At 58.4% G+C, this 57,671-nt stretch carries 49 protein-coding genes, 2 tRNA genes and 2 pseudogenes (2 of these 53 only partly in view); 36 read left to right on the top strand and 17 right to left on the bottom strand.

Annotated features, from left to right (window positions below; genetic code table 11):
* Positions 1-180, bottom strand: partial view of a ligase-associated DNA damage response endonuclease PdeM gene (pdeM, locus tag WA922_RS02645; RefSeq protein ID WP_424770135.1) — the 5' end (the start) only. 519 nt of this gene lie to the left of the window's left edge; the window shows 180 of its 699 coding nt (coding positions 1-180); it begins with the start codon at positions 178-180; its stop codon lies off the left edge, out of view.
* Positions 181-224: 44 nt separating this feature from the next.
* Between pdeM and hemF the strand changes: the two genes are divergently transcribed.
* From hemF to WA922_RS02625, 4 genes are all read left to right on the top strand, one after another.
* Positions 225-1,106, top strand: a complete 882-nt coding sequence (gene hemF / locus WA922_RS02640; RefSeq protein ID WP_424770119.1) for an oxygen-dependent coproporphyrinogen oxidase — start codon at positions 225-227, stop codon at positions 1,104-1,106.
* Positions 1,107-1,315: 209 nt separating this feature from the next.
* On the top strand, positions 1,316-3,190 hold the full coding sequence (locus WA922_RS02635; protein ID WP_424770118.1) for a M1 family metallopeptidase: 1,875 nt from the start codon (positions 1,316-1,318) through the stop codon (positions 3,188-3,190).
* A gap of 95 nt (positions 3,191-3,285) precedes the next feature.
* Positions 3,286-5,376, top strand: a complete 2,091-nt coding sequence (locus WA922_RS02630) for a RelA/SpoT family protein (RefSeq protein WP_424770134.1) — start codon at positions 3,286-3,288, stop codon at positions 5,374-5,376.
* 3 nt (positions 5,377-5,379) lie between these two features.
* On the top strand, positions 5,380-5,739 hold the full coding sequence (locus WA922_RS02625) for a VOC family protein (RefSeq protein WP_424770117.1): 360 nt from the start codon (positions 5,380-5,382) through the stop codon (positions 5,737-5,739).
* Here the strand turns inward: WA922_RS02625 and WA922_RS02620 are convergent.
* The 4 genes and pseudogenes from WA922_RS02620 to WA922_RS02605 all read right to left on the bottom strand — a co-directional run bounded on the left by WA922_RS02620 (position 5,736) and on the right by WA922_RS02605 (position 7,729).
* A pseudogene (locus WA922_RS02620) lies at positions 5,736-5,950 on the bottom strand (DUF1905 domain-containing protein). The gene WA922_RS02625 and the pseudogene WA922_RS02620 overlap by 4 nt on opposite strands.
* Positions 5,919-6,056 carry a hypothetical protein gene (locus tag WA922_RS02615; protein ID WP_424770137.1) on the bottom strand — a complete coding sequence of 46 codons (138 nt, stop codon included), beginning with the start codon at positions 6,054-6,056 and terminating at the stop codon, positions 5,919-5,921. Before WA922_RS02615 ends, WA922_RS02620 begins: the two are co-directional and overlap by 32 nt.
* A complete protein-coding gene (locus WA922_RS02610; protein ID WP_424770116.1) occupies positions 6,053-7,123 on the bottom strand; it encodes a peptidylprolyl isomerase in 1,071 nt (356 codons plus the stop codon). The genes WA922_RS02615 and WA922_RS02610 overlap by 4 nt, the downstream gene beginning before the upstream one ends.
* Positions 7,124-7,213: 90 nt before the next feature.
* Positions 7,214-7,729 carry a cyclic nucleotide-binding/CBS domain-containing protein gene (locus tag WA922_RS02605; RefSeq protein WP_424770115.1) on the bottom strand — a complete coding sequence of 172 codons (516 nt, stop codon included), beginning with the start codon at positions 7,727-7,729 and terminating at the stop codon, positions 7,214-7,216.
* Positions 7,730-7,902: 173 nt separating this feature from the next.
* Between WA922_RS02605 and WA922_RS02600 the strand changes: the two genes are divergently transcribed.
* Positions 7,903-7,993, top strand: a tRNA-Ser gene (locus tag WA922_RS02600).
* A 383-nt stretch (positions 7,994-8,376) separates the two neighbouring features.
* Positions 8,377-10,002 (top strand): FAD-dependent oxidoreductase, encoded by a 1,626-nt coding sequence (locus tag WA922_RS02595; protein WP_424770114.1) that lies wholly within the window; start codon positions 8,377-8,379, stop codon positions 10,000-10,002.
* A gap of 60 nt (positions 10,003-10,062) precedes the next feature.
* On the opposite strand, the gene WA922_RS02590 is transcribed toward WA922_RS02595, so the two are convergent.
* Entirely contained in the window at positions 10,063-11,328 is a 1,266-nt protein-coding gene (locus WA922_RS02590; protein ID WP_424770113.1) for an acetyl-CoA C-acetyltransferase, read from the bottom strand.
* Positions 11,329-11,445: 117 nt separating this feature from the next.
* Here WA922_RS02590 and WA922_RS02585 point away from each other — a divergent pair, with 117 nt between their 5' ends.
* Positions 11,446-12,207 carry a crotonase/enoyl-CoA hydratase family protein gene (locus WA922_RS02585; RefSeq protein WP_424770112.1) on the top strand — a complete coding sequence of 254 codons (762 nt, stop codon included), beginning with the start codon at positions 11,446-11,448 and terminating at the stop codon, positions 12,205-12,207.
* Positions 12,208-12,212: 5 nt separating this feature from the next.
* On the top strand, positions 12,213-13,373 hold the full coding sequence (locus WA922_RS02580) for a CaiB/BaiF CoA transferase family protein (protein WP_424770111.1): 1,161 nt from the start codon (positions 12,213-12,215) through the stop codon (positions 13,371-13,373).
* Between the two features lie 103 nt (positions 13,374-13,476).
* On the opposite strand, the gene WA922_RS02575 is transcribed toward WA922_RS02580, so the two are convergent.
* Positions 13,477-14,184 carry a hypothetical protein gene (locus WA922_RS02575; RefSeq protein WP_424770110.1) on the bottom strand — a complete coding sequence of 236 codons (708 nt, stop codon included), beginning with the start codon at positions 14,182-14,184 and terminating at the stop codon, positions 13,477-13,479.
* Between the two features lie 222 nt (positions 14,185-14,406).
* Between WA922_RS02575 and WA922_RS02570 the strand changes: the two genes are divergently transcribed.
* Positions 14,407-14,709 (top strand): GIY-YIG nuclease family protein, encoded by a 303-nt coding sequence (locus WA922_RS02570; RefSeq protein WP_424770133.1) that lies wholly within the window; start codon positions 14,407-14,409, stop codon positions 14,707-14,709.
* A 216-nt stretch (positions 14,710-14,925) separates the two neighbouring features.
* Here WA922_RS02570 and WA922_RS02565 read toward each other — a convergent pair whose 3' ends face one another.
* The 3 genes and pseudogenes from WA922_RS02565 to WA922_RS02555 all read right to left on the bottom strand — a co-directional run bounded on the left by WA922_RS02565 (position 14,926) and on the right by WA922_RS02555 (position 17,020).
* Positions 14,926-15,924, bottom strand: a complete 999-nt coding sequence (locus WA922_RS02565) for a hypothetical protein (protein ID WP_424770136.1) — start codon at positions 15,922-15,924, stop codon at positions 14,926-14,928.
* 33 nt (positions 15,925-15,957) lie between these two features.
* Positions 15,958-16,020: pseudogene (locus WA922_RS02560) on the bottom strand (SEC-C metal-binding domain-containing protein); the annotation flags it as partial.
* Between the two features lie 118 nt (positions 16,021-16,138).
* Positions 16,139-17,020 (bottom strand): alpha/beta fold hydrolase, encoded by an 882-nt coding sequence (locus WA922_RS02555; protein ID WP_424770109.1) that lies wholly within the window; start codon positions 17,018-17,020, stop codon positions 16,139-16,141.
* 112 nt (positions 17,021-17,132) lie between these two features.
* On the opposite strand from WA922_RS02555, the gene WA922_RS02550 reads away from it, so the two are divergent.
* Positions 17,133-18,299, top strand: a complete 1,167-nt coding sequence (locus tag WA922_RS02550; RefSeq protein WP_424770108.1) for an acyl-CoA dehydrogenase family protein — start codon at positions 17,133-17,135, stop codon at positions 18,297-18,299.
* Entirely contained in the window at positions 18,299-19,093 is a 795-nt protein-coding gene (locus WA922_RS02545; RefSeq protein WP_424770107.1) for a FadR/GntR family transcriptional regulator, read from the top strand. The genes WA922_RS02550 and WA922_RS02545 overlap by 1 nt, the downstream gene beginning before the upstream one ends.
* Positions 19,094-19,112: 19 nt before the next feature.
* Here the strand turns inward: WA922_RS02545 and ribB are convergent, their stop codons facing one another.
* Positions 19,113-20,393, bottom strand: coding sequence for a 3,4-dihydroxy-2-butanone-4-phosphate synthase (ribB, locus tag WA922_RS02540; protein ID WP_424770106.1), 1,281 nt, complete (start codon positions 20,391-20,393; stop codon positions 19,113-19,115).
* Positions 20,394-20,588: 195 nt separating this feature from the next.
* Between ribB and WA922_RS02535 the strand changes: the two genes are divergently transcribed.
* Both WA922_RS02535 and WA922_RS02530 read left to right on the top strand, forming a co-directional pair.
* Positions 20,589-21,125 carry a flavin reductase family protein gene (locus WA922_RS02535; RefSeq protein WP_424770105.1) on the top strand — a complete coding sequence of 179 codons (537 nt, stop codon included), beginning with the start codon at positions 20,589-20,591 and terminating at the stop codon, positions 21,123-21,125.
* A 105-nt stretch (positions 21,126-21,230) separates the two neighbouring features.
* On the top strand, positions 21,231-21,902 hold the full coding sequence (locus tag WA922_RS02530) for a response regulator transcription factor (protein ID WP_424770104.1): 672 nt from the start codon (positions 21,231-21,233) through the stop codon (positions 21,900-21,902).
* Here the strand turns inward: WA922_RS02530 and WA922_RS02525 are convergent, their stop codons facing one another.
* Positions 21,903-24,596: a TonB-dependent receptor domain-containing protein gene (locus tag WA922_RS02525; RefSeq protein WP_424770103.1), complete on the bottom strand. Its 2,694-nt coding sequence runs from the start codon at positions 24,594-24,596 to the stop codon at positions 21,903-21,905.
* A gap of 131 nt (positions 24,597-24,727) precedes the next feature.
* A complete protein-coding gene (locus tag WA922_RS02520; protein WP_424770102.1) occupies positions 24,728-26,308 on the bottom strand; it encodes a hypothetical protein in 1,581 nt (526 codons plus the stop codon).
* A gap of 334 nt (positions 26,309-26,642) precedes the next feature.
* On the opposite strand from WA922_RS02520, the gene WA922_RS02515 reads away from it, so the two are divergent.
* From WA922_RS02515 to WA922_RS02465, 11 genes are all read left to right on the top strand, one after another.
* Positions 26,643-27,050: a hypothetical protein gene (locus WA922_RS02515; RefSeq protein ID WP_424770101.1), complete on the top strand. Its 408-nt coding sequence runs from the start codon at positions 26,643-26,645 to the stop codon at positions 27,048-27,050.
* A gap of 248 nt (positions 27,051-27,298) precedes the next feature.
* Complete coding sequence (locus WA922_RS02510) at positions 27,299-27,949, top strand: lytic transglycosylase domain-containing protein (protein WP_424770100.1); 651 nt, start codon at positions 27,299-27,301, stop codon at positions 27,947-27,949.
* Positions 27,949-28,263 (top strand): TrbC/VirB2 family protein, encoded by a 315-nt coding sequence (locus WA922_RS02505; RefSeq protein WP_424770132.1) that lies wholly within the window; start codon positions 27,949-27,951, stop codon positions 28,261-28,263. The genes WA922_RS02510 and WA922_RS02505 overlap by 1 nt, the downstream gene beginning before the upstream one ends.
* A 1-nt stretch (position 28,264) precedes the next feature.
* A complete protein-coding gene (locus WA922_RS02500; RefSeq protein WP_424770099.1) occupies positions 28,265-28,549 on the top strand; it encodes a type IV secretion system protein VirB3 in 285 nt (94 codons plus the stop codon).
* Positions 28,550-28,585: 36 nt separating this feature from the next.
* Complete coding sequence (locus WA922_RS02495) at positions 28,586-31,126, top strand: VirB4 family type IV secretion/conjugal transfer ATPase (protein WP_424770098.1); 2,541 nt, start codon at positions 28,586-28,588, stop codon at positions 31,124-31,126.
* Positions 31,123-32,349 carry a type IV secretion system protein gene (locus tag WA922_RS02490; protein WP_424770097.1) on the top strand — a complete coding sequence of 409 codons (1,227 nt, stop codon included), beginning with the start codon at positions 31,123-31,125 and terminating at the stop codon, positions 32,347-32,349. Before WA922_RS02495 ends, WA922_RS02490 begins: the two co-directional genes overlap by 4 nt.
* Positions 32,346-33,179 (top strand): TrbG/VirB9 family P-type conjugative transfer protein, encoded by an 834-nt coding sequence (locus WA922_RS02485; RefSeq protein ID WP_424770096.1) that lies wholly within the window; start codon positions 32,346-32,348, stop codon positions 33,177-33,179. Before WA922_RS02490 ends, WA922_RS02485 begins: the two co-directional genes overlap by 4 nt.
* Positions 33,179-34,306 carry a TrbI/VirB10 family protein gene (locus WA922_RS02480; protein ID WP_424770095.1) on the top strand — a complete coding sequence of 376 codons (1,128 nt, stop codon included), beginning with the start codon at positions 33,179-33,181 and terminating at the stop codon, positions 34,304-34,306. Before WA922_RS02485 ends, WA922_RS02480 begins: the two co-directional genes overlap by 1 nt.
* 13 nt (positions 34,307-34,319) lie before the next feature.
* On the top strand, positions 34,320-35,345 hold the full coding sequence (gene virB11 / locus WA922_RS02475) for a P-type DNA transfer ATPase VirB11 (protein ID WP_424770094.1): 1,026 nt from the start codon (positions 34,320-34,322) through the stop codon (positions 35,343-35,345).
* Between the two features lie 164 nt (positions 35,346-35,509).
* Positions 35,510-37,663 (top strand): RNA degradosome polyphosphate kinase, encoded by a 2,154-nt coding sequence (locus WA922_RS02470; protein ID WP_424770093.1) that lies wholly within the window; start codon positions 35,510-35,512, stop codon positions 37,661-37,663.
* 36 nt (positions 37,664-37,699) lie between these two features.
* Positions 37,700-39,214: a Ppx/GppA family phosphatase gene (locus WA922_RS02465; protein WP_424770092.1), complete on the top strand. Its 1,515-nt coding sequence runs from the start codon at positions 37,700-37,702 to the stop codon at positions 39,212-39,214.
* Positions 39,215-39,423: 209 nt separating this feature from the next.
* Here the strand turns inward: WA922_RS02465 and WA922_RS02460 are convergent, their stop codons facing one another.
* Entirely contained in the window at positions 39,424-40,182 is a 759-nt protein-coding gene (locus WA922_RS02460; RefSeq protein ID WP_424770091.1) for a queuosine precursor transporter, read from the bottom strand.
* Positions 40,183-40,243: 61 nt separating this feature from the next.
* Between WA922_RS02460 and WA922_RS02455 the strand changes: the two genes are divergently transcribed.
* From WA922_RS02455 to WA922_RS02440, 4 genes are all read left to right on the top strand, one after another.
* Positions 40,244-40,320: transfer RNA gene (locus WA922_RS02455), tRNA-Arg, on the top strand.
* Between the two features lie 92 nt (positions 40,321-40,412).
* Positions 40,413-40,541, top strand: coding sequence for a hypothetical protein (locus WA922_RS02450; RefSeq protein WP_424770090.1), 129 nt, complete (start codon positions 40,413-40,415; stop codon positions 40,539-40,541).
* Positions 40,538-40,966 (top strand): PfkB family carbohydrate kinase, encoded by a 429-nt coding sequence (locus WA922_RS02445; RefSeq protein ID WP_424770131.1) that lies wholly within the window; start codon positions 40,538-40,540, stop codon positions 40,964-40,966. Before WA922_RS02450 ends, WA922_RS02445 begins: the two co-directional genes overlap by 4 nt.
* A gap of 117 nt (positions 40,967-41,083) precedes the next feature.
* Positions 41,084-41,443, top strand: a complete 360-nt coding sequence (locus WA922_RS02440; protein ID WP_424770089.1) for a PfkB family carbohydrate kinase — start codon at positions 41,084-41,086, stop codon at positions 41,441-41,443.
* 75 nt (positions 41,444-41,518) lie between these two features.
* On the opposite strand, the gene WA922_RS02435 is transcribed toward WA922_RS02440, so the two are convergent.
* Together WA922_RS02435 and thrS are read right to left on the bottom strand one after the other, a co-directional pair.
* Positions 41,519-42,268 carry a TSUP family transporter gene (locus WA922_RS02435; protein WP_424770088.1) on the bottom strand — a complete coding sequence of 250 codons (750 nt, stop codon included), beginning with the start codon at positions 42,266-42,268 and terminating at the stop codon, positions 41,519-41,521.
* Between the two features lie 14 nt (positions 42,269-42,282).
* Entirely contained in the window at positions 42,283-44,316 is a 2,034-nt protein-coding gene (gene thrS / locus WA922_RS02430; protein ID WP_424770087.1) for a threonine--tRNA ligase, read from the bottom strand.
* 171 nt (positions 44,317-44,487) lie between these two features.
* On the opposite strand from thrS, the gene WA922_RS02425 reads away from it, so the two are divergent.
* The gene (locus WA922_RS02425) at positions 44,488-46,152 is read left to right on the top strand and encodes a cation:proton antiporter (RefSeq protein ID WP_424770086.1); all 1,665 of its coding nucleotides are present in this window, start codon (positions 44,488-44,490) and stop codon (positions 46,150-46,152) included.
* A complete protein-coding gene (locus tag WA922_RS02420; protein ID WP_424770085.1) occupies positions 46,149-48,110 on the top strand; it encodes a beta-galactosidase in 1,962 nt (653 codons plus the stop codon). The genes WA922_RS02425 and WA922_RS02420 overlap by 4 nt, the downstream gene beginning before the upstream one ends.
* A 25-nt stretch (positions 48,111-48,135) precedes the next feature.
* On the opposite strand, the gene WA922_RS02415 is transcribed toward WA922_RS02420, so the two are convergent.
* Positions 48,136-48,795: a queuosine precursor transporter gene (locus tag WA922_RS02415; RefSeq protein WP_424770084.1), complete on the bottom strand. Its 660-nt coding sequence runs from the start codon at positions 48,793-48,795 to the stop codon at positions 48,136-48,138.
* 156 nt (positions 48,796-48,951) lie between these two features.
* Between WA922_RS02415 and WA922_RS02410 the strand changes: the two genes are divergently transcribed.
* From WA922_RS02410 to WA922_RS02385, 6 genes are all read left to right on the top strand, one after another.
* Positions 48,952-50,298 (top strand): NupC/NupG family nucleoside CNT transporter, encoded by a 1,347-nt coding sequence (locus WA922_RS02410; protein WP_424770083.1) that lies wholly within the window; start codon positions 48,952-48,954, stop codon positions 50,296-50,298.
* 25 nt (positions 50,299-50,323) lie between these two features.
* The gene (locus tag WA922_RS02405; RefSeq protein ID WP_424770082.1) at positions 50,324-51,241 is read left to right on the top strand and encodes an isopenicillin N synthase family dioxygenase; all 918 of its coding nucleotides are present in this window, start codon (positions 50,324-50,326) and stop codon (positions 51,239-51,241) included.
* 258 nt (positions 51,242-51,499) lie between these two features.
* Entirely contained in the window at positions 51,500-55,033 is a 3,534-nt protein-coding gene (locus tag WA922_RS02400; RefSeq protein WP_424770081.1) for a carboxypeptidase regulatory-like domain-containing protein, read from the top strand.
* Between the two features lie 123 nt (positions 55,034-55,156).
* Positions 55,157-55,882, top strand: a complete 726-nt coding sequence (locus tag WA922_RS02395; RefSeq protein WP_424770080.1) for a TonB family protein — start codon at positions 55,157-55,159, stop codon at positions 55,880-55,882.
* An 85-nt stretch (positions 55,883-55,967) separates the two neighbouring features.
* Positions 55,968-56,996, top strand: a complete 1,029-nt coding sequence (locus WA922_RS02390) for a mannose-1-phosphate guanylyltransferase (RefSeq protein WP_424770079.1) — start codon at positions 55,968-55,970, stop codon at positions 56,994-56,996.
* Positions 56,993-57,671, top strand: the 5' portion of a protein-coding gene (locus WA922_RS02385) for a class I mannose-6-phosphate isomerase (protein WP_424770078.1). The gene runs 128 nt beyond the window's last position; the window shows 679 of its 807 coding nt (coding positions 1-679); its start codon is at positions 56,993-56,995; the stop codon falls past the right edge of the window. The genes WA922_RS02390 and WA922_RS02385 overlap by 4 nt, the downstream gene beginning before the upstream one ends.

The raw sequence follows: 57,671 nt of genomic DNA, 5'->3' as shown, positions 1-57,671 counted from the left end.
CGCCACACGCTCCAGCGTTTCGCGGCTGTCATAAGGGGGCAGCATCTGCCCGTGCCCGGCATAAAAGCTCGCTTTTTCCAGATGCAGATCGGCCACCAGCAGAGCCGCCTCGCCCGGCCAATAGAGCGCGCCCGAAGTGGTCAAAGCGAATTCATGATTGGCGAACGAAAGGGGAACCATTGATCTCACTTGCCGCAGCGAATGGATAATGGCAAGCCGCAAGCATGACAGATCACATGATTGATGCCGCTGCGCTGAATATCCAGCATACCGCCCGCGCAAAAGACTGGTTCGAGGAGCTGCGCACGCGGATCACCGATGAATTCGAGGCGATCGAGCGCGAGGCGGGCAGCGATGCATCGTTCACGTTCACCGAATGGAGCCGCGAGGAAGAGGGCAATGACGATCCCGGCGGCGGCGTGCAGGGCCTGATGAAAGGCAAAGTGTTCGAGAAAGTCGGCGTCAATGTCTCGACCGTGCGGGGCAGTTTTTCCAAGGAGTTCGCCGGTAGCGTTAACGGCGCGAGCGCGGAAAATCCCGGCTTCACTGCTACCGGCATTTCTCTGGTCGCGCATATGGCCAACCCGCATGTCCCCGCAGTCCATATGAACACGCGTTTCCTGACCACCGGCAAGGCATGGTTCGGCGGCGGCGCGGACCTCAATCCGCCGATCCCCTATGAGGACGACACGGCGGATTTCCACGCCGCCTTCCGTGCGGCCTGCGCAGCGCATAATCCGGTCTATTATGACAGGTTCAAAAAATGGGCGGATGAGTATTTCTACATCCCGCACCGCAAGTGCCACCGCGGTGTTGGCGGGATATTCTACGATCATATGGAATGTGATGATACGGCTGCGTTCGAGCGTAATTTCGCCCTGACGCAGGATGTCGGCAAGACCTTTCTGGGCATTTACCCCGCCCTGGTCCGCCGCCGAATGGATAGCGATTTTACCGATGCCGACAAGCTGCAACAATTGGAATGGCGCGGTCGCTATGCCGAATTTAATCTGGTCTATGACCGGGGCACGCTGTTTGGCCTGAAAACCGGCGGCAATATCGATGCCATTTTGATGAGCCTGCCGCCAGAGGCAGTGTGGAGTTGAGTTGAGCTGGGTAGAAAGCGGTCGCACCTATCACCTGCCCCCGCGGTGTAAGCAGCTTTGCGCCGGATGGCGGCGCGCAAGCGTGGGGGCGCTGCGATGCATTACTGGCGCCGCCGCCATTGCGGGTGATGGGCGGGCACTTGTTCATCGCCGATTGATCGGCGAGCGGCTAAGCCACACTGAATTTCTTTTTCTACCGGAGCTTCTCCATGCGTTTTCTCGCTCTTTTTGCCCTGCTATTCCTAAGTGCGTGCGAGCTGCCGCCGGAGGATGCGGGGTCCGGCGCGGCCCCGATCCTGACCAGCGAAGATGCGGTGGATACGCAAACATTCGCCCAGCCCGAAGTGGCACGGGTGACGCATGTCGCGCTCGACTTGGAGCTCGATTTTGACGCGCAAAGCGTGGCCGGAAGCGCGACGCTTGATATCGATGCCGCCGAGGGTGCGGATACGATTATCCTCGATCAGGACGGGTATGTGGTGGAGGCGGTAACCGACGGAGATGGCACCGCGCTCGCCTATCAAACGGGCGCAGTGGAAGAAGGCAAAGGCGCGCCGCTGACGATCACGATGGGCGATGCGCGCACAGTGACCATCGCCTATTCCGCCAAAGATGCCGCCGCGCTGCAATGGCTGACGCCCGATCAGACAGCGGGCAAGACGCACCCCTATCTGCTCAGCCAGGGCCAAGCGACTTTGAACCGCACATGGATCCCGACCCAGGACAGCCCCGGCATCCGCCAGACGTGGGAGGCGCGGATTGTCCTGCCCGATGATTTAACTCCGGTAATGTCGGGCCTGTCCGGTGGAGAGCCAGAGGCAGCAGGAGAGGGCATGCATGCTTTCACATTTGCAATGGACAAATCGGTCCCGCCCTATCTGATCGCGATTGCCGCCGGTGATATAGTATTTCAGGAGCTCGGCCCGCGTTCGGGCGTGTGGAGCGAACCGTCCATGATAGAGGCAGCCGCGGCAGAACTGACCGATACAGAAGCGATGATCGACGCAGCCGAAAAACTCTACGGCCCCTATCGCTGGGGCCGCTATGATATGATCGTGCTGCCGCCCGCTTTCCCCTATGGCGGGATGGAAAATCCCGTGATGACTTTCCTGACTCCGACCTTCATTGCTGGCGACCGCAGCCTGACCGGGCTGGTCGCGCATGAGCTGGCGCATAGCTGGTCAGGCAATCTGGTGACCAATGCCAATTGGACCGATAGCTGGCTGAATGAAGGGGTAACGTCTTATTTTGAAAACCGCATTGTCGAGGAAATATACGGCAAGAAACGCGCTGATCAGGAGGCGGCGCTGGCGTATGCGAATATCGAGGAAACCTTGGCCGAAGTGGGCATGGACGCACCGGGCACATCGCTGCATCAGGCGGTGAATCTCGATTCCATCGGCAGCGCGATCATCTATGACAAGGGCGCCTATTTCCTGCGCACGGTGGAAAGCATTGTCGGGCGTGATCGGTTTGATGCGTGGTTGCAGCAGTGGTTTGACAATCACGCATTCCAGCCAGCGACATCGGCAATGCTGCTGGCCGATATGGAGGCCAATCTGGTCAAGGACGAGGCCGAAGCCAAGACGCTGATGCCGCGCGAGTGGATTTACGAACCCGGCCTGCCAGTGAATGTGGCCAAGCCCGATCCGGCTGCTTTCGCGCACGTGGATGCTGCCGCCAAAGCCTTCACCGACCGGCGCGAACTGGATGAGGCGGCATGGGCGGATTGGACCTCTGCCGAACGCCAGCGTTTTCTGGGTAATCTTCCGCGCCAACTGATGGAGGCAGAGCTGGCCGCGCTGGATGCGGCGCTGGGTCTGTCCGCCTCCGCCAATAATGAGGAGCTGTTCCTGTGGCTTGATCTGGCGCTGGAAAACCGAAACGAACGCGCGGTGCCAGTGGCAGAAGAATTCCTGATGAATGTGGGCCGCCGCAAATTCGTCGCGCCTTTGTTTGAAACGCTGATGGAGCAGGGGCCTTGGGGCCAGCCGATTGCGCAGCGCATCTATGCCAAAGCGCGTCCCGGCTATCACTCGGTTACACGGGGAACAGTGGACGGGATTGTCGGTGTTGAGGGTTAGCGTGCACGAAGGTGTAAAAGCCGCACGACGCTGAAATATGCAGTCAGCGCAAAAAGGCGTTGCAATGGCGCGCAATCGCTTCACTATTGATGGCGATGCTACGCCAATATGAACTTGTGGAGCGGGTCCTTGCGTATGACCCGGACGCTGACGAGGCGCTGCTGAACCGTGCCTATGTCTATACGGTGCAGAAACATGGCACTCAGAAACGGGCCAGCGGTGACCCCTATTTCAGCCATCCGGTAGAGGTCGCCGGACTGATGACTGATCTGCAACTGGATCAGGCAACGATTATCACCGCGCTGCTGCATGATACGGTCGAGGATACTCTGGCGACGATAGAGGATATCGAAAAGCATTTTGGCAGCGAAGTCGCGCGGCTGGTCGATGGGGTGACCAAGCTCAGCAAAATTGAGGCGATGCCCGAAGATGAGCGCGCGGCGGAGAATTTGCGCAAATTCCTGCTCGCCATGTCCGAGGATATCCGCGTGCTGCTGGTCAAACTGGCGGACCGGATGCACAATATGCGCACGCTGCATTTCATCAAATCACCCGATAAACGCCGCCGCATCGCGCGCGAGACAATGGATATCTATGCCCCGCTGGCAGAGCGCGTCGGCATGTATGAATATATGCGAGAGATGCAGCAGCTCGCGTTTGAGCAGCTGGAGCCGGAGGCCTATAAAACCATTACCGGGCGGCTCGAGCAGATTCGGATGCAGGATGGCGGGCAGGTGGATGCGATTGCGCTGGCGATCAAACAGGCGCTGGCAGAGGCGGGTTTGCAAGTCGAGGTTGGCGGGCGCGAGAAGCATCCATTTTCCATCTGGAAGAAAATGGCGGAGCGGCATGTGTCCTTTGAACAGGTCACAGATATCATGGCTTTCCGTGTTATCACAGAAAACGTGGCCGAATGTTACCGCGCGATGGGTGTGCTGCATACTGTTTGGCAGTTCATTCCGGGCAAGTTCAAGGACTATATCTCTACCCCCAAGAACAATGGGTATCGCAGCCTGCATACCTCGCTGATCTATGAAAATTCGATGCGGGTAGAGGTACAGATTCGCGACCGCGCAATGCACCAGACCAACGAATTCGGGCTGGCCGCGCATTGGGCCTATAAACAGGGCGACCGGCCCGATGGGCAGGTGGGGTGGCTGCGCGATCTGATCGAGATTGTCGATGCCAGCCATGATGCGGAGGAATTGCTCGAACATACGCGCATGGCGATCTATCAGGACCGCATTTTCGCTTTCACACCCAAAGGCGCGCTGCACCAATTGCCGGTTGGCTCCACCCCGGTTGATTTCGCTTTTGCCGTTCACACCGATCTGGGCGCGCAGACGGTTGGGGCGAAGATCAATGGCCGCCATATGCCGCTGCGCACCGCGCTGCATAATGGTGATGTGGTGGAGATCATTAAAAGCAAGAAAGCCGTGCCGCAGCTAAGCTGGCTCGGCTTCGTCGTTACCGGTAAAGCGCGTGCTGCGATCCGCCGCGCCGTTCGTCTGAAAGACCGCGAGGAAGTGGTCGAAATCGGGCGCAAGCTGTTTGAGGATATTGCCAGCCGTGTGCCAGCAAAGATCGGCAGGAAAGCGACCGGGGATGCGGTCAGGCGGCTCGAAATGCATGATGCCGATGATCTGATGCACGCCATCGGTGCAGCCAAGATTGAGGACCGCGATGTGATGGAGGCGCTGGTTCCCGGCTGCACCGCTGATATGGAAGGGCGCGAAGATTGGAACCGGCAGGAAAAAGCCATTTCCATACGCGGTTTGACGCCGGGGGCGGGCTTTCAGTTGGCGCAATGCTGCCACCCTGTACCAGGCGACCGGATTGTTGGCCTGCGCAACCCCGGTACCGGGGTAGAGGTTCACGCGATCGACTGCCTGAAACTGGCCACCGGTGTCGATGCCGATTGGCTCGATCTAAGCTGGGGCAAAGCGTCCAAAGGCGCCGTCGGGAAATTGCGCGCGACGCTGTATGACCGGCCTGGCGCGCTGGCCGAAATGGCGGGAATTTTCGGGCAAAACATGGCCAATATCCGGGCGCTGGAATTGTCGCAGATTGAACAGCCTTTCGGCGTGTACGAGGTTGATCTGGAAGTGCAGGATCTGGCCCATTTCACCCGCATATTGAGCGCGCTGCGTGCAAGCGATGCGGTCGCGCAAGCGGAGCGGGTGTAGAGCGTGATTACCGGGATTGATCATGTTCAGCTTGCCATGCCGCCCGGAGGCGAGGAGGATGCAAGAGCGTTTTTCACCGGCGTTCTGGGTTTGGCAGAAGTCCCGAAACCGGCCAATCTGGCAAGGCGCGGCGGATGCTGGTTTGTAGGCGGAACGGCACATATCCATCTGGGAGTGGAAGAAACGTTCAGCCCGGCGAAAAAAGCCCATCCCGCTCTTCTGGTTGATGATCTGGAAGCGCTTAAATTACGGCTTGCGGAAAAAGGGGTGGCGTTCACCGCCGGTAAGCCACTCGAGAATTATATTCGCGGTGATATCAGCGATCCATTCGGCAATCGTATTGAATTGATGCAGCGCCTTTAGAAACGCAGCGTTACTGCCGCTTCGCCGCCGTCTTCCAGGCCAGCAGCCTTGCGGATTGGTTTCTTCACCGGAAGCAGCCAGCCATCCTTGTCATTCTGCGGAAAAACGAAGTTTGCCATTCGTTGTCACCAATCTTCGCAGTAACCTTAATACCGCCCCAGCCTCGCTTGCCGGGATTTTCAAGCTTTCGCATCCGCGCGGTTCCGGACAAAGCCTCGCCCGCTGCACCATCGATTGTCAGAAAGAACCAGCTTACCCCCGTGACTGGCTCGCCAGTGCCACAGCGTGGCGGTGCGCGTGACAGTTTCTTCGTTCATTCTGCTGCATCAGCGGTGCGCCGTACCGGCACCGGAATATTGCAGATATCCGCCCCGCCAGCTGGCAGGATAAAGAATGGATCGCGGCGGTTTGCACGGGCATCGGCATAGCGGGCGAATGTGTCGCTTTCGGTCGAAAGATATTCAAATGCGGGCTGGTCGGCATCGGGCAAATCACTCGCAATGCGAACCGACACGATCGGTGTGCGTTTGCCAAATTCATCCTCGGTATAGAACCCCAACGCGCCCGATCCGCGCGGCAGGCTGGAAAGATGCTCCATCCCTTCCACGATCCGGCCAACGAGCGCGATATTCCGGTCCAGATGGCGCGGTGCATGGCCAATGACAGTGTAGAGTTCCGCGCCAGAACCGGTGTCGGGTGAATAGCCGCGTCCCACACCGACCATGCCGTAGCAATGGACAGGCCAAGCCTGGAAAGAAGCGAGATCAGTCGCGACTGGCCAGCCATCAGCGAAGCGTGTCTGATGGGAATATGGATCATTTGGAAAGCGGAGCTGTCTGGCCCGCATTTGATCCCGAAAAGCCTGCGCGTCATCAATAATTTTTGAGAGACAGGCTGTATCTTCGGCTGCGCAAGTCTGAATAGGTGAAGGAGCATTTTCCGGAATCGGTACCCTTGATAGAACGACCGAGTAATGTCTCTCAGACACATTACGTAGTCCATCCGGCAACGCCCTCGCCTCGCCCTCGGCCTCGGGATTATCGTAATTGGGATCACCCCATTGGACGACGTAATTATCCTGCACGCGGTTGACGGTGATCCCGTCATACCATTTGGCGCGGGCAAATGTGCGGATGTTCTCTACCCAGCCCTGGCTGAACGGCACGGGCATGAGCTGGATGATGACTGTGCGCGCATCACCCTTTGGGCCGGGTTCCAGCGTCATCACCAGCACATCGCTCGCCGGAATGCGCACCCACGCCTTTTCCGGCGCCATATCGATGATTGCATTGGGGGAAGGCGCGCTTTCGGGCGCGGCATCCTGTGCCCGTGCAGGGGCGGTAACCAGGCAGAGCGCGGCGAGTATCAGGCTTGGTTTTCTCATCCATCCATGCTGCGGCCCCGGGGCTGAAAACACAAGTCAGAAACCGTTTGGGATAGGCCGCGCCCGGCAGATGGCGCGGCAGCCGCAGTGTCAGCCAAACAGAGCCAGAACCGCGACCAGAATGATGGTATATGCCAGAATACCCACCGCAATATAAGTAAGCCCGCCGCCGCTCAGCGCCGTGGCGCGCGTCATCTGGGTCAATTGGGACAATAGCTGCGGCCAGGTGTAAGATACAAAATCACCTTGCGACATAACCGCAATCAGCTTGCCTTGCTCGTCAACCACAGGCAGCCGGCGGAACCGTTCATTGGACATAAGCCGCAGCCAGTCCAGCATGTCATCATCGGCATTTGCCAAACGCAGCTGCGTCGTCATAATATCGCCAACACTGGTTTTGGCCGGATCGCGTCCTTCGGCAATCAGGCGGCGGAAAATATCCCGTTCGGTCATCATGCCGATCGGTTTATGTGCAGCATCGACCGCGATGATCGAGCCAAAGTTTTTCTCCGACATGCGCTTCACTGCATCGACGACAAGATCGCCTGGATCGCAGACTAAAGGCGGGGTTTTTGTCGCAAATTCTTTGCGCTCGCTAATTTTCATGCGGAATACCTTTCTTTAAGCCTCACCGCAACCATAATGCGCGGTAAATCGTATTGGTTCCGCCGCCTTGTGCGCTGGCTCTGCCTATATGTGTGGGCAAAGCCCCTTTCCAAAACTCGGCGGCGCGGCTAGAGGGCCTCTTTCGCCGGGAGGTTCACGCCTGATGGTGATGGGGACACGTGGCCGAGTGGTCGAAGGCGCACGCCTGGAAAGTGTGTAAACGGTAACCCCGTTTCGTGGGTTCGAATCCCACCGTGTCCTCCATGAAAAGGGTCCCGTTACGGGGCCCTTTTCTGGTTTGGTGAACGGCCCCCGTGCGTTTCGCCGCCCAATCCTCCCTTTGGCACAGACGCGATCCGCTGCGGCGTGTATCTCGGGTCAAAACCTTCATATCCCGCGCGGCGCGGCGTGAAAATGATGGTGATATCACGCGCAACGGCCCGCCGGGAAAGGCTGGTTGCCTTACCAGGGGCAGCTGTGCTCTGGACCGCGTTGATTCTGACGCCGCTAAGGGATTTGACCAATGTTTCAAACCGCGCTCTGCTGCATGGGTTGATCCTGATCCTAAGCCTTGCCCGGCGCGTGCCCGGCATTACATGAGGATGCAGGAATGGCCGATGCCGAAACTGGCTGGAAGGGGATGTAGCATGGAAACGATTGGCGCAGATCTTGACATAATGCGCCGGCAACCGCTGGCTGATGCGCATGTTGCGGCGCTGCGCCAGATATCCAGCCCAGCCGAGTATTCCGCTGGCGATATGGTGGCAGAGGTCGGTGACCCGATGGACCGGTTTGTCTATGTACTCGAAGGGGAGATTGAGGTCGTGAACCCCTATTCGGGGGAACGGTGGATTGAATCCACTCTTGGTCCAACCCAGTTCATGGGCGAAATCGCCTTTTTGAACGAGGGGTCCGTTACGACCCTGCCAATGCGCGCGGCCAAGCCCACCCGGACGCTGGAAGCCAGGCGGGCCGATATGCTCAAACTGATGAGCGACATCCCCGAACTGTCGGACCATGTCATCACCGTGTTCTCCGCCCGCCGCCGCGCGCAGTTTGAACAAAGCCGCAGCACGATCAAATTGATCGGGGCAGACCGCGATGCGAAGGTTCAGCGCGTTGCCAGCTTCCTGTCGCGCAACCGCATCCCTTTCCAGTCATACGATATGGATAGCGCGGATCAGGAAACAGAGCGCCTGTGTGATCTTTCGGCGCATAAACCGTCGGTGATCTATGCCAAGGATCATGTGGTGGACGACCCGTGCCCGCGCAAGGTCGCGCGGCTGCTCGGCCTTGATCTGAATGTCGAACAGGGCCTTGAATATGACGTGCTGATTGTTGGCGGCGGCCCTGCCGGGGTTGCCGCAGCCGTATATGCCGGGGCCGAAGGGCTGAGCGCGCTGGTGGTGGAAGATATCGCCATTGGCGGACAGGCCGGCACGTCGAGCCGGATCGAAAACTATATGGGGTTCCCGACCGGAATATCGGGCGCAGATCTGGTCTATCGCGGCCAGATACAGGCGATGAAATTCGGTACGCGCTTCGCCATGCCGCGCCGCGTAGAGGCCTTGGAGAAGCGAGCGGATGGCAGTTTCTGCGCGACGCTGGATGGCGGCGATATTGTCTGTGCCAAAGCGGTGTTGGTGGCAACCGGTGTGCAATACCGCAAGCTTGCTCTGGAAGGCCGGGAGGAGTTTGAGGGCGCCGGCGTATTTTACGCAGCGACCGAAATGGAATCGCGTTTCTGCAGCCAGAAGCCGGTCGCGATTATCGGAGGCGGGAACTCGGCAGGGCAGGCGGCGATGTATCTCTCCCGCGCGGCGAGCCATGTGCATATCCTGATCCGCGGCGGCAGTCTGGCGGATTCCATGTCGTCCTATCTGCGCGACCGGTTGGAAGCCGATCCGAAAATCACTATCCATTACAGCACGCAGGTCAGCGCGCTCAGCGGCGATCGCTGGCTGGAGCGTATCCGCTTGCAAACGGCGAATGGTACCGAGGATATGGAGTGCGGTGGACTGTTTATTATGGTCGGCGCCGCGCCCAATACACAGTGGCTGAGCGGGCTGGTGGAGCTGGACGAAAAAGGCTTTGTCAAAACCGGCGAGATGATCGCAGAAGCTTCCCCGTTCAAAACATCGGCAGACGGGATATTCGCGGTTGGCGATGTCCGCGCGGGTTCAGTAAAGCGCGTCGCATCGGGAGTGGGCGAAGGCTCTGTCGTGATATCGGCGATGTGGGCGCATGTGAACGGCATCACAGCAAGCGCATAACGAAAACGGCGATCGGGCCTGTGCCAGATCGCCGTTGCAGTCTCTCATATTTGCGCGTGATCACACGAAATCGTCGACCCGTTCGATTATGATCGCCGGGGCCATGCCGCCCGCTGCACACATGGTGACGAGGCCGTATCGGCCACCGGTTTCTTCCAGCTCGTCCAGCACCGTACCGATCAGGATGGAGCCGGTCGCGCCAATCGGGTGGCCGAGCGCAATCGAGCCGCCATTGACGTTCACATTGTCCCAGCTGAGGCCGAGATCAGTGACGAATTTATGCGCCACAACGGCGAAGGCTTCGTTGATTTCCCACAGGTCGATATCGTCTTTGGTCAGGCCCGCCTTGGCCAGCACTTTCCTGGCGGCAGGTACGGGCGCGTTCAGCATCAGCGTTGGATCATCGCCCATATTGGCGGTCGCGACGATGCGCGCGCGCGGTTTCAGGCCGTTTTCTTTGGCATAGCCCTCGGACGCTACCAGCACGCCCGCGGCGCCATCGACCACGCCTGAACTGTTTCCCGCATGGTGGAAATGCGTGATCTCCAGATCAGGATATTTCTGTTTCACCAGGCCGGCAAATGTCGTGCCATTGGCATCAAGCGGAACATTGGCGATTTTTCCGAAGGCGGGCTCCAGCTGGGCAAGGCCTTCGAGCGTAGTTTCAGGCCGCGGATATTCGTCCTTGGCGAGGATGACGTTGCCCTCATCATCGACCACTGGGACCACGCTTTTATCGAACTTGCCCGCCTTGATCGCGGCATCGGCGCGCTGCTGGCTGCGGAAACCAACCGCATCCAGATCTTCACGGCTATAGCCCTCGATACTGGCGATCGCATCGCCGCAGATACCCTGATGCGATTGCGGATGGACCGCTTGCAGCCGCTCATTATAGCTGCCCATCATGGCCGGCTTGATCCCCGCCGCCATTTTCTCCTTCATCATTTCAGCAGTCAGGCTCATCATTTCGGTGCCGCCCGCAATGACGCAATCTTCCATGCCCGACATCACTTGCGCCGCTGCGAAATTAACCGAGGTAATCCCGCCGCCGCAGAAGCGGTCGAGAGTCGTCCCGCTCGAGCGTATATCATAGCCCGCATCGAGCGCCGCCATGCGGCCCAGATCGCCCGCCTGCTTGCCGTCCTGGGTGGAGGTGGACCAGATCACATCATCGACAGTGCTGGTGTCGAGAGTATTGCGGTCCTTCAGAGCTTTGAGAACCGTGGCGGCCAGATGCTGGGGATGCTCGTTTGCCAGCGCGCCTTTGCCCCGCTTGCCAATCCCGCGCGGCGTGCGGACGGTGTCGATAATATAGGCTTGGGCCATAATGCAGGATCCTTGATTGCGTGCAGAAGTCAGGTGACACGCTAGTTCACCTAGTTATATATGTCAGTCAGACATTGGCGGCAAGTGACCGCACGATACAGATGAGGGAGAGCACCGATGACCCAAGACGTTCTGACGCAGGAAGAAGACGGCATTCTGATCATCACGATCAACCGGCCCGAAGCCAAAAACGCGATGACCAAGGCGGCATCAGAAGCGATTGCGGCGGCGCTCGACCATCTGGATGCAAGCGACGATCTGCGCGTGGGCATTCTGACCGGTGCGGGCGGCACGTTCTGTTCGGGCATGGATTTGAAAGGCTTCCTGAAAGGCGAACGGCCTTCGGTTGAGGGGCGCGGTTTTGGCGGTTTGACCGAGCAGAAACCGGTGAAGCCTCTGATCGCAGCGGTGGAAGGATATGCTCTTGCGGGCGGTCTGGAACTGATGATTGCGTGCGATCTGGTGGTCGCCAATGACAAGGCGAAATTCGGTATTCCAGAGGCTAAGCGCGGCCTTGCGGCGGCGGCTGGCGGGTTGATGGTGCTGCCCGATTTGATCCCGCATAAGGTCGCGATGGAGCTGGCGCTGACGGGTGATTTCATCACGGCGCAGCGGGCCTATGAGCTGGGCATGATTAACCGCGTGACCAGCGGTGATGCGATGGCTGCAGCCAAGGAACTGGCCGCGTCGATCACGGCCAATGGCCCGACTGCGGTGCGCGTGTCCAAGCAGATTTTGGACGATTCGCGCGGCTGGTCTTTGGAAGAACGCTACGACAAGCAGGCAGAGCTGCTGCCGCAAGTGTTCATGTCGGAAGATGCGCGCGAAGGCTCGCTTGCCTTTGCTGAAAAGCGTGCGCCCAACTGGACGGGTAAATAAGCCTTATGGCCGAAACGAAGAGCGGCCCCTTATCAGGAATTCGCATCGTGGAATTTGCCGCAATCGGGCCCGGTCCGTTTTGTGGGATGATGCTGGCCGATCACGGCGCAGAAGTTATCCGGATTGACCGCGCCAGTGGCAGCCGTGGCGGCTCAACCCCGCTCAGCACCAGGGATGTATTGGCGCGGGGGCGCAAGTCGATCGCGATCAATCTCAAGTCTGCACAAGGCGTGGCTCTGGCGCGTAAACTCTGCGCCAGTGCCGATGGTATTATCGAGGGGTTCCGCCCCGGTGTGATGGAGCGGCTGGGCCTTGGCCCTGATGAACTGCTCAAAGATAATCCCGGGCTCGTTTACGGCCGGATGACGGGCTGGGGACAGACCGGCCCCTATGCGCAAGCCGCCGGTCATGACATCAACTATATCGCGCTGGCCGGGGCGCTGGCGCATTTCGGGCGCAAGGGTGAGAAACCTACTCCGCCGATCAATATGGTGGGCGATTTTGGCGGCGGCGGGATGATGCTGGCATTTGGCATGTCCGCTGCCCTGCTCAATGTCGCGCGCGGAGGGAAAGGGCAGGTGATCGACTGCGCCATGACGGATGGTACCGCGGCGCTGATGGGCATGATTACCGGCATGAAAAATATGGGCGTCTGGTCGGAAGAACAAGGCGCCAATATGCTCGATACCGGTGCGCATTTCTATGACACATATGAAACCGCAGACGGCAAATATATCTCCATCGGCAGCATTGAACCGCAATTCTATGCCGAGCTTCGGCGGCTTGCCGGACTGGACGGGGATGCGGCTTTCGATGCCCAGCATGACCGTGCAGCCTGGCCTGAATTAAAGGCGAGGCTCACCGATCTGTTCAGGACCAAAAGCCGCGCCGAATGGGGCGCGATCATGGAGCATACCGATGTGTGCTATGCCCCCGTGCTGACCATGAGCGAAGCGGCGCAGCATCCGCATAATGTCGCCCGGCAGACCTTTGTCGAGATTGCGGGCGATATGCAGCCAGCCCCCGCACCGAGGTATAGCGGCACCCAAACCGCCACGCCCGCGCCTGCGCCTTTGCCGGGTGATGATACCGATGCGATTTTGGAATCGCTGGGTATGGGCGAGAGTGACGCGGCGGCATTGCGCGATGCGGGCACGATTGCCTGAATGAGGATATTGGCATTCGGCTGACACCCGCTTGACACTTGCTTGACACAATTGACACTGTGTCAAGCGGGCGGTTTTTCGCTAACTACCTGAAATACAGATATTAATCTTCTGTGTCCTCGATAGGGCTGGCGGAGGGAGGGCCCCCGGCCTCTGTGCTCTTTTCTGCGCTTTCTTTGGCCGCATCATCAGCGGCGTTTTCATCCATAACTTCCTCCGCAGATTCCTCCGTCTCTGTGCGAAAGCGCAGTTCCCACTCTTTTTCGGGGTCGAGATGCCATTCTTCCGGCCCGTGCTCGACGCGGTCGATCAGCCCCGCCATATCATCGGCTGCAAAGGCACTGGCGCCCTCATATTCTTTTGGCTCTGGCCGGGCGAGAGTGCGGCGCATGGATAGAAGCGACAGCGTCAGCCGCTCGTCATACCGGCGCGATGTGCCGACCAGCTCGCCATTGTAATAATGCGGCACCTCAACGCCGTTGAGCGCGCGGTCCAGCGCCGCCTCCGCCAGAACATCAAACCGCGTGACAAAGGCCGCCTCCCACGCCGCATCAAACGGCTCGCCGCGTAACTTTGCGCGGAGCTGATAGGCGGATTGCCGCGACATCCCCACCGCCCGCGCCGCCGCCGCAACATTATGCGTGGCGGATAATTCGCGCAGAAACGCTGCTTGGCGTGCGGGCGTCCAACTATTGTGCTGCTGGGTAGCGGGAAGAGTGCCGCGGGAAGTTTGGTCAAAGGTTTCAGGGGTTATCGGCGCAGACGAAGCATCGGCGCGGTCAAACGAACGGGGATCAGGATGTGTGCTCATCCGCGATCATAAGGCAGATTATGCGCGGGTAGGAAAATGGTTTGTTTGTACATATTGCTCAAATGCTGAAAACAACCTCCAATCGTCATTGCGAGGAGGCAAAGCCGACGCGGCAATCCAGAGTTAGCGCCATACCGCCCGAGAATGCGTCACGTCGTTCCTAAGAAAAAAGGCGGACGGTTTTGGCTTGCGGAGCACACGGTTGTCAGTCACGTTCCATCCATGCCGCGCGAATTTCAACCCGCCGTTTATATTATGGCAAACCGCCGTAACGGTACCATTTATGCCGGGGTTACATCCGACCTGCCAAAGCGCGCATGGCAGCACCGCGAGAGCGCGTTTGACGGCTTCTCAAAACGCTATGGCTGTAAATTGTTGGTCTGGTACGAACTCCACGCGACGATGGAATACGCTATCTTGCGTGAGAAACAGATCAAGGCTGGTTCAAGAACGAAAAAACTTGCCCTGATCGAGGCTATGAATCCGCAATGGCGCGATCTGTATCACGATATTTGCGGGCCTTGAGAATGTTGTCATTGCTGGCAGGGCTAGGCTGCTATTTGCCCCCTCGATCGTCATTGCGAGTGACCAAAGGTCGCGCGGCAATCCAGAGGCGGGTGCAGAATTACACTGGATTGCTTCGCGTTGCTCGCAATGACGAAATAAAGGAGTGAGGTGGCGAAGACGACTCAGCAATCTACTGTATCTTGGAGCATACATCACACAAAGCAAATATTGCCATCAAGGCCCTGTGATTTTTGTACGCTCAATAATCGCTAATTTCAGCAAGGAAGGTAGGCGAGGGACTAATCCATCCAACCACTTTTCGCCTGGAACACTATTGCGAAGATTGTTTGTCAGATATTTCTTGGCATCACTTCGTAGACTCAACCACCAGCTCGGTCTGACAAACAGATTATCGCTTGTATCAAAGCAAAACTGGATGACTGCCGATGCTAATATTGAATCAGGAAGTTTCAAAAAAGATTCTACGAACCTTTTATTTTGATCTTTCCCATCAAGCCACCCAAACAGTATACTGCTCTTTCCACCAATAGGTAAGACGTTGAAGCCCATCATCGCGAGAGTTCCTATTGGAGCATCTAGAGGCTGTAATCGGTCGCCCTTAAAGTCAACTTCAGGGAAAAATACACCCGAAGTAGCCGCTGGAATAATACCGTCAAACCTTGCATAGCACCAACGAAAATTACTATAATCTTTGCTTAGAAGCGCAGCGTCCCAAGAACGTTTGATCGCCAAATGTTCGTTGAAGCCAAGTCGGGTCGAGAATAGGCTTGCTGCTATGGATTCCTGAGCATTCGACTGGCTTATGAATGGAAGACCTTTATCAATATTGTCACGGATAAATTCGAAAGTGCGGATAGCAGTTTGTTTCGTGTGGATTTCGTAACACAAAGCACGGTAGGTTAAAAGAAACGCAACCTCTGCTGACGGCACAGATGCTGTCTCAGCTGGTTGAAATAGTTCGTTATCATGTTTGGCGCAAAAGCCTTGGAACGTTGAGGCTACTTGTATTCCAATACGTTCAAGCGCTTCATTTCTATTGTTGGGTTTGAGGTTGCGCGCAGAAAGCACATGGCCTTCTTCAGCTATTAAGTTTAATCCCGTCTGCTTCTGAACTGTATGCGCTTTAGCGAAAGTTCCGCAGCATTCGTCTGGTTTTTTCGGGTGGTAACAAGTCTTGGCCTGCTTCGCTTCTTGATAGAAACGGGCGTGCATCGCTGATATTGGTAACGATTTTTCGGTCTCGCGCCGCTCGTGGCAATGTTTCCATTTTCGGCCAGAGTTGCACCAACACTTTTGGTTGCGGCCCATCTTCTCAATTGGCTGTAATGGTTGGTAGTTCAAAAAAGGATTTCGAACGCTATTTAGAACCAAAAGTACCTCTAATTGTTTGAGAAAAATCTATAATCAACAGTATTACGATTTCGTACTAATGTAACCCAATAAACGCCTTCACCTCGGCCATAAAATCATCGAAGCGGTCATGATGCACCCAGTGCCCGGCGCGGTCATATTCGGTGACGCTGGCATTGGTGCCAAAGTGCTTTAGCCGTCCGTCGGTTTCGGGATTGCTGGCCCAGCTATCCGCGCCGTAGATGAAGCGGGTGGGGCACGTGATCCGCGCCCATAATTCCTGTTGGTGCTTGATTGACATATCATCCATCGGCCAGGCGTGCAGGTGCGGGTCAAATTTCCAGCTATAGGTGCCGTCTTCATTGCGGATTACCGCGTGGCGGGTGAGGTGTTCTGCCTGATCGCGGGTGAGGTAGCTGTTCGCCTCGTGCATTCGGTCGAGCGCGGTTGCAAACGTGTCATATTTGCGGATGCTGCGCGCGCTGGCGTCGCGTTTCTTGTCGATCCAGTCGGTCCAATGGTCATGGAACGGGCGCTTGCTGCGTTCCGATTGCACCTTGGGGCTGGGGCCAAGCCCCTCGATCGCGACCAGTTTGCGCACATTGTCGGGATAGAGCCCGGCATAGCGCACCGCAATATTGCCGCCCATCGAATGCGCGACAATCGTGACCGGTGCGAGGTCCAGCTGATGGATCAATTGCGCCAGATCATAGACATAGCCGATCGTGGTGTAATAGCCATTATTGTTCCACTCGCTGTCACCGTGCCCGCGCAGATCGGGGCAGATCACGTGCCAGTCGGCGCGCAGTTGCTCCGCCGCCCAGTCCCAGCTGCGGCAGTGGTCGCGCCCGCCATGCAGCAGGATCAGCGGCGGTGCATCTGGGTTGCCCCAATCCACGTAATGCAGCCGGGTACGCTGGGAGATGTAGCTTTGCGATGTGGGGCCGATAAGTTCCATCAGCCCGCTTTGCTGCCAAGTTGCGATTCATGCAAGCATTGCACTTGTCTAACTAAGTGATACAACACATTGAGACATTCTGTGAGCCATAAGAGAGAGCATGATGCCCGCCATGAACCCTGCAATAAACGTGCCCCCGCCCGCATTCATGGAAGACGAGGAAATCTCGATCTTCTCCGACGCGGTGGGAAAATTCTACCAGCAGCATGCGCCCGAAAAACGCGTGCTCAAATGGCGCGAAGATGGCCAGGTGGAACGTGCATTTTGGAACGAAGCGGGTGAGGCCGGCTTGCTCGGCGTATCAGTGCCGGAGGAATATGGCGGCCACGGCGGTGATTTCCGCCACGATATGGTGGTGATTGACCAGCAGGCGCATCACGGCGTTGAGGGGTTTGCGGCCAGCCTGCATAACACCGTGATCCTGCCTTATCTGGTGCGCCACGGCACTGAAGAGCAGAAGAAAAAATATCTGCCCAAACTGGTGACGGGCGAGCTGGTCAGCGCGATTGCGATGACTGAACCGGGCGTGGGGTCGGATTTGCAGAGCATCACCACCACCGCGCTGAAAGATGGCAATGGGTACCGGATCAACGGCGCGAAAACCTATATCTCCAACGGGCAGACGGCGGACTTCATCATCGTTGTCGCCAAAACCGATCCGAATGAGCGCGCCAAGGGGATTTCGCTGATGCTGCTCGAAACAGAGGGCGCAGAGGGTTTCCAGCGCGGCAAGAAGCTCGACAAAGTCGGCATGGACGCTGCCGATACGTCCGAATTGTTCTTTGATGATGTGTTTGTTCCGGCGGAAAATGTGCTGGGCGGTGAAGAGGGCAAGGGTTTTTATCAGCTGATGGGCGAGCTGCCTCAGGAACGGCTGATTATCGCGATGGGCGCGATGACCGGGATCGAGAAGGCGCTCGAAGTGACGCTGGAATTTGTGAAAGAGCGCAAGGCGTTTGGCCAGACCATCTGGGATTTCCAGAACACGCAATTCGTGCTGGCCGATCTGGCGGCGCGCGGCACAGCGGCGCGGGTATTCGTCAATCACTGCATCGCCCAGCATCTGGAGGGCAAGCTGGATGTTCCCACCGCATGTATGGCCAAGTTGATGGTCACCGAATTGCAGGGCGAAGTGGTCGATAAATGTTTGCAATTCCACGGCGGTGCGGGCTTCATCAACGATTATCCGATTGCGCGGATGTTCCGCGACAGCCGGATCACGCGGATCTTCGGGGGTTCCAATGAAGTCATGAAAATGGTCATTGCGCGCAGCATGTAATGAGCGATTTGGGCACCGAGGATTTCGAAAGCGCAGCCGCCGCGCCAATTGCGCGCTCGCTGCGTGTGCCCAAAACGGCGGAGCTGGTTGCCAATTCGATCCGCCGCCGGATCGTTCAGGGGGAATTGGCCGAAGGCGATACTCTGCCCCCCGAAGGCCAGCTGATCGAACAGTTTGGCATTTCGCGCCCCAGCCTGCGCGAAGCCTTCCGTATCCTAGAGGCCGAGCGGCTGATTACCGTCAAGCGCGGTTCGCGTTCGGGTGCGGTTGTCAGCCTGCCGCGGGTCGAGAACGTCTCGCGCTATGCCAGCTATTATCTGCAGGCCAGCGGTGTGAAAGTCAGCGATATCTACGCCGCGCGCGAGGCGCTGGAGCCGCCCATCGTGCGCCAGTTGGCCGCCGCGCCCGATCCTGACAGCCTGGCCCGATTGCGCGCGGAGGCGGCGGTGCTGGCACAATTTTGTGTCAGCGATGCAGAGCGCGATTATATGGTCAGCTCGGCCCGGTTCCACAGCGTCCTGATGGAAGTGGGCGGCAATGCCACGCTCCATTTCCTCACCCGCGTGCTGGAGGATGTGATTGCCCAATATCAGAAACGCTACATCACCACTGCGCTGGACGATAGCGACCGCAGACGCGACCGCGAGAAGGGCGTGAAATCGATCGGCAGGCTGATTGATCTGATCGAAGCGGGTGACGCCGATGCCGCTGAAAAGCATTGGCGGTTGCATCTGGCAAACACCAACACCGTGTGGGGCAGTGACAAGACTTTGCGGGACGTGCTGGCCGGGTAACGGGCCAGCAGCGATCCTGTTATTCGGGTATTGGCTGCCGCCCGACTACGCTCAGCCCATACCCCTCAAGGCCCACGACCGTGCGCTCGCTATCGGATAGCAAGATCATTTCGCGCACGCCGCGATCGACCAGAATCTGCGCGCCGGTTCCATAATCGCGAAGCTGCCCATCGCCCGGCGGATGACGGCCAATCTCGGCATGAAGTTTCTCCGCCCGGTCTGGCATTATGAGCACGATCAGACCTGCGCCTTTCGCGCCGATAGCGGCCATTGATCGTTGCAGCTGGCGTTTCTTCGGGCCGGTCTGGCCCAGAACATCATCGAAGATGGAGATCGCATGCATCCGCACCAGTGTCGGCTGGTCTGGGGCGACATTGCCTTTCTGCAACACAACATGGGTCGCGCCCGATACTTTGCTCTGATAGGTCATTGCGCGCCAGTCGCCGCCATAATCGGACATCAGCCGGCTTTCGCTGATCTGCTCCACCAGATCATCATTGCGCATCCGGTAAGCGATGAGATCGCGGATCGTGCCCATTTTGAGATCATGGCGGCGGGCAAAGGCAATCAGATCATCGAACCGCGCCATTGTACCGTCATCATTCATGATCTCGCAGATCACGCCCGAGGGATTGAGGCCGGCAAGCCGCGAAATATCCACCGCCGCCTCTGTATGGCCTGCGCGCACCAGCACGCCGCCATCGCGCGCCACCAGCGGGAAGACATGCCCCGGTGCGACAATATCGGCGGGCCCTTTTCCGGCATCAATCGCGACCGAAACGGTGCGCGCACGGTCGGCGGCAGAAATGCCCGTGGTCACGCCTTCGCGCGCCTCAATCGATACGGTGAACGCGGTTTGCATCGATTCCTGATTGTTGCGCGTCATCGGCTCCAGACCCAGATGTTCCACCCGCTTGCGGTCGAGCGACAGACAAATCAGCCCCTTGCCATATGTCGCCATGAAATTGATTGCGGCCGGCGTGGCCATCTGCGCGGGGATGACCAGATCGCCTTCATTTTCGCGGTCTTCATCATCGACCAGCACGAACATCCGGCCATTGCGCGCTTCGTCGATAATTTCTTCGATGGTCGCAAGAACCGGCCGGTCATCATTGGCTTTGAGAAACGCATCCAGCTTGCCCAGCGTATCGGCCGTCGGGTTCCAGCTATCTTCGGTGCAATCGCGGAGCGAATTGGCGTGTAATCCGGCAGCACGGGCGATGCCTGCGCGGGACATTTTTCCGCTATCCACCATAGAGCGGATCTTGTGCTGGACAGCGTGTGGTGTACCTTCAGTCATGGCCAGTGCAATAGCAGATGCATGTGAAGAGACAAGCATGCGATCACATTGAAATGTGCGGATATGGTTTTTTCTTGCGTCCAGTGTTGGATTCTGCCGCTTTTTACGCGTAGTCAATCATGATAATGTGATGGTTTGCGCAGCGGATGCGCGTTACCATCGCCGAAACGATGCCCAATTAAAGGAAGCACCGGAATGAATAGCGCCGATCAACCCCCCGGTGAGGCAGCCGATCTTGCGCGGCTCTTGCGGTCTGCGATGCGGCGGCTGCCCGGCCCGGTATCGATTGTGACAACGCATGATGTCGCGGCGCGCGAACCGGCGGGGATGGCTGCATCCGCAGTGGTGCCGGTATCGATGGAGCCGCCATCAATGATGGTTGCGGTCAACCGCCAATCGCGGTGCCATTCCGCGATTGAGGGGCAGGGGCGGTTCTGCATCAATCTGCTGGGCACTGATCAGACGGCTCTGGTCGATCCGTTTTCGAACCCGGCGAAGCGCAGTGAACGGTTTTCGGTGGCTGACTGGAACTATGCCGATGAGATTCCGTTCCTGCCGTCGGCCATCGCCAATCTGTTCTGCGAAGTGCACGCCACCTTGATCCACGGCACGCACGAACTGTTTGTTGGTAATGTCTATGATGTCAAACTGCGTTTGGCCGTCGGGGCGGAGGAGGCGGACCCGCTGGGCTGGATGGAAGGCGGCTTCGCCCGGTTCGGCGCGCTCGATTGACCGGGCCGGCACCGACCATGCGGAATCTGCTGAAATCTTACACGATTGTAACGCCTGCGTCATAACATGGCGGCATCCATTCCCCACCACAAAGGGGCTGCCACAATGGACGTAGTCAATATCTTCCTGACCAGTGATCTTGGCGATACGCTAGACACGTTTGAGCATGGCACGAAACGGTTCGAATTTGCGCGGCTGCGCGCGGCCGGGCCGGACCGGTTGGTGGAGGGCCCCGTCTGGGCATTTATCGACTGGGTTATGGATGATCTGGCGGGGCTTGAGATGTGCCGCCGCCTGCGCGCTGATCCGCGCACCCGCGACGCCCATATCACTATGGTTCTGGAACCCGGTGATGCAGGGGATCGCCGCAGGGCGTTGAAGGCGGGCGCGGATGATTATGTGGTCGGTCCACTAGACCGGACAACAATTCTCGACCGGGTGCTGGCGTTGCAGTCTCACAACAGTGCATATTCGGCCCAGCAGATGCGGTTGGGCGCGCTGATGATTGATATGGGCGCATTGCGCGCAACGTGGGACGATACCCCGATTGCCCTCAGGCCCAATGAATTCCGCCTGCTGCGCTTCTTTGCGGAAAATCCCAACCAGGTGCTGTCGCGCGCCGCGCTGATTACCGGCCTGGCAAAGCAGGATCCGCCGCTGGATGAACGGACTGTCGATGTGTGGATCGGGCGGCTGCGTTCGGCACTTAAAAATGCCGGAGCGGGCAATCCGTTAAGGACTGTCCGCTCGCTCGGCTATGTGTTTGACGCGGTGTAATCAGAATTCGGTAGAAACCGAAAAACTGAAACTCTGACCGACCTTATAGGTGTTGATCTCTATCCGGTTGGTCCCGTTGGTCTGGAATTCAAAATTGTCGCGCCCGAAAAGATTGCGTGCCTCAAATTTCAATTCAAATGGCCGTTTCAACAAATTGACCTCCTGCCGGGCGACAAAATCGACCGTGAGGCCGGGATCCTCGGTAATATCGGGCAGCGCCGCCGTGCCCCGGCTTGTCACCCGCTCGCTGGCGTAATTGACCAGCAACGTGAATTGCTGGAGCCTGTCGAGATCTTCGATACCAAGTTGCAGATTGACCAGATGGTCCGACTGGCCGGTGAGCGGCACGCCGTCGCGGAAGAAATTGGTCGCAGGCTGATCGGCAAAGGGGAACACGCGGGCAATATCGCCAGAGGACACTTTCAGTTCGGACTGGGTGTAGGTGTAGTTTGCCACCACGATCGCGCGTTTGCTTTCAAACCAGCCGCCCCAATCGATCAGATCATATCCATACTGCACATCAAATTCTGCGCCGTATAATTGCGCGCTGGGCGCATTGGCAAAACCGCTGATCTGGACATTGTCGGAAAAGCTGGAGAATACCTCGATCGGGTTTTCAATATCCTTGTAAAAGCCCGCCAGCGATATGCGGTTGCCGCGCCCAAAATAATATTCCGCGCGCAATTCGGCATTGGTCAGCTGGCTATCGACCAGAAACGGGTTGCCGTTGAACTGGCGGTTGGTTTCCGGGTTGAAATAGGTCTGGAAAATCAGCTCCCGAAATTGCGGGCGGGCAATCGTTTTCGATGCGTTTGCGCGCAGCTGGAATGTGTCGGATACTTCCCAGGTCACAGTCGCTGATGGCAGAAAATAATCATTGGCCAGCAAAGTCGAACTGCCCGAATTGGTCGGCACCGCAAACACTTCGACCGGATTGACCGTCTGCACCGCATCCTCGTAACGCATGCCAATATCCAGGGTCAGGCCGGTAACCGGCGTGAATGTGCCTTTCACATAGGCGGCCTGGACTTCCAGCGCCGCAGCGAATGCCGGGTCCGACTGAGTGGTTTCGATAAGGCCGATATTGTAAAAATCGATCACCGCATCGCCCAGCAAACGATCGGGCCGCAATGCCCCCACCGCGTCGTCAAAACCCGTCCCGGCATCGAACAGGAATTCCCTGCGCGAGGAAAACCGGTCGGTATCGGTATAGGCGAAACCGGCGGTCAGTTGCAGCCAGTCTGACACGCGGTAGCCGAGATCGATGCCGCCAAAATACAGGTCTTCTTTCAATTCGGAAAACGCGACCGAGGCGCTGCCGGTCTGCCGGTCGAGCACGTTGATGAAAATATCGCCGAGCGGATCATTGGCATTATTGGTGCGCACATAGGTGAAATTATATTCGTATGGCGCCTCGCGCTGGGTCTGCGCATAGCCTGCGCGAATATCGACATCCAGTTCGCCAAATTCCAGCTCACCAACGAACTGGCTGTTGATCAATTCGCGTTCAAACCACGCTGTATCCTGCGAAAATTCGCTATCATCATCCTGAAAATCTGTCCCGATGGACAGGCGCGACTGTTTCAGGCTGTCGCGGATATACAGATTGGTCCAGCGGAATTTAAGCTCGCCCAGTTCCAGCCCGAACCCGATCAGGCCGTTCACCAAAATCCGGTTATCCGTGACGAAATCGCGGAAATCGCTGTCGAGATCGAGCTCGGCATTGACCGCTGTCTGGTTGATGATCGACCGGTTGCGCCATTTGTTGCTGATCGATGCGGTTGCGATCACACCCAAACGGCCATCATCGCCGACATTCCATGCTTCGCCTGCCGTGATGCTGCCGGAAAAATTGGCCGGTAGCGTATTGACATTCTGAGTGAGGACCAGGTTTGGATTGCCCAATTCGCGCGCGATCGCCTGCTGGTCCACGCCGAGGTCCGACAGGCGCGCTCCGCTGTCGAAAAAAGCCTGCAGGGCAGGGGGAACATCGCGGGTGCCGTCATCGAAACCGGCCCAGTCAAAATCCGACCCGTAATAATCGATCCCCTTGGAAAATGTGGTCTGTTCATCCCCGCTGATACCGGCGCTGATTTTCACAAAGCCTTCTTCGGGCACGGCGCGCGTGGTCAGATTGATCACGCCGCCGCCAAATTCGCCGGGAAAATTGGCGGAATATGTTTTTTGCACCAGCGAAGATGCGACAATGCTGGTCGGGAAAATATCGAGTGGGACCACGCGGCTCAGCGGTTGCGGCGATGGCAGCGGCAGTCCGTTAAGCAATGCGAGCGAGTACCGGTCGCCCAGCCCGCGCACGAACACGAAGCCCTGCCCCTGTACCGAAAGGCCGGTAACGCGGCCCAGTGCCCCGGCAATATCGCCTTCGCCGGTGCGCGCTATCTCCTCGCTGCTCAGGACCGAGACGACCTGGTTGGAACTGCGCGTGACATCGCGGATGCGCCGTCCGGTAACGATGATTTCGCCGCCGCCGGGGATCGAGATATCGGGCTGGCCCAACTCTTCATCGGGCTCCTGGCCATCGGCTGTGTCAGGCTCAGCCGTCTGCTGCTCTACCGTATCATCATCCTGTACCGGGCTCTGCACCGGACCTGCGTCTTGCGCCAAGGCCATGCCCGGAAATGTCAGAGCTGTGGAGAGCAGGAGCAGTCCCGCCAGCTGCTTGCCAGATGTCATGTTCGAAGACCCCTTCGTCTTGCAAATTCAATATGCGATCAGATTATATTGCCGGGCCGCGGGCCCGTGTTTTGTAAAAAAAGCGGGAGGCATCCGCATGGCCGCGTACACCTCCCGCTCTCACCTGGTTTTTAGTAAACCGGCAGCGAGGTGCACGCCCCGACATTGCTGCCAAAAGTGATGGCCGCTGAATCGCATGTCCACCCCAGGAAGCGCGTGTCACCGGACTGCGCCGCGCCGACGAAACCGGCATTATCGAAGAAGCTCGACAAGGTGGTTGGATCAAACGCGACGAGTGCGGCCTCATTGGCGCCATTGATGTACGTCATCGTCAATGTGCTGGTGAATGCTTTGTTGTTATTGGTGCCCGCATCGAAAATTGCCTCCGCCTGTGCCGCTGTGGCACCGGCATTGCTGCCGCCGCGGAAATTCGTGCGGCATGTCAGCGCGACCGAATTGAAGCGGGGCGCGCCCACATCATCAAGGCCGGCATTGGCAGCGCGGATGCTTTCTTCATCATCAATCCGGATACACGGCGTGCCGTTGTTCGAATTGTCGAGGATCAGCGAGTTGACGATCGAATAATCAGCGCCGCCGCGAATACGGACAACCTGATCATCTGTTTTGCGCTGGATCAGGACCGCATTTGAAATCTGCGTATTCTGGCGCGGTGTCTGATCTTCCAGGCCGTTGCTGGAATCGGCTTCGATAATCGCATCACCAACTTCCTGACGCTGGACTGCGACGACATATTGCAGATTGGCTTTGACGCCTGTGTCTGTGTCGATCGAGTCGTCCTCTGCGCCAACCACCACCAGGCCTTTCATATTGACGAAGCCGCCGAAGAATTCGACGCCATCATCAGAACTGTTATAGCTCATGATGTTGCTAAATGTGGTGCCTGTACCGGTGCCGCCTGTGGTCAGCGATTGCAGTTCATTATCGCCCGACAGGACAAAACCGGAATAGCGGATTTGAACGAAGCTCATCGTGCCGCTGCTGTCATTGGGGGTCGCTCCGCCGAAGACCGCAGGCTGGGCCGCGCCCTCGACCTGGCGTTCACAGGCGACCGTGCCCGGTGTTGCGCCCGGTGCGATACAGTCGGTTACCGGCGCGCGTCCGCCCAGAACCACGCCGCCCCACTGGCCGGAGGAATTTTCATTGATGAATGATCCGCCAATGACATTGTCACGGCTGGTAAAGACAATCGGGCGTGCAGCGGTACCAACCGCGTTGATCGTGTTGCCGCGATTGACCATCAGGAAGGATGATCCGCTGGCATAGATGATGACGCCAGGTTCAATGCTGAGCTCGACATTGGTATCGCTCAGACCGTCGCTCGCATCGGGTGCGGGGCCGCCATCGGTGCCGACGTCGACCCGGCCATTCATCCGGTACAGCAGACCGGCAATATAGGGTAGGGTGGACGAGGAATCGAAGCGTGAGGGCAATGCGCAGACACGGTATTCGCCGGTGTCACCGGTGATCGTACCTTCATCGACAAGGCCGCCTGTATTGTTGGAAATGGTCGGGCAGCCACCAGCCGGCGTTACCATGCTCGGCGGCGGCGGAGGCGGCGGCGGCGGCGGCGCAGGCGGGTTATTGATAAAGATGTCTCCGCCTGTTCCAGGCGATGCGATCTCGTCAGCGCCACAGCCAGCGAGAATGACTAGGCCGCAGCCTAGGATAATAGTGCGGGATACGTTCTTCACGGGAGTGGTCCCCTCTTAAAAACCGAGAATCAGATGATGCGAATGTCAGCTCGCGAGATGTCGGCTAGGGGCGGAACGTGTCAGTTTTAATGCAATATTTCAGTTATATGTCACCGGCACAAGAAAGACACCTAGCTGACTCCGATATGACAAATATGACATGTTCTCCGGCGCGTCGCGCGCTACATCGACATGCTTATCGTTCGGCGCATCGGGCCCGTCATTCGGCCAGCATCTGCAAATATTACAGTTTAGTGACATTGTTACATTTTTATTGCAGTTTTGTGAAACAGGGCACAATCTCGCCGTGTTGAAAAGGAATGGGAGACACGCAATGGGACTTGGAATTGCTCTTTCGGTTATCATGCTGAGCCAGGCAGCAACGCATGGCGCCGGAGCCAATGTCGCGGCCGATACTGGTGAATTTATGTCGTCTCGCGAGTTTATTGCTGCTGGAGAGGCGAGTATTTCGCCCACGCAGACCGATATTGACACGCATATTGATATGGCGATCGGCCAGGATGATCCGGCGGCACTGATTACTCTGGGCGTGGAATTTGCCCGTTCGGGACAGACCGGGGCGGCGCTGCAGGTGTTGAACGCTGCGGTGCAATCCGAAACGCGCTACCGCCTTGAAACCGCCAATGGTAACTGGGTTGATTCGCGGCGCCTTGCGTTAAAAGTGATCGGCATGATCGATAATGGCGAATTTGCCGCGCAGGAACGGCTCGCCCGCCGCTGATATTACTGATGGTCTGATACTGGCAGCAGTGCAGCGATACAAAGCCCGTGCGAACGTAGGTTCGCCGGGCTTTTCTGTGTCGTTCAGCCTCGATTGTTCCGGCATGGTGTCTTGATGCGGTTTGCCCAAGCGGGTCCGGTTTTCCAGACGGGTTTGGTGATCCAGTTGGGGCTGGCAGCATACGCCTGTGCTTGCTGTCACCGTGCTGTCATGTAGGATGGGCAAAGGGGCAGGATAAGGAGCGGGACATGATTCTCAAATCAGCAATAATCGGGTTAGCGGGGCTGGCTTTGGCCATACCGTGCGCGCCGGTACATGCTGATGTGATGGAAATCGGCGCTGACGGCGCGCAGTGGATTGCGGGCGGTACCGCCGTTTCTACGGCCAGTCAGAGCCTGGCCCTGCAAATCGCCCCCCCAATCAATGCGCCGGACACGCAGCTGCCGGCCGGTTACTTTGTCCCGCCCGAAGCCGTGGCCGATGCGGCGCTGTTAAGCGGCCTCATTCCTGAACGATATCTTGCCAAAGTTCACCAGCTTGCCGGCCGTTTTGATCTCAGCCCGGCCTTGATAGAAGCGCTGGTGTGGCAGGAAAGCCGGTGGCGGGCGAACGCTGTATCGCCTGCCGGGGCGCGCGGATTGGCGCAGTTGATGCCTGGCACCGCGCGCGATCTGGGTGTGGACCCCGATGACCCGTTTGCCAATCTGGAAGGCGGCGCACGCTATCTGCGCGAGCAGCTTGACCGTTTTGATGGCAATCTGGAGAGCGCCCTGGCGGCCTATAATGCCGGGCCGGGCCGCGTCATCCGCGCTGGCGGCATCCCGCGCATTCGTGAAACACAAAACTATGTCGCGGCCATTATGGGCCGCTTGTCCAACCATTCCCGGAGCACGCAATGATGCCGTCATTCTCCCGCTTTTCAGCCGCTATGGCCGCGCTGTCATCCGCCATGCTTTGGCCGGGCGCGGCCTTGGCGCAGCAAACCACCGATCCGCAGGGGTCCAGCCCGATCGTGGCCGGCCTTGGCTGGTTGCAGGGCACCTTGCTGGGCAATGTCGCCACGATGATTGCCGTCATGGCGGTGGCAGCGGTTGGTTTCATGATGCTGACCGGGCGGATGAACTGGCGCTTTGGCGCGACAGTGGTGATCGGTTTGTTCATCCTGTTTGGCGCGAGTACGATTGTGGCCGGTATTCAGGCGGCAGCCGGATAATATGACGCAGCTTGTCCGCCATCCTGTCCACCGCGCATTGACCCGCCCGCAGATGTTTGGCGGGGTAACGATGAATTTCTTCATTCTGAACATGCTGGTTACAGCAGAGGCGTTTCTGATTCTGAAAAGTTTCTGGATCATTCCGGTGCCGGTCATCATGCACATAATCGGCTATTTCGCATGTCTGCGCGAACCGCGCATTTTTGATCTGTGGATCACCAAAGTCAGCAAATGCGCGCGTGTGAAAAACTGGAAGCGGTGGGGCTGTAACAGCTACGCCGCGTGACGCGCTTATCGGGCCTGTAAGGAGGGCCTAGAGGTTATGGGCAACTGGACCGGGAGCAAATGGATCGGCGCTGCATCGTGGAGCGCGAAGGAAGCCCAGGCAGGCGACCGGTTGCCGTTTACGCGGCTGATTGATCCGGGCACCATCATGCTGCGCGACGGATCGGTGATGACCGCGATCCAGGTGCCCGGTCTGCTGTTTGAAACCGAGGATAGCGACGCCCTGAACGCGCATGCGGCCACGCGCGAGGTGATGCTGCGCTCCACTCTTGATGCACGGTTTGTGATGTATCATCACGTGATCCGCCGCCGCGTGGAAGTGGCGCTCGATGCCGAATTTGACGATCCGCTATCGGCCCATATCGACCGGCGCTGGAAAGAGCGGCTGGGCGACGGGCAATTGTTCATCAACGACCAGTTTATCACGTTGATCCGCCGCCCGGCGCGCGGCAAGGCCGGTCTGGCAGAACGCGCCGGTAAAATTTGGAGCCGCAAGGGCCGGGCGCAGAGTGAGGCGGACCCCAGGGATATCCGCGCGCTCAAAGCTGCCGCCACTGGCCTAATCGCCTCTCTATCTGCCTATGGCGCCGCACAATTGGGCGCCTATCAGGGTAGCAGCGGCGGCAATAATAGCGAAATTCTGGAGCTGCTGAGCGCGCTGTATAATGGCGAGATGCGCCCTGTCCGCCAGCCCGCCGATGATACCGATATCGGGCACATGCTGCCATATCGGCGAGTGAGCTTTGGCCTGGATGCGCTGGAATTGCGCGGTGCGGGCACACCCGACTTTGCCGCGATCCTGAGCCTGAAAGAATACCCCGATGCGACATCACCCGGGTTGCTCGACGGGTTGCTGCGCCTCCCCTATGAAATGGTGGTGTGTGAAAGCTACGCCCCGAGCGAGCGCCAAACCGCGCGCGAGCGGATGGATTTGTCGATCCGGCGGCTGCGCTCTGCCGATGAGGACGCCGCGGCAGAGCGGGCCGACATGCTGGCCGCGCGCGATGCGCTGGGCAATGGCGCGGTCAGTTTTGGCGATCACCATTTGAGCGTTCTGGTGCGCGAAAGCGATCTGGCACGGCTGGATGATGCCAGCGCGGCATGCGCGTCGGCTCTGGCCGATGCAGGCGCGATTGCGGTGCGCGAAGATACCAATCTGGAGCCGGCATTTTGGGGGCAGTTTCCCGGTAACGAGACCTATATCGTCCGCCGCGCGATGATCTCCAGCGCCAATATGGCCAGTTTTGGCTCGTTTCACGGGTTTGCTCTGGGCCGGGCGCAGGGTAACCATTGGGGCGAAGCGGTGACGCTGCTGGAGACGACCAGCGCAACCCCCTTCTTCTTTAATTTCCACGCTTCTGGTAGTGGGGGCGGCGACCTCGGAAATTTCTCTGTCATTGGCCCCAGCGGTTCGGGCAAGACGGTGGTGATGAATTTCCTCGCCGCACAGGCGCAAAAGTTTAATCCGCGGACCATTCTGTTTGACAAGGATCGCGGCGCTGAACTGTTCATTCGCGGGATTGGCGGGCGGTATGACCGGATCAATGCGGGCCAGCCCACCGGGTTTAATCCGCTTGCGCTGGAGGATACGCCCACCAATCGTGCATTCCTGCGTGACTGGCTTGCCGTGCTGCTGAATGCCGATGGCCCTGAGGAATTGGCGACGATCAGCGCGGCAGTGGATGCGACCTATGCCAATGATCCATCCTTGCGCCGTCTGCGCCATTTCAAGGAATTGCTGTCGGGCACGCGCCGCCCGCAGCCCGGCGATCTGGCTGACCGCCTGGCGGCGTGGATCGGACATGCGCGTGATGATGGTGAGCGCCGGGATGATGGCGGCCATGCGCGCGATGGTGGGGGCAACACGGGTGACGGGGCAGCGGGCGAGCATGGCTGGCTGTTCGATAATGCACGCGATCTGCTCGATCTCGACAACCGCGTGCTCGGCTTTGATATGACTGCCCTGCTCGAAAATCCGAAATTGCGCACCCCGACGATGATGTATCTGTTCCACCGGATTGATCAGCGATTGGACGGTGAACCGGCCATGATCCTGATTGATGAGGGGTGGAAGGCGCTGGATGACGAGGTGTTTGCCGCGCGCATCCGCGACTGGCTCAAAACCCTGCGGAAACGCAATGCACTGGTCGGGTTTGCCACGCAGTCCGCGCGCGACGCGCTCGACAGCAAGATTTCAACCGCTTTGGTGGAACAGACCGCAACGATGATTTTCATGCCCAATGCGCGCGCCCGGGCGGAGGATTATTGCGACGGTTTCGGCCTGACACAGCACGAGCTGGCATTGATCCGCAGCCTGCCAGCGCACAGCCGCTGTTTCCTCGTGCGACAGCCCGACGCATCGGTTGTGGTGCGGCTGGATCTGTCCAACGCGCCCGAAGTGCTGACCATTCTGTCGGGCCGCGAGGGCACTGTGCGCAAGCTGGACATGCTACGCGAATCGCTGGGGGATGAACCCGCCGCCTGGTATCCTGCGCTTACTGGCCGTGCATGGCCTGGCGATGCCGATGGCCTGGCCGACGATGGCCGCGATTATGCGGTATGGCAGGCCGCCGAATGAGCGCCAATTGCGATGCCTTGATGAACGACGTTGGCAGCGGCGTGGCGGCGGCTTTGCGCGCGGTGGATTGTACCGCGTCCGAGGTCAGCGCAGCCGCGTTTGGCCGCCTGTTTGCACCCGGCGGTGCAATGGGGCCGGTGCTGACGATCCTGCTCACTGTGTTCATCGCATTCTTCGCGATTTCGCTGATATTGGGCCGTTCCAGTGTGAGCGTGCGCTCGCTCGTCCCGCGCATGATCACGTTAGGTTTGGTGACAACGTTTGCGACCAGCTGGGTGATTTATCAATCGGTGGTGTGGAATTTGGCGGTCGGCGCGCCGGACTATCTCGCGGGGCTGCTGACCGGCGTGCAAGGGTCCGCGACCGCGACATTCGGTGACAAGCTGGATGTGGTGTTCCTGGCGGTGCAGCAGGCCTCGCTCGGGGCCGGAACGCAGGGCGGCGGACAGGGGGCGGAAATTACCGCCTTCAGTCCGCAAGGGATTTTGTGGTTGGGGGCGTTACTGTTCCTGCTTGGAACGGTTGGTGTTCTGGTGACGGCGCGGATTGCGCTCGCGCTGCTGATCGCATTGGGCCCGATCTTTGTTGTGATGGCGCTGTTTACCTCGACGCGCGGGCTTTTTGTCGGCTGGCTGAAAGGGCTGGTGATGCTCGGGCTCACGCCGCTCTTTGCAGTGCTCGGCGGCGGGGTCATGCTCGAACTGGCTGTGCCGATCCTGCAATCGCTGACGCAAAATGCCGGACAGATTGATCCGCGTTCGGCAATGGCGTTCTTCCTGATCGGCGCCGTCCATGTCGCATTGATGATTATGGTGCTGAAAGTCAGCGCGACCATTGTCGGCGGATGGCAGGTATTTGGTCTGGCGTCTGATACAGGCGAAGCGGCGGAGCAGCAACGCGCACCGCATATTGCCGCTGCGGGCGCATCCACTGCGGCGCTGTCCACCGTTCAGCCTGCCGCGCAGCCTGCCGGTCTCTCCAATCCGCCGCGCCGGATCGATGTGTCGGGCATACGCCCTGCCGCCCCGGCCAATGACGGCCATGCCGCCGCGCCGCAATCGGTGGCCCGCGCCGCCAGAGTGTACGCAACGTCCCCGGCGGGCAATCAGGCCCACCCTCTCACCGCCGGTGCATCGCGTACGCACGGTATCGGTAACCGGTTCCGTAACGCCAATACCCGCCTGAAAAATGGAACCCCTATTCGTTCGGAGACATCGAAATGATCCGCGCATTGATATCTGCGCTGTTGCTGGCTGGCGTGTATGGCCTGGCTGGTCTGGCTGTCCTTCCCGGGCCAGCGGCGGCCCAGGATCCGCGTCTGGTGGAACGGCTGTATAATCCGGCCGAAGTCGTGCAGATCAACGGCCAGACCAAAGTGCAGGCAACCATCGCATTTGACCCCGCCGAGCGGATCGAGAATGTCGCAATCGGCGATTCCTCCGCCTGGCAAGTGACCCCGAACAAACGCGCCAATCTGCTGTTTGTCAAACCGCTTACGGCTGCCGCACGCACCAATATGACTGTGGTCACTGATCAGCGGACCTATCTGTTTGATCTGGTCGCCAATGCGCGGGCGCGCCCGCTATATGTGCTGCGTTTTACCTACCCCGAAGAGCCGGAGCCGGACATTGCAGAACCCGCCGAGCCGTTGCTGACCGGCGGGCCGACTGCGGTGGAGCTTGCCGCCGCGACCGATCCCTATGCCGTGGTTGATCCTGCGCAGCTGAATTTCGAATGGCGGCCTGATGGCGATGCCGCATTGCTGCCGATGCAGACCTATGATGACGGAAATGCCACATTTCTTCTCTGGGCCAAGGGTACGGCGGTTCCCGCGATCCTGATCAGGGATGCGCAGGATACGGAAGGACCGGTGAATTTCACCGTGCGCGGCGACACGATTGTGGTGGACGGTGTGCCGCCGCGGATTATCCTGCGCTCTGGCGATAATGCCGCAACCTTAACCAATCAGGGGCCGGTGCGGCCTTCCGGTACGGTTCAGGCGGGCACGGTTCAGGCGGGAATTGGCCAGGTCGCCATTAAAGGAGGCAAATAATGCGTCTCGTAGGCAAAATTCCATCGGGCAATGGCAGCGATGCTGCCGCCAATGATGTCGATCCGCGAGAGCATAGCTCTGCCGAGGTCATCGATCTCGCCAGCCGCAATGCCTTTCCGGTGGTTACCCAGCGTCAGGGCAAATCCGATGCGCTTGGCCTGCTTGCGGGTGTCGCCATTGTCGGCGGTATTGGTATCGCGACATTGTGGGGCATGAATTCTGCCCGCATTGCCCCGGCAGAAAGTGTCGGCAATCCGCAAATCGCCGCGCCTGTTCCGGCGGCCGTGCCCGCCGCGGAGCCCAATCCGGCACCGCCTCCCGCCCCCATACCCCGTGCAGACCCCGCACCCGCGCCCGTTCTGGCCGCCGCGCCGATAGTCAATCCGGGGCCGGTGCAGAACCCCTATGCCACACCGACAGTGGTGTATGATGCCAGCGGTGCGCCGGCCGGAACGGTGGTGGTCCCGCCCGGTGTGGTCACCGGTGAACCAAGCAGCACCGCCAGTGTCCCGGGCGGCGGATCGTCCAATGATTTTGCCAGCCGCGTGGGCGGTGTCGGCGGGGGCCCGGCGGAAGCGACTGCGATGGTCAACCCGCAGACCACGGTAACCCAGGGCACGCTGATCCCGGCGATCCTTGAAACGGCGATTGATACAAACGTGCCCGGTTTCGTGCGCGCTGTGGTGAGCCAGGACGTGCGCAGCTTTGACGGCACCAACGTGCTGATCCCGCGCAGCTCCCGCTTAATCGGGCAATATCAATCCGGCCTACAGAACGGGCAAAAGCGCGCTTACGTCATCTGGACGCGGTTGATCCGGCCTGATGGTGCATCGGTCAATCTCCAGTCCCCTGCTGTCGGTTTTGACGGGACAACCGGGCTTGCGGGCAAAGTGAACAGCAATTTCTTCCAGCGATTCGGCTCTGCCATGCTGCTATCTGTGGTGGGCGGATTGTCGGCGATTGGATCGGGCGGCGCGTCAGTTATTCTTGGCGGCGGCGGTCAGGCGGCGGCTGCAGCGGCGCAGCAGGACAGCCAGATCGGGCCGACCATCCGCGTGCGGCAGGGTGAACCCATCCGCGTATTTACCGCTCGCGATCTGGGCTTTTCCTCGGTCGGCGGATCGTAATGGGCAGGGGCCGATGAGCGCGGACATCCATCCCCTGCCGAGCGAGCCGGGCGCGGATCAGGGACGCAGCGTCTATCTCGACGCCTATCTCGAGCCGTTCCGCGAATGGCTTGACCGCGACACGGTGACCGAAATCATGGTCAATCGTCCCGGCGAGCTGTGGATCGAAGATGCTGCCCAGCCGGGTATGCAGCGGATCGAAGTGCCCGAAATTGACGACCGTCTGGTCCAGCGTCTGGCCGAGCAAGTCGCGCGGGTCAGCCATCAGGGCATTAACCGCGAACACCCGCTGCTTGGCGCGACTTTGCCCGGACGAAACGGACAGCCCGGCGCGCGGGTGCAATTTTGCGGCCCGCCTGCCGCGCGCGCGCATTGGGTCATGGCGATCCGCCGCCACCGCCGCCTTGATCTGCCGCTTGATGCCTATGATGCAGGGCCGCTTGCCGCCGCCGCCGAAGCGACTTTGCCCGATCCGCAGGCAGAGCCGATCGCCTTCCTGCGCGCGGCGATCAGGGCGCGCAAGACCATTTTGATATCCGGCGGCACATCGACCGGTAAAACCACATTCCTCAACGCAATGCTGGGTGAAATCCCCAGCCATGAGCGCGTGGTTCTGGTGGAAGATACGCCGGAATTGAAACTGCCGGGCGCAAATGGTGTCGGCCTGGTTGCAGTAAAGGGGGAGCTGGGCGAGGCAAAAGTTACTGCCAATGAATTGCTCCAATCCGCCTTACGTCTGCGGCCTGACCGGATTGTTTTGGGCGAATTGCGCGGCGCGGAAAGCGTCAGCTTTTTAAGAGCGATCAATACCGGCCACCCCGGCAGCTTCTCGACCCTTCACGCCAACAGCCTGAGCGGCGCGCTGGAGCAATTGTCACTGATGGTCATGCAAACCGGTATCGGCCTGACCCGGCCCGACACGATTGCCTATGCCGCATCGGTGATCGATGTGCTGGTGCAGCTGGGCCGCGGTGCAGATGGCAAACGCGGGATCACCCAGATTTCTGAAAGTGCTGACCTCGTTCAAAGTGCCAGATAATTGGGTTGCCAAGCGGACTGTATATATGACACATATCTGACATGCCAACGGTCAGGATTTACTTACTATCCATAGGCTACCAATCGTGATCCAGCCGGATCGCGGGGGCAAATGCTGCGCGCTGCCCGGGCGATAGTGTGATTAATCAGGCCTATATGATGGATATGCAGAGCGGTTCTGGCAGTCTTGCGGACGGCGCACCGCCTGAGCGGACACCGGACAAATATATCAACCGCGAATTGAGCTGGCTGGCCTTTAACGAGCGGGTTCTGGCCGAGGCGCGCAATCGCAATTATCCGCTGCTGGAACGGCTGCGGTTTCTGTCCATTTCAGGCAGCAATCTCGATGAATTTATGATGATCCGGGTCGCTGGTCTGGTGGGTCAGGTCCAGCGCGGAATCGAGCGTGTGTCGATTGACGGCCAGAGCCCATCGCAGCAATTGGGCGCGATCAATTCCGCGTTGGAGAGGATCAATGCAGAACAGCAGGCCATCTGGAACGAACTACGCTCCGGGCTGACCGATACCGGCTTTACAATATGCGATGACAGGCGCGTTGATCCCAAAACCTATTCGCTGCTCAAGGCATATTTCCTCGAAGAAATTGTCCCGGTAATCACGCTGCAGGCGCTCGATCCGGCGCACCCCTTTCCGTTTGTCGCCAATGAAGGCGTTGGTTTGCTGTTTACGCTAAGCCGCAAATCGGATGGCGAAGAAGTGGTTGAAATGGTGCTGATCCCGTCTGCATTGCCGCGCTTCATCCGGGTGGCGGGTGATGATGCAATCTATATCAGTATCGAAAGCCTGATCTGCCGGTTCGCGAAGCATCTGTTCCCCGGTTTCAAAGTCATGGGCGATGGCGCATTTCGGGTGCTGCGTGACAGCGATATTGAAATTGAGGAAGAGGCCGAGGATCTGGTGCGGACATTCCGCAGCGCCATCCAGCGGCGGCGGCGCGGCCAAGTGATCCAGCTGGAACTGGAAGATGATTTTGATCCGGTCGCTGAAAATATTCTGCGCGAACATCTATCGATGCAGGGGACGGCGGTGATCAAGAGCGACGGGATGATCGGCATTTCGGGCCTGTCCGATATTGTCGATGAAGACCGGCCCGATTTGAAATTTGCAAGTTACAGCCCGCGCTATCCCGAACGGGTGATGGAACATGATGGCGATTGTTTTTCTGCCATCCGCGAAAAGGACCTGATCATCCATCACCCCTATGAAAGTTTTGAGGTGGTGGTTGATTTTCTGCGGCAGGCTGCGGCGGACCCTGAAGTGGTCGCGATCAAGCAGACCCTGTACCGCGCGGGCGACCAGTCGCAAGTGATCTCCGCTCTGATTGCTGCGGCGGATAAGGGCAAATCAGTGACCGCGGTGGTTGAATTGAAAGCGCGCTTTGACGAGGAGCAAAACCTGCTCTGGGCCTCACAGCTGGAACGGGCCGGGGTGCAGGTGATCTATGGCTTTGTCGATTGGAAAACGCACGCCAAAGTCTCTATGGTGGTGCGCCGCGAGGATCAGGGCGTGCGGACATATTGCCATTTCGGCACCGGCAATTATCACCCGATCACCACCAAGATCTACACCGATCTCAGTTTCTTCACCGCTGATCCAAAATTCGGGCGCGATGCCGCCAAGTTGTTCAATTTCGTCACCGGCTATGTCGAACCGCATAAGCTGGAAATGCTGGCAGTCTCCCCCATCGATCTGCGCGAGCGGCTATATGACCATATCGACCGCGAGATTGACAATGCGGTGCGCGGCAAGCCTGCGGCGATCTGGGCCAAGCTCAATTCGCTGACCGACAAGGGCGTGATCGACCGGCTGTATGATGCCAGCGAGGCGGGCGTGGAAATCCAGCTGGTGGTACGCGGTATTTGCAGTCTGCGTGCAGGTGTGGAGGGGTTGTCGGAAAATATCCGCGTCAAATCGATTATCGGCCGTTTTTTGGAACATAGCCGGATATGGGCGTTTGCCAACGGGCAGCCAATGCCCAGCGACCGGTCCAAAGTGTATATTTCATCCGCCGATGCGATGTCACGCAATCTCAACCGGCGGGTGGAATCGCTCGTGCCGATCAAGAACAAAACCGTGCATGATCAAGTTATCCAGCAAGTCCTGCTGGCCAATTTGCTCGATACGGAGCAGAGTTGGGACATGCAGCCTGATGGATCATATGCCCGAATGGAGCCCGGCGAGAAACCGTTTAACTGCCATCGCTATTTTATGACCAACCCCTCTCTCTCAGGGCGCGGGGGCGCGTTGGAAGCCGGCGCTGTACCCAAGCTGGCATTGCGCAAAGGCGCTGTGGTTTGACCACCGGGCGGGCTGGCGCGGAGCGGTGATGCGGTGGTGACACGCAAACGCAAGGCCGATCATCAGGGGGCATTTTCGGGCAACCGCGTGGACCGGGCGATTATCGATATCGGTTCCAACACGGTCCGGCTGGTGCTGTATGGCGGATCGCCGCGTGCGCCAGTGGTGCTGTTTAACGAAAAAGTCGCTGCGCGGCTGGGCCGTGATATCGCCGAGACGGGCCGGTTGGCTGATGATGCTGCCGAACTGGCTCTGCGCGGGCTGCGCAGATATGCGTTGTTGCTGGACGATCTGAAAATTGACAAGATAGATGTTGTTGCCACTGCTGCTGTGCGTGAAGCCAGCAATGGAGAGGAATTTCTGGACCGGGTCCGCGCGCTGGGCTTTGCGCCGCGATTGCTGGCTGGCCGTGAAGAGGCACGGATCAGCGCGATGGGAATATTGGGCGCTTTTCCGGGCGCTGCAGGCATCGTTGCCGATCTGGGCGGGGGCAGCCTTGAACTGATCGAAGTGGACGGGCAGGGCACGGGCAAGGGTATCACTCTGCCGCTCGGCACTTTGCGATTGCCCGAATATGCGACCGGAGATGTGCCGGGCACCAAAGCCAGATTGAGGCAGGTTCTTGGCCGGGCCGGATGGGCGGGCGATGCCAGGGGAACGCTCTATCTGGTGGGCGGCACATGGCGCGCGATGGCGGTCTTTGCGATGATCGAGCGCGATTATCCGCTTACCGATCCGCATGGTTTTACACTCGAATATGCTGACGCGAAGAGCCTGGGGAAAACCATCGCGCAATCGGCCCCTGATGATCTGGCCGCAATGACCCGGATATCCGCGATGCGATCGGCCAGCCTGCCCGGTGCAGGAATATTGCTGTTGGCATTGCTCAAAACGATCCGGCCCGAACGGATCATATTTTCCTCTTGGGGGCTGCGCGAAGGTGTGCTGTTTGATGATCTGGAGGCGTATGTCCGCGCGCAGGACCCGCTGCTGGCTGGTGTCGGTGAATTTGCCGCTCTGCGCGGCACACCCCCATTGCTGGCGGCGCGTGTGGCGGGCTGGACCGCGCAGGCCATTCCGCCACGCCGCGCCATTGCGGGCGCGCTGAATACAGAACGCCTCCGCGAAGCGGCGACGATGCTGTGCCTTGCCGCTATGCAGATCGAGCCCAATCTGCGCGTTGAATTGGCGATCGACTGGGCATTGCATAAACGCTGGATTGACCTTGATCCTGCTGGCAGGGCGATGATCGCGGCGACTGTCTGCGGCAATGGCAACCAGCTGGATCTGCCCGCCGCGCTGTATGCGCTGGCGAGCGAAGAGCAACTGGAAAGGGCGCTGTGCTGGGGTTTGGCAATCCGCCTGTGCCGCCGGTTGGGTGGACGCTCGACCAAATTGTTTCAGCTCAGCAGCCTGACGATCGAATCCGGCACATTATTATTGTCGATCGAAGCGAGCCACGCCGATCTGTTCGGTCTGCCGACAGAAAAGGACATGGCGTTACTGGCCGGGCGTTTGGGGCTGGAGCCCGAAATGCGCATTGTGCGGTAACCGGGCCCGCGGCTGCCGCCGCCATGCGAACCTTGCCAAACCGGGTTTATCTGTCATAGTTGCAATCCGTGCAATGATTTGACTGTTTTGTGCAATATTTGACATGTCAGATCGAGGCAGCGCAGCAATTACAGTTACCCTCTTGGGGGAGAGGGGAAGGCCGGGTCTAGCACCCGGCCTTCATATACCGGCGCCATTGCCGCGCTGCGTTACCTGCTGGCGAAGGGCGAAAAATCGACGGAAGTATCGTATATATCAACCCCCTCGGCGCGTTTCAGCCTACCGATCACACCATAGGTAACAGGCGTCAACAATGCTTCCCAAACGGTTTTGATCAGCCATTGGGACACGATCAGCTGTCCGATCAATTCAGGCGGCCAACCGGCCAGCCCGTAAAATGCCAGCGGATAGAAAATCAGGCTGTCGAACCCCTGTCCGACAATCGTCGACCCAATCGTGCGCGCCCACAGAAAACGTCCCTGTGTCCAGATTTTCATTTTCGACATGACGATACTGTTGGCAAATTCGCCGACCCAGAACGCCGCCATCGAAGCGAGCACGATACGCCAGCTATTGCCGAACACAAATTCATACGATTCCTGCCCTGGCCAGTCTTTGGCGGGCGGCAGTGACACCACGGCCCATGCCATGAACGCCATAAACAATAATGCGGCAAAGCCGGTCCAGATGACGCGCCGCGCTCTGGCATAACCGTACACTTCAGTCAGAATATCGCCGATAATATAGCTGATCGGGAAAAATAGAACGCCCGCACCAAATGACCATTCCGCGCCGCTGGGCAGCGTGACAAAAGACGGTTTTGACGCGCCGATCAAATTGGACAGCAGCAAAATCGCCACAAATGCCGCCATCACCAGATCATAATAACGGAAATCGCGCCCTTCAGCCCGGCCTCGTTCGATCGGTTGCCGCGCGCTTTCGGCGTTGGAATTTTTCTTGTTGCTCATAGCGGTCAGACCCTATCTCCATTTGCCTGCGCAGAAAAGCACGCTATGCGCCCCCCAGCGTGCGCCCGTAGCTCATCTGGATAGAGCGCGAGACTTCTAATCTTGAGGCAGCAGGTTCGAGTCCTGCCGGGCGCGCCATTCGCGTTTAGTTGTCATTCCAAAGTGACGCTTGCTTTCCGCCGACGTTATGTGGTGCAGATGATGTTATGCCGCGCACGCAGTTTTCGATAATGGCCGACTATCTTTCATTCGGGGAAATCATGCTGCGTCTCAAGACGCCGGGCCATGAACGCTTTTTCCGTCACCCGCATTCGAAGCGACTTTTGGCGGCGGTGAAGCCAATGTTGCGGTCGCGCTGAGCAATTACGGCCTCGATGCCGGCTTTGTGTCGGCGCTGCCCGACAATGATATCGGCAGCAACGCAATCGGTGAACTGCGCCGGTTTGGTGTCGATACCGCCCATATTCGCCGGGCTGGGGACCGCGTGGGGATTTATTTCCTCGAAACCGGCGCAAACCAGCGGCCTTCCAAAGTCGTGTATGACCGCGCAAATTCCTCAATAGCTATGGCGCAGCCGGGCGATTTCGACTGGCCGATCATTTTCAAGGGCGCAAAATGGCTCCATATCACCGGCATCACACCGGCGCTTAGCCAATCGGCGGCTGACCTCAGCCTTGAATGCGTGAAAGCTGCGCAAGCCGCAGGTGTTACCGTATCCTGCGATTTCAACTATCGCGGCAAATTATGGGCATACGGCAAGAGCGCGCCCGAAGTGATGGGCTAGCTCGTTCAATATGTCGATGTCGGTATTGCCAATGAAGAAGATTGCCAAAAATGCCTTGGCATCACGGTCGATGTCGATGTGGAATCGGGCGAGCTTGATACAAGGAAATATGAAGCATTGTCGGAAAAGGTGCTGGACATCTATCCGAACATGAATGCCATCGCGATTACTTTACGCGAAAGTTTCAGCGCGGACCGCAATGGCTGGTCGGCCTGTGTTCGTGACCGCGATCAGGGTTTCAAACTCTCCCGCCGCTATGACATGATCGACATTGTTGACCGCGTCGGCGGCGGAGACAGTTTCGCATCAGCCTTTATCTATGGCTACAACGCCTATGAGGACCGCCAGCAAAGCCTCGAATTTGCTGTTGCAGCAAGCTGCCTCAAACACTCCATCATGGGCGATTTTAACCGTGTGTCGGTTGATGAGGTGGAGAAACTGATGGGCGGCGACGGGTCGGGCCGCGTCCAACGCTAATCAGGGGTGTTGCAGCGGCGCTGCGCGAAAGCCGCCCCGCCTCAAATACCCAAACCCCTCAAACCTTCAGAACCGCTAAGCGGTGAGCAGGCGGATAAGCGAGGCAGCCGCGGTTATCGCCAGCACAGCCATCACCCATATCCGCCAAGCGGTGTCGCTCACTGTGCCAAATGCCAGCGCACCCAGATAATTGCCGGCCAGCACGGCGGGAAACAGCAGAACGCCCAGCCAGACCATGCTCAGATCCAAAATGCCGATGGCTGCGCCGGAACCAAGGCCCGATGCTGCGGCGATGGTGAAGATCAGCAGCATCGATGGTTTGGCGACCTCTTTGGGGATCGCTCTGCCCAGATAATAGGGCACTACGGGCGGGCCCGGCATTCCGGCAAAGCCGGTCAATAGCCCGCTGGTTAACCCGACACAGCCGGTTTGAACCGCGCCGGGCTGCTCGGCAGAGCGCCGCGGCAGGAACATCGCGAAAAATGCCGATAAAGCGATCAGGGCGATCAGCAGCCGAGCAAGCGGTGCAGACGTGATGCTGAGCAGATATAGTCCCGGCGCTGTAGCCAGCACCACCAGCAGGCTGACCACCCATGCAGATTTCTCTGCCCCGCGAATGATTGTCCTGATCTCTGCCAGGCCGATCATTGCACCCAGTACATTCGTCACCAGCACCGCTTCCACAGGTGACAGTGCCAGCGCCAATATCGGGACCAGCAGGATCGCCATCCCAAACCCTGCAAGCCCGCGGATAAACGCTGCCCCCAGTGCAGCTGCGATCGCCGCCGCTATCTGCATCAGCGAAAAATCGGTCAGCAATTCCATGCAGGTTTAATCGCTCAATGGGCCACAGGATCAGGCCGTAAATCAGGTGCTGTGGCTTCGCGTGTCAGCATCGCGATGGCATCGTCCAGCGGCATTACCCGCTGATCCTTCTCGCCCAGAGTGCGGATAGCGACGGTGCCTTCTTCCTGTTCGCGTTTGCCGACGACCAATAAATGCGGGACTTTCTTGAGCGAATGTTCGCGCACTTTGTAGTTGATTTTCTCGTTCCGCAAATCCGCTTCGCTGCGAATGCCCGCGGCGTCCAGCTTGGCCAGAACGTCGCTCGCATAGCCATCAATATCCGACACAATCGGGGCGACAACGGCCTGAACCGGGGCGAGCCAGACTGGCAGTTTGCCAGCGTAATTCTCGATCAGGATACCGATAAACCGCTCATATGATCCGAAAATCACGCGGTGCAGCATGACGGGACGATGCTTGCCGCCATCCTCGCCAATATATGTTGCATCAAGGCGTTCAGGCAATACGCGGTCAGACTGGATGGTGCCCACCTGCCATGTCCGGCCAATCGCATCGGTCAGATGCCATTCGAGCTTGGGCGCATAGAATGCCCCTTCGCCCGGCAATTCCTCCCACCCAAACTCTTCGGTCGCCATACCTGCGTCAGCCACGGCATCGCGCAATTCCTGTTCGGCCTTGTCCCAATCCGCATCTGATCCAAAGCGTTGCTCCGGTCGGGTAGCCAGCTTGATCGCGAATTTTTCGAAGCCGAGGTCTTTATAGACGCGTGTTGCCAACTGGCAGAAATTGCGTGTTTCTTCCACCACTTGGTCCTCGGTGCAGAAGATATGCGCATCGTCTTGCGTGAACTGGCGCACGCGCATCAACCCATGCAGAGCGCCATGCGGTTCGTTGCGGTGGCAGCAACCCATTTCACCCAGCCGGATTGGCAAGTCGCGATAGGATGTGATGCCCTGCTTGAACACTTGAACATGTGCCGGGCAGTTCATCGGCTTCAGCGCCATCCACGCGGCATCACCGCTGATGACGGGGCCTTCATCAGCGACATTGGGAACCTCGTCCGGAATGACGAACATATTCTCGCGATATTTTCCCCAATGGCCAGACTTCTCCCATTGGCGGGCATCCATCACTTGCGGAGTCTTGATTTCCTGATAGCCGGCGCCGTCCATTGCGCGGCGCATATAGCTCTCGAGCTCGCGCCAGATCTTGTACCCTTTGGGGTGCCAGAATACGCTGCCATGCGCTTCTTCCTGCAAATGGAACAAATCCATCTCGCGCCCCAATTTACGGTGGTCGCGCTTGGCGGCTTCTTCCAGCCGCATCAGATGTTCATTAAGCTGCTTTTTGTTGAGCCAGCCAGTGCCATAGATACGTGTCAGCTGCGCGTTCGCCTGGTCGCCGCGCCAATAGGCACCGGCTACGCGCATCAGCTTGAATGCGGATGGATCAAGCTTGCCCGTGCTGGGCAGATGCGGCCCGCGGCACATGTCCATCCATGCGGTCGGATCATTGGCATCCCCGGACCAATAGACTGTCAATTCCTCGCCTTCAGGGAGTTCGGCGGCCCATTCGGCCTTGAATGTCTCGCCATCGGCCTTCCACCTGTCGATCAAATCCTGCCGGTTCCAGGTTTCACGGCGAAGCGGTTTGTCAGCCTTTATAATCTCGCGCATCTTGTCTTCGATTTGGGGCAGATCATCCATGCCAAACGGATCGCGGCCGGATGGCGCCATGACGTCATAATAGAAGCCATCCTCTGTAGAGGGACCAAAGGTTATCTGGGTACCCGGCCAGATGGCTTGCACAGCTTCTGCCAGAACATGCGCAAAATCGTGACGCGCCAATTCCAGCGCATCCTCTTCATCGCGGCTGGTAATCAGCGCCAGTTCCGCATTGCCATCAAACGGGCGACCCAGATCGCGCAATTCACCATCAACCCGCGCCGCCAATGCCGCCTTGGCCAGGCCCGGGCCAATGGCTGCTGCCACATCGGCAGGGGTGGACCCGGCAGGCATTTCGCGCTGCGAACCATCGGGAAGCTTGATCGTGTACATATCACTCATGACATTCGTCTCATTCTGTTTAGATGCGCCATGACAGATGTCGGCCCGTATCGAAAGAGCAGTGCGCGCGAAGTTGGTAATTTTGATCAGTAATGCCAACTGTCACCGCGATTACTTGCCAAGAAAATTGCAATTGCGCCCGATTATGCCAATCAGTCTGACGGAGGATTTATGGATCATGGAACGGCGGCGGATGCGCATTCGGTTGTGAGTGTAATCCAGCCAGCGATCATCCTGCTGGGGCTGGGTATTCTGGCGGCATTGGGGGCGAAGATGTGCCGCCTGAACCCGATTGTCGGCTACATTGCCGTGGGGCTTGCGCTGGCTTTTGCCGGTCAGAGCGCGATGTTTGATGGCCCGGTTGTTGCAGCGTTGGCGGAGGCGGGGATCATGTTCCTGCTGTTCAATCTGGGATTACATTTCTCGATCTCCAGGATCCGCGAGGAAGCCGCGAATATTTTCGGTTTCGGCACGCTGCAAATGATCATCGCCGGCGGCGGATTTACCGGACTGGGTCTGCTGGCCGGCCTGCCGCCAATGGCGGCCGTTCTCGGCGGTTGTGCACTGGGGCTGTCATCCACTGCGGTCGTTATCGGGGTTATTCGCACCCGCGAACAGGAAGATTGCCCAGTTGGGCGAGCGGCGCAATCCATCCTGATATTTCAGGATATTGCCGCGATTATGCTGCTGGTGGTCGCGGGCAGCCTGGGTACCGGAGAGGCGCTGGGCGGTTCGCTCGCCATCGCGGCACTGAAAGCCGCCGCCTCCTTGGCCGTGGCAGTGCTGTTTGCGCGTTATCTGACAGAGCCGCTGTTCCGCATCATCACCCGCATCGACAGCAGCGAAGTTCTGACCGCGTCGGCGCTGTTTCTTGCTCTGGCGGCAGGCTGGCTTACCGGCATGATCGGTTTGTCACTGACATTGGGCGCATTTCTGGGCGGGGTGGCTTTGGCGGATTCGCGTTACCGCCTGCTGGTCCAGACCGAGATCGAGGCATTCCGCGGCTTGTTTCTGGGTTTCTTTTTCATGACAGTCGGCTTGTCGCTCGATCCTGATGTGGTGGCCGGGCAGTGGCACTGGATTTTGGCGGCGGCACTTTCTCTGGTGGCGCTGAAATGTACCTTCAACATCCTTGCGGGTCTTACCAACAGATGGTCGGTACCCGGATCGGTGCAGCTCGGATTTTTGCTGGGGCAGGGTTCCGAATTTGCTTTGGTGCTGTTTTCGCTGCCCGCAGTATCGGCGCTGTACGGTAGCGATGCGTTGGCGATTGCCGTGTCGGCCATTGCAGTCAGCCTGGCACTGACACCGCCCATTTCCAATTTGGGGCGGACCATCGCGGGCAAGCTGCGCCAAGGGCCGGCTGACAGCAAGCTGTCAGGTGATGATGCTCCGATCCTCATTCTCAATCTGGCCGAAACGGGTCGCCGGGTCGCGGATATTCTGGGCGAGAGCGATGTCGCCTATATGGCGATTGAATCGGACCGTGAACGGTTCGAGACGGCATTGGCAGATGGATATCCGGTGCATTTCGTACCGATCGGCGATCCGCGCAGCTGGCAGGTGATTGGCGTGGCCAAACGCCTCGCCGTGGTGGTTACGCAGGGCAATATGGACAAGGTGCGCGAAATATCTCCGTTGATCCGCGACCATGCACCCGGGCTGGTGCGGATTATCGCCGTGGACGGTATGGACCATCCGCCCGAACTGGACGATGATCAGGCGATTATGGTGGATGTGGCGGACACGGACGGCGCCGACCGTCTGGCTGATGAGGTGCTCGGCGTGCTGGGCAAGCAGCGCCGCCTGGAGATATGGGATGCGGAGGCGGCATGACGCGCATAGCACCGCCAAAAATGCGCCTTGGCACATGCTATTATCCGGAACATTGGCCGGAGGATATGTGGGCTGATGATGCGCGGCGGATGGCTGAGGCGGGCCTCACACGTGTACGGATCGGTGAATTTGCCTGGAGCCGTATTGAACCGGCGCCCGGCAATTTCAACTGGGGCTGGCTCGACCGCGCAATCGCGGCTCTGCATGATGCCGGGCTGGGAATTATTCTTGGCACGCCAACCGCGACCCCGCCCAAATGGCTGTGCGACCAAATGCCCGATATGTTTGCGGTTGACGCCGATGGCAGGCCGCGCGGATTTGGATCGCGGCGGCATTACTGCTTCAGCCATGCGGGGTACCGCGCACAGGCGGCGCGGATCACGCGCGCCGTGGCCGAGCGATACGGCAATCATCCTGCGGTTGTGATGTGGCAGACCGACAATGAATATGGCTGCCACGATACTGTGTTGAGCTATTCCGAGGCGGCGCGCGATGCGTTCCGGGTGTGGCTGGCCCACAGATACGGCACTGCTGATGCGCTTAACACCGCATGGGGTAATGCCTTCTGGTCGATGGACTATCGCAGCTTTGACGAAGTGGAATTGCCCCATCTGACGGTAACCGAGGCGAACCCCGCGCATTGGTTCGCTTTTCGCAGGTTTTCTTCCGATCAAGTCCTCAGTTTTGACAAGGCGCAGATCGATATCCTGCGCGAGGCATCGCCCGGCCGCGATGTGATGCACAATGCGATGGGCTTCGTGACCGAGTATGATCATCACGCTTTGGGCGCGCAACTGGATTTGGTCATGTGGGACAGCTACCCGCTCGGCTTTCTCGAAATGTTCCCGTTTGACGAGGCGGACAAGCACGCCTTTGTCCGGCAGGGGCATCCCGACATCGCCGGATTCCATCATGATCTCTATCGCGGCTGCGGGAAGGCCGGACGGTGGGGTGTAATTGAACAGCAACCGGGTCCCGTAAATTGGGCGCGGCATAATCCGGCCCCGCTGCCTGGCATGGTGCGGCTGTGGACGCTGGAGGCGATGGCGCATGGCGCAGAGCTGGTCAGCTATTTCCGCTGGCGGCAGGCCCCGTTTGCGCAGGAACAGATGCATGCCGGATTGCTCAGGCCCGATAGCGCGCCAGCTGCGGGATTTGCAGACGTCAAGTCCGCTGCCGCAGATATTGATACGCTGGGAGATGTCGGCGGATCGGTAAAAGAGGCTGCTCTGGTTTTCAGTTACGATGCCGAATGGGTCACAGCGACGCAGCCTCAGGGCGAAGGATTGTCCGCCCTATGGGCGGCGTTTCATACCTATACGGCCCTGCGCGAGGCCGGTATCAACGTCGATATCGTGCCGCCGACTGCTGATCTGACAGGCTATCGATTGGTCGCCATACCGTGTCTGCCGATTGTGCCGGGTGCGCTGGCCGCTGGGCTACAGAATTTTTCCGGACAGGTCATCATCGGTCCGCGATCAGGAAGCAGGACCGCCGAACTGTCGATCCCCCCAAGCTTGCCGCCCGGACCATTGCAGACGGTTTTTCCTGCCGCAGTGGCCCGCAGCGAAAGTTTGCGGCCGGGCACCATCCATAGGGGCACAGGCTGGACGGCCACGCGCTGGCTGGATCATTTGGAAACCACCGCGGAGGCGGAACTGATCGCGGATGATGGGCAGGTTGTCAGCTGGCGGCACGGCGCCGTCCGCTATTGTGCAGCCTGGCCCGAAGGCGCGCTCATCGCACAGCTGGTTCGCCGCGCGGCGAAGGATGCCGGGCTGCAGGTCACCGCGATGCCCCAAGGTGTTCGGATACGGCGCACGGAACGCTATGTGTTTGCGGTCAATTACGCGAATGCCGAACGGGTCATTACATTGCCGGGCGAGCCGGTGGTTGGATCGCCCACAATCGGGCCTGCGGGGGTAACCGTATTTCCGCGCAGCACCAACCGCAATTAAGCTGGACGCTTAGTAAGCTGGACGCTTAGGCGGACCGGCGATCGAGCCATTTGGCAAGAGTGACAAAACCGGTGATCAGGAATGGCACCAGCACCAGCGAAAGGACGACTTTTGCAAGCATCTGTCCCGCCAGCAAGGACCCGATGGGAAATTCACCGTAAAATGCCAGAGTGATGAAAATCAGCGTGTCAATCGCCTGGCTAAGGGCAGAAGCAATCGCGCCGCGTGCCATCAATCCCGCCGTGGTGGGTTTGCCGTCGGCACCGCGCAGTCTGGAAAATATCCAGACATTCAGAAACAGCGAGACACCGTAAGCAACCGGCCCCGCCATCATGATGCGCGGTGTTTGCGTAGTCACCGTTTCAAACGCGGTAATATTTTCGAGCGGCATCTTGTCCGATGGCGGCAGATATAGGACCAGCACCACCAGTGCCGCTGATGCCGCGAGCGGTACGAAGCCCCACAGCACCAGCCGGTTGGCCATCGCCTGACCATGCAGCTGCGCGGTTGTGCTGGACAGAACCACCAGCATCAGAAATGCAAAGATACCCGCTTCGACCGCCAGCGGACCAAGCGCGACCTGCTTGAACCCCAGCACACCTGCGATAACCGTCATCCCGCCATAGAGCAGACCGATAAAAAACAGCGATGGCATGATCGGGCGGGCGGTTGCAGCAGCAGGCATGCGCAGTGACTATTGCGTAATGGGCAAAAAGGGAAGCAGGCAGTCCGCGTCAAACTGTGGGCAGCCAGTTTGACGCGGGGCCCGCAAAAGGCGAAAGCAGGATGTCAGGGACTCGCTCCTGTACAACTTTGCCCTTGGATTAGGTAGCGACACATCATGCATCCGATATTGACCAGCCTGATTGGCATCGTTGTAATTCTGGCTCTGGCATTTCTGCTTTCGACGGGCAAAAAACGGATCAGGCCAAGAGTGGTCGGCGCGGCTTTTGCGCTACAGGCGATCACGGCGCTGCTAGTTCTGCGGACGCCGTTTGGTGTCAGTGCAATTGAATTTCTGTCTGACGGCGTGATTGCGCTGCTTGATTATTCAAAAGTTGGCATCACGTCCGTGTTCGGGCCGATGGAAGACAATCCGTTTGCCAATACGTTTGTGATCGCGGCGCTGCCGGTGATCGTATTTTTCGCAGCGATTGTTTCGATCCTCTATCATCTCGGCATCATGCAGCGGCTGGTGCGCTGGGTCGGCGGTGCCATTGGCTGGATCACGGGGATCAGCAAGGTCGAGGCTCTGGGCAGCGCGGCCAATATCTTTGTCGGGCAGTCAGAAAGCCCGCTGGTTGTGCGCCCATATTTGGCGGCGCTAACGCCCAGCCGCCTGTTCACACTCATGTGTGTCGGTATGGCCGGTGTCGCGGGTACCATACTGGCGGCCTATGCCAGCTTCATCGGCTCAGAAGCTGTGCCGTTTCTGCTCGCTGCGGCTTTCATGTCCGCACCAGGCGGTATCCTGATGGCGAAGATTATCATGCCCGATGATGACAGCGAGCTGGCCCGCGCGGCGGCCGAGCTTTCAGGCGTCGAGCCCGAAACCATCGCACTGCCAAAATCGCGCATCAGCGCGGAAGGTCCCGGCGCTCTGGTCGAGGGCGGCAGAGCGCCCGAAGTCGAGATCGCCGAGACATTCGAAGAAGGGCATAGCCCCGCCAACATTATAGAAGCGGCAGCACAAGGCACCCAGACCGGGGTCAAACTGGCGGTGGCGGTCGGCGCTATGGTGATGGTATTTGTGGCTTTGGTTGCACTCGCCAATGGTCTGCTGGGCGGTATTGGCGGACTGTTTGGCTATCCTGATATCTCGTTCCAACACTTGCTGGGTTATGTGTTTGCGCCAGTCATGTTCCTGATCGGCATTCCCGACTGGCAGCAGGCACAGGCGGCCGGCGGATTGTTTGGCACCAAGATTGTGCTCAACGAATTTGTCGCTTTTATCGAGCTTGGCGCAATGGATGCAGGTGCATTGACCGCCCGAAGCCGCGCGATTGTAACCTTTGCCCTGTGCGGATTTGCGAATTTCAGTTCAATCGCGATCCAGATGGCGGTCACCGGCGGGCTTGCCCCGAACCAGCGGCCAGTTATTGCACGGCTTGGTTTGCGGGCGCTTGCCGCAGGGTCGCTAGCCAATTTGATGAGCGCGGCACTGGCGGGTCTTTTCCTTCCCTATTGAGCGCAGACTTATTACAGACGGTGTGATGACTGACATTGCTTCTGTATCGATCGCTCTCCCGCTATCCGAGGTGGCGGATGAGCTGGGTGATAGCTTCCGCGAATATGGCTTCGCGATCATCCGGGATCACGGCATTCCGGCCGATTTGATTGCCCGGGCAGAAGACATGTCAAAAGCCTTCTTCGCCCTGCCGGATGCCACCAAGCGCGCATATATTCTACCCAATGGAGGCGGCGCGCGGGGCTATACGCCGTTTGGTACTGAAAAAGCCAAAGATGCAGCTGTGCATGATTTGAAGGAGTTTTGGCATGTCGGGCGCGATCTGCCTGAAGGGCATGCACTGGCGGAATTTATGGCGCCCAATATCTGGCCAGAAGAGGTCGCCGGGTTCCGTGAGACGTTTACATCACTCTATGCCGCGTTTGAGCAGGCTGGCGCGCGAGTTTTGCGCGCCATTGCGCTGCATCTGGATTTGGAAGAAAGGTTTTTTGATTCGGCAGTGGCGGACGGCAATTCGGTCATGCGGCTGCTGAGATATCCACCATTGGAGGGGGCAGAGGCGGAAGGGGCCATTCGTGCAGCGGCGCATGGCGATATCAATACCATCACTTTGCTCCTCGGCGCGCAAGAGGCAGGGCTTGAGCTGTTAAAGGCTGACGGAGAGTGGCTGGCAATCAATCCGCCGGAGGGGGCCTTGGTGGTCAATATCGGTGATATGCTCGACCGGCTGACCAATGGGCGGCTGGTTTCGACAACCCACCGGGTGGTCAATCCGCATGGCGAAGCCGCGCACCGTGCGCGCTATTCAATGCCGTTTTTCCTGCATTTCCGGCCAGATTACATCATCGAAACACTGCCGTCCTGCATCGATGAGAATGCGCCCGAATCGATATCGAGCCATCAATTCCTGTTGCAGCGACTCCGCGAGATAAATCTCGCTTAATCGGGCGCTGCCAGTCAGCACCTGTCTATAAAGTCACTTTCGTTGCTTTTGTTGCAATGCAGCAACACCGAATTTTCGGCAGTTTTCCGCAGTTTCCTGAGCAAGTGAGCCGGGCGCGTGTAACCAGCCCGGGCATTGTAACGCGTTTGTCACAAAACGGTCTTTTGGCCGTCTCGGAACGCTCCTATCGGGCGTGCATCACATCTTAGCCGTTTATCCCGATCACCATATCCGATCGACAATCAGGGACCTTCGTCAATGAAACTCAAATATCTCCTGGCTGCCAGCGTCGTCAGCCTTTCCGCAACGGCCATGATGGCGGCGCCGGCTTCGGCCCAGCAAATTACGTCCGGTATTGAAGGGCAGGTGACTGATGCAGACGGTGCCGGTATTCCCGGCGCGACGGTTGTGGTAACCGACACACGTACTGGCCGTGCCAGCACGCTGACCGCCGATGCGAGCGGTTCGTTCCGCGTCAGCTCGCTCGTTCCGGGCGGACCATACACCATTACTGCAACAGCAGCCGGGTATGAAGGCCAGTCGGTCGAAGGCCAGTTCATCACGGTTTCGGGCAATACGGATTTCAAATTCGAACTCGCTTCGGTGAGTGACGGCAGCGAGAATTTCATTGTTGTCACAGGAGAGCGCGCCAATGTGCAGCAACTCGCCGTCGGCCCAGGTTCTGCATTCAGCACCGAAACGCTGGAAAGCTTCCCCAGCCTGACCCGCGACGTGCGTGATATCATCCGCCTAGACCCGCGTGTCAGCCTCGAGCGCGATAATGAAGTTGACCGGATTTCCTGCCTCGGCGGTAATGACCGGTCCAACACATTTACCGTTGATGGTATCGTGCAGGCCGACGTGTTCGGCCTGAACGGTACGCCATTTGCCGCACGTAACGCCTTGCCGCTGCCGTTTGACGTCGTTCGCGAAACGTCGGTTGAGTTTGCGCCATTTGACGTTGAATATTCCGATTTCACCGGTTGTCTGGTGAACGTTGTCACCAAATCCGGCTCCAACGAGTTCAGCGGAAGCGCATTCTTTACTTTCCGTAGCGATGATATCCGCGGCACATCGCTCGACGGGGTTGATGATATTGTGTCCCCATTTGAAGAGAAACGCTGGGGTGCCACCCTTGGCGGTCCGATTATTCCTGATCGGCTGTTCTTCTATGCAGGTTACGAAGAAACCGACCTCGGCAACGCCAATGAGTTTGGTCCCTTCGGCGGCGGGTTTGCCAATGAAGCAAATTTCGTAACCCAAGCGCAGTTTGATCGCTTCGCGCAAATCGCCAATGACGTGTATGGTCAGGATGTTGGCGGATATCCGGTAACTCTAGCGGAATCGTCCGTTCGCTACTTTGGCCGGTTGGATGCATATATCAGCGACGATCACCGGTTGGAAGCAACCTATCAGCGTCTTGAGGAAACCAACATCGAATCGGATACTGGCAGCCAAGAGCTGACCGGTTTCAACAGCTTTGAAGACGAAGGAACCGTCTCTGACTATTACTCGGTCCGTCTGTATTCCAACTGGAGCGACAGGGTCTCGACTGAATTGCGTTTGAGCCGCGCAGAGGTTTCCGATATTCAAGGCCCGGTCGGTTTCGGCGAAGCGCAATCGGCCAATCCGACTGTCCGTCTGAGTGTTGGCGTCGACAATGCCACCAATGGATTGATTCCCCGTGGTCAAAACGGCATTCTCAGCACTGGCCCAGGGATTTTCCGTTCGGCTAACGCGCTCAACAGCACGGTTGATCAAGCCAAGTTCCAAATGAACATCGATGGCGGTGATCACCAGTTCAAAATCGGTGCCGAAATCAATTCGCTCGATGTATTCAACCTGTTTGCGATTAACGCAACAGGAACACTGTTCTTCCGTAATCTGGACGACTTTGAAAATGGTCTGGTCGCCGCTTCGAGTGACGGTTCCAGCGTATTTGCCAATGCTGATGATCTGGTCGCCGGTCGCAATGGCGGCGGTGTCATCAACGCGACACCAACCGGCAACATCAATGAGGCATCAGCAACATTCAAGCGTCAAATCTATTCGGTATATGCTCAGGATGAATGGCAGGCCACACCGCAGCTTGGCATTACCGCCGGTCTGCGCGTTCAATGGTTCGCTGGTGACGCGCCGCGACCCAATCCGCAATTCCAGAACCGTTATGGTTTCACCAATGCGGTCGGCTTCGGCAAGTTGGATCCGATCCTGCTACCGCGCTTGTCGGCAACTTACGAATTCGACAATAGCGGCTTCCTGAGCAATTCGCGCGTGACAGGCGGCGTCGGTATCTTTTCGGGCGGTGATCCGGTTGTGTATTTCTCCAATGCGTTTTCCAATAATGGTTTTTCGACTGGAGAGGGAACCACATTCAGCGGGCAATGCGCCGGCATTCGGAATGCAAATGGACAGATCAGCGTCGTCGATAATGGGACTTTTATCGGTTTTCCAAATTGTGCCATCGCAGCTGGATCGGCACAGGCAGCCGCAGGGTTGGCTGACACGCAATCCACTGATCCAAACTTTGAGACACCGACAGTGACACGGGCGAATATTGGTTTCGCAACCGAAATTGGCGCGGAAACAGGCTTCTTCAGCGATTGGCGGATGAATGTTGATTACATTTACAGCCGGTTCAATAACACATTGAACTTTGTCGACTTGTCACAGACGCTGGACGTCCGTGAAGCCAATGGTGGTTTCACTGTTGATGGCCGTCCAATCTATGCGGCGATTGATCCAACTGCGGCAGGTTGCAATGCCGTGTTACAGGGCACCGGCGGCACCCCGCCCGTGTATACCGGCGTCACTGCGGCCTGCTTCAACACACGCCGTGACGATGAAATACAATTAACCAACGGCCCGGCTTATGAAAGCCATGTTGCATCGTTCTTGCTGTCAAAGAATTTTGATCGCGGTATCTTTACAGATGGCGGCGGCGTGTCCTTACGGTTTGGTTATTCCTTCACGGACTCAAACAATAACCGCAATGTCGGTTCGTCCACTGCTACATCGAGCTATGATGTCTCAGCGGCGTTTGACCGCCAGAATCCGGCTGTTTCGACCTCCAATTTTGAAACGCGTCACAACTTCACAGCAGCGGTTAGTTTGCGGGAGGAGTTCTTCGGCGATTATGCAACGACTCTGGGCGTATTCTTCCGCGCTCGTGAGGGCCGCCCATACAGCCTGACTTTCGATGGTGGCGGCGTATTCAATGACAGTTCTTCGGGTAGCGATAACGCTCTTGTCTATGTGCCAACGGGGGTCAGCGATACAAACCTGACCGACTTTGGCGGCCAAGGTTTCTCGGCGACACAGCTGGCTGCTTTGCAGGCGGCGCAGAATTCTGCAGTCCAGTCATTGACCGACTATGTAAATAATTCTGGTTGTAAATTCACTGCCGGGACTTCCATCGCCCGCAACACCTGTCGTAACCCCTGGTCATATGATGTCGATTTGCGTTTCAGTCAGGAATTGCCGTTCATTGGCAGCTTGACCGGGATCAAAAATGACCGGTTGGAGCTGTTCGCCGATATGGATAACTTCCTCAACTTTATCGATGACAGTGCCAACATCGTGCGGGCGCGCGGCGATTTTGTCGATCTGGTTGATACCGGCATCAATATTGATGATCCTGACAGTGCGGATCCAGACGATCGCCTGCGGGTAGGCGGCGTTGACGCCCAGGGCCGCTACGTCATTTCGGGATTCAACCCGGATGACACGCAATTCATCAGCACAACATCGTCGATCTGGCGCCTTCAAGTCGGTATTCGTTACGAATTCTGATGTCTGACAGGCAATGCTGAACAGAAGCGGCGGCTCTCCAGCGGGGGCCGCCGTTTTCTTTTGAATGCAGGCTTGGCTAAGCGCGGGCGAGGCGATATCGCGCGCAAATTGACTGGAGCCCTGGTGAGCACTGCACGAAATTTCTCGAATAGCCGCAGGCGTCCGAAACCGGCGACTATTGCGCTTATCGTGCTGCTCCACATTGCCGCGATTTATGGTCTGGCGCGGGCATTCGCGCCGGATATGATGCAATCGGCGCAGGACAATGTCATGGACGGGTTGACCGTTATCATTACAGCGCCCGAAAAACCTCCGCCGGAAGAACCAGAGCCTGTGCCCGATGAAGGGGCTGCTGGTGATCCAGGTGAAAAGACCGTGCCCAGAGCGGTGACCGCGCCTGCTCCCAAGATACCGCTGAAACAGGATCAGCCTGTACCCCGCGCGTCCTCGACCGGGAATGCCAATAATTCAGGGGCCAAGGATACCGGCGAGGGGACCGGTGCAGCCGGTTCAGGCGACGGCACGGGCAGCGGGCGCGGAGGCGGCGGTATGGGCGGTATTGCCGTTACCAAACCGGAGCATATTTCTGGTTCAATCGATAATGCCCGCGACTATCCCGTTCCAGAAGGAGGGCGTCAGGCGCGGCTGGGAACGGAGGTGATCGTGAAAGTGACCGTTGGCGTTGATGGCCGGGCGCGCAATTGCAGTATTTATCGCAGCAGTCCAGATGGCGAGGCAGACCGGCTCACGTGCCAGCTGGTGATGGACCGGTTACGCTTCAAACCGGCGACAGACGGGAACGGTGATCCGGTGGCTGCACCATTTTACTGGCGGCAACGCTGGTTTTGACCAATATAATCAGGCAGCAGGTAACGCGATGGCAAGGCTCATTGTTTAACGCACCCTGCAACGACAGTAAAAGGCGCAACCATTGGTGATTCATCCGGTTATTCTTTGCGGCGGAAGCGGAACACGGTTGTGGCCGCGCAGCCGGGCTGATCACCCCAAGCCTTTTCTGCCGCTCGTCGGGCCATCCAGCCTGTTTGAACAGACGATTGAACGGACCGCAGATCGTTCAGTGTTCGCCGCTCCGTGGATAGTAACCGGCGCAAAACATGCTGACCTCGTCTCGCAGCAATTGGATAGTCGGTCCGGCGCGCGGATTATGGTCGAACCCGCCGCGAAAAACACTGCGCCAGCGATTGCGCTCGCTGCTCTCCGGCTGCCCGAGGATGCGATCATGCTGGTATGCCCCAGCGACCATTATATCGAGGATACCGGCGCATTCGTCGATGCTGTGCGCATGGCTGCGGCATTGGCGCAGGACGGACGTCTGGTTGCGTTCGGTATCGAAGCGGTAACTCCGGAAACCGGCTATGGCTATATCAAGCGCGGCGCGGCTTTGGGCGCGGGTTTTGAAATTGAACGATTTGTCGAGAAGCCTGATGCGGTGACCGCCAAGACATTCCTCGCCAATGGCGGCTATAGCTGGAATGGCGGCATTTTTGTTTTTGAGGCGGGGGTGTTTCTGGCGGAATTGACCGCGCACCGTCCCGATATGATCGCAGGATTGCGCGCCGCGGTCGAAGGCGGCGTACAGGACGGCGCACAATTTCATCCCGATGCGGCCAGCTTTGCCGCAATTGAAGGGGACTCGATCGATTATGCTGTGATGGAGCGCACCCGGCGCGCCGCCGTGGTGCCGGTCAGTATGGGCTGGTCCGATATTGGCAATTGGCCAGCCTTGCACAATGCGCGCGAGCAGGACGGGGACGGCAACACAATCATCGGTCCGGCGGAAGCGGTCGATTGCACCAATGTGCTGATTGAAAGCGATGGCCCGCGCGTGTCGGCAATCGGGCTTGAGAATATCATGATCGTGGTCGATGGCGACGAGGTTCTGGTGACGACCGCGGATGGCGCGCAGAAAGTGGGCACATTACACGGGGCATCATCGCAGTGACAGCGCATGTTGCCTTGAAAACCAAATCGGTTGAAAAGGTGTGGGGCAAGGACATATTGCCCGCGCCATTCCTTGCACCAGAGGGGCAGCGGATTGGCGAGATCTGGTTTGAACCTGCCCCGCCCTGCGCAGATTTGCTCGCCAAATATCTGTTCACGAGCGAGAAATTGTCGGTCCAGGTACACCCGTCCGATGCGCAGGCACCCGAGGGGCTCAGCGGCAAGGAAGAATGCTGGCTGGTGCTTGACGCCGATCCCGGTGCGACACTCGCAATCGGTTTCAGACAGCCGCTCGGCCCGGACGCAATACGCGCTGCCGCACTGGACGGCTCGATCGAACAGCTGCTTGAATGGCACCCGGCAAAACGCGGCGACTTTTTCTATCTGCCTGCTGGTACAGTCCATGCCATCGGGCCGGGGCTCAGCCTTGTAGAAATTCAACAAAACAGCGACATCACCTACCGGCTGTTTGATTATGGCCGCCCGCGCCAATTGCATTTGGATGCAGCAATCGCGGTGGCGCAGGGGGCCCGGCATCCGGCCGATTTACGCCGTACTATCGATATGACCCGTTCTGCGCAGCTGGTCAGCGGCTCGCATTTCCGGCTCGATCTGCTGGCCGGTCCGCCTGACCAGACTATGCTCGCGCGGTTCGGCGGGCCGGTTCTGGTCATGC

Origin of the sequence: Pontixanthobacter sp. (assembly GCF_049682855.1) — a bacterium.
GTDB lineage: Bacteria > Pseudomonadota > Alphaproteobacteria > Sphingomonadales > Sphingomonadaceae > Pontixanthobacter.
Note: the sequence above shows the minus strand (reverse complement) of the source record. Positions and strands in the feature narration are given on the sequence as shown.

What these genes read in the sequence shown, in the direction of transcription:
- WA922_RS02480 (WP_424770095.1), top strand. Translation starts at nt 33,179, where the DNA reads ATGCGTCTCGTAGGCAAAATTCCATCGGGCAATGGCAGCGATGCTGCC.
- WA922_RS02605 (WP_424770115.1), bottom strand. Translation starts at nt 7,729, where the DNA reads ATGAAAATTAGCGAGCGCAAAGAATTTGCGACAAAAACCCCGCCTTTA.
- WA922_RS02575 (WP_424770110.1), bottom strand. Translation starts at nt 14,184, where the DNA reads ATGAGCACACATCCTGATCCCCGTTCGTTTGACCGCGCCGATGCTTCG.
- WA922_RS02550 (WP_424770108.1), top strand. Translation starts at nt 17,133, where the DNA reads ATGAACCCTGCAATAAACGTGCCCCCGCCCGCATTCATGGAAGACGAG.
- WA922_RS02450 (WP_424770090.1), top strand. Translation starts at nt 40,413, where the DNA reads ATGGCCGACTATCTTTCATTCGGGGAAATCATGCTGCGTCTCAAGACG.
- WA922_RS02470 (WP_424770093.1), top strand. Translation starts at nt 35,510, where the DNA reads ATGCAGAGCGGTTCTGGCAGTCTTGCGGACGGCGCACCGCCTGAGCGG.
- WA922_RS02630 (WP_424770134.1), top strand. Translation starts at nt 3,286, where the DNA reads ATGCTACGCCAATATGAACTTGTGGAGCGGGTCCTTGCGTATGACCCG.
- WA922_RS02535 (WP_424770105.1), top strand. Translation starts at nt 20,589, where the DNA reads ATGAATAGCGCCGATCAACCCCCCGGTGAGGCAGCCGATCTTGCGCGG.
- WA922_RS02580 (WP_424770111.1), top strand. Translation starts at nt 12,213, where the DNA reads ATGGCCGAAACGAAGAGCGGCCCCTTATCAGGAATTCGCATCGTGGAA.
- WA922_RS02420 (WP_424770085.1), top strand. Translation starts at nt 46,149, where the DNA reads ATGACGCGCATAGCACCGCCAAAAATGCGCCTTGGCACATGCTATTAT.
- WA922_RS02515 (WP_424770101.1), top strand. Translation starts at nt 26,643, where the DNA reads ATGGGACTTGGAATTGCTCTTTCGGTTATCATGCTGAGCCAGGCAGCA.
- WA922_RS02400 (WP_424770081.1), top strand. Translation starts at nt 51,500, where the DNA reads ATGAAACTCAAATATCTCCTGGCTGCCAGCGTCGTCAGCCTTTCCGCA.
- WA922_RS02525 (WP_424770103.1), bottom strand. Translation starts at nt 24,596, where the DNA reads ATGACATCTGGCAAGCAGCTGGCGGGACTGCTCCTGCTCTCCACAGCT.
- WA922_RS02545 (WP_424770107.1), top strand. Translation starts at nt 18,299, where the DNA reads ATGAGCGATTTGGGCACCGAGGATTTCGAAAGCGCAGCCGCCGCGCCA.
- WA922_RS02510 (WP_424770100.1), top strand. Translation starts at nt 27,299, where the DNA reads ATGATTCTCAAATCAGCAATAATCGGGTTAGCGGGGCTGGCTTTGGCC.
- hemF (WP_424770119.1), top strand. Translation starts at nt 225, where the DNA reads ATGACAGATCACATGATTGATGCCGCTGCGCTGAATATCCAGCATACC.
- WA922_RS02585 (WP_424770112.1), top strand. Translation starts at nt 11,446, where the DNA reads ATGACCCAAGACGTTCTGACGCAGGAAGAAGACGGCATTCTGATCATC.
- WA922_RS02610 (WP_424770116.1), bottom strand. Translation starts at nt 7,123, where the DNA reads ATGAGAAAACCAAGCCTGATACTCGCCGCGCTCTGCCTGGTTACCGCC.
- WA922_RS02405 (WP_424770082.1), top strand. Translation starts at nt 50,324, where the DNA reads ATGACTGACATTGCTTCTGTATCGATCGCTCTCCCGCTATCCGAGGTG.
- WA922_RS02410 (WP_424770083.1), top strand. Translation starts at nt 48,952, where the DNA reads ATGCATCCGATATTGACCAGCCTGATTGGCATCGTTGTAATTCTGGCT.
- ribB (WP_424770106.1), bottom strand. Translation starts at nt 20,393, where the DNA reads ATGACTGAAGGTACACCACACGCTGTCCAGCACAAGATCCGCTCTATG.
- WA922_RS02425 (WP_424770086.1), top strand. Translation starts at nt 44,488, where the DNA reads ATGGATCATGGAACGGCGGCGGATGCGCATTCGGTTGTGAGTGTAATC.
- WA922_RS02495 (WP_424770098.1), top strand. Translation starts at nt 28,586, where the DNA reads ATGGGCAACTGGACCGGGAGCAAATGGATCGGCGCTGCATCGTGGAGC.
- WA922_RS02565 (WP_424770136.1), bottom strand. Translation starts at nt 15,924, where the DNA reads ATGCACGCCCGTTTCTATCAAGAAGCGAAGCAGGCCAAGACTTGTTAC.
- WA922_RS02485 (WP_424770096.1), top strand. Translation starts at nt 32,346, where the DNA reads ATGATCCGCGCATTGATATCTGCGCTGTTGCTGGCTGGCGTGTATGGC.
- WA922_RS02500 (WP_424770099.1), top strand. Translation starts at nt 28,265, where the DNA reads ATGACGCAGCTTGTCCGCCATCCTGTCCACCGCGCATTGACCCGCCCG.
- WA922_RS02415 (WP_424770084.1), bottom strand. Translation starts at nt 48,795, where the DNA reads ATGCCTGCTGCTGCAACCGCCCGCCCGATCATGCCATCGCTGTTTTTT.
- WA922_RS02505 (WP_424770132.1), top strand. Translation starts at nt 27,949, where the DNA reads ATGCCGTCATTCTCCCGCTTTTCAGCCGCTATGGCCGCGCTGTCATCC.
- WA922_RS02590 (WP_424770113.1), bottom strand. Translation starts at nt 11,328, where the DNA reads ATGGCCCAAGCCTATATTATCGACACCGTCCGCACGCCGCGCGGGATT.
- WA922_RS02530 (WP_424770104.1), top strand. Translation starts at nt 21,231, where the DNA reads ATGGACGTAGTCAATATCTTCCTGACCAGTGATCTTGGCGATACGCTA.
- WA922_RS02635 (WP_424770118.1), top strand. Translation starts at nt 1,316, where the DNA reads ATGCGTTTTCTCGCTCTTTTTGCCCTGCTATTCCTAAGTGCGTGCGAG.
- WA922_RS02595 (WP_424770114.1), top strand. Translation starts at nt 8,377, where the DNA reads ATGGAAACGATTGGCGCAGATCTTGACATAATGCGCCGGCAACCGCTG.
- WA922_RS02490 (WP_424770097.1), top strand. Translation starts at nt 31,123, where the DNA reads ATGAGCGCCAATTGCGATGCCTTGATGAACGACGTTGGCAGCGGCGTG.
- WA922_RS02555 (WP_424770109.1), bottom strand. Translation starts at nt 17,020, where the DNA reads ATGGAACTTATCGGCCCCACATCGCAAAGCTACATCTCCCAGCGTACC.
- virB11 (WP_424770094.1), top strand. Translation starts at nt 34,320, where the DNA reads ATGAGCGCGGACATCCATCCCCTGCCGAGCGAGCCGGGCGCGGATCAG.
- WA922_RS02460 (WP_424770091.1), bottom strand. Translation starts at nt 40,182, where the DNA reads ATGAGCAACAAGAAAAATTCCAACGCCGAAAGCGCGCGGCAACCGATC.
- WA922_RS02615 (WP_424770137.1), bottom strand. Translation starts at nt 6,056, where the DNA reads ATGAACGAAGAAACTGTCACGCGCACCGCCACGCTGTGGCACTGGCGA.
- WA922_RS02570 (WP_424770133.1), top strand. Translation starts at nt 14,407, where the DNA reads ATGCCGCGCGAATTTCAACCCGCCGTTTATATTATGGCAAACCGCCGT.
- thrS (WP_424770087.1), bottom strand. Translation starts at nt 44,316, where the DNA reads ATGAGTGATATGTACACGATCAAGCTTCCCGATGGTTCGCAGCGCGAA.
- WA922_RS02435 (WP_424770088.1), bottom strand. Translation starts at nt 42,268, where the DNA reads ATGGAATTGCTGACCGATTTTTCGCTGATGCAGATAGCGGCGGCGATC.